This is a genomic window from Saccharothrix sp., assembly GCF_031180885.1.
Taxonomy (GTDB): domain Bacteria; phylum Actinomycetota; class Actinomycetes; order Mycobacteriales; family Pseudonocardiaceae; genus Actinosynnema.
On the sequence record NZ_JAPSLK010000012.1, the window covers coordinates 1 to 56,494 of the forward strand.

General features: G+C 72.2%; 53 protein-coding genes and 1 pseudogene. 19 read left to right on the plus strand and 35 right to left on the minus strand.

The genetic code is table 11. From position 1 onward, the window contains the following. The 3 genes from RIN75_RS16790 to RIN75_RS16800 all read right to left on the minus strand — a co-directional run. On the minus strand, positions 1-897 hold an 897-nt coding region (locus RIN75_RS16790; RefSeq protein WP_309112870.1), incomplete at its 3' end, for an FAD-binding protein. 10 nt (positions 898-907) lie between these two features. Beyond that, positions 908-1,669, minus strand: coding sequence for a hypothetical protein (locus RIN75_RS16795; RefSeq protein ID WP_309112871.1), 762 nt, complete (start codon positions 1,667-1,669; stop codon positions 908-910). Positions 1,670-1,772: 103 nt separating this feature from the next. Further along, entirely contained in the window at positions 1,773-2,063 is a 291-nt protein-coding gene (locus tag RIN75_RS16800) for a hypothetical protein (RefSeq protein ID WP_309112872.1), read from the minus strand. Between the two features lie 227 nt (positions 2,064-2,290). On the opposite strand from RIN75_RS16800, the gene edd reads away from it, so the two are divergent. Together edd and eda are read left to right on the plus strand one after the other, a co-directional pair. Beyond that, positions 2,291-4,156 carry a phosphogluconate dehydratase gene (gene edd / locus RIN75_RS16805; RefSeq protein ID WP_309112873.1) on the plus strand — a complete coding sequence of 622 codons (1,866 nt, stop codon included), beginning with the start codon at positions 2,291-2,293 and terminating at the stop codon, positions 4,154-4,156. Further along, a complete protein-coding gene (gene eda, locus RIN75_RS16810) occupies positions 4,153-4,773 on the plus strand; it encodes a bifunctional 4-hydroxy-2-oxoglutarate aldolase/2-dehydro-3-deoxy-phosphogluconate aldolase (RefSeq protein WP_309112874.1) in 621 nt (206 codons plus the stop codon). The genes edd and eda overlap by 4 nt, the downstream gene beginning before the upstream one ends. A 107-nt stretch (positions 4,774-4,880) precedes the next feature. On the opposite strand, the gene RIN75_RS16815 is transcribed toward eda, so the two are convergent. Next, positions 4,881-5,516 carry an HAD family hydrolase gene (locus RIN75_RS16815; protein WP_309112875.1) on the minus strand — a complete coding sequence of 212 codons (636 nt, stop codon included), beginning with the start codon at positions 5,514-5,516 and terminating at the stop codon, positions 4,881-4,883. 82 nt (positions 5,517-5,598) lie between these two features. Here RIN75_RS16815 and RIN75_RS16820 point away from each other — a divergent pair, with 82 nt between their 5' ends. Next, positions 5,599-6,282 (plus strand): hypothetical protein, encoded by a 684-nt coding sequence (locus RIN75_RS16820; protein ID WP_309112876.1) that lies wholly within the window; start codon positions 5,599-5,601, stop codon positions 6,280-6,282. Positions 6,283-6,523: 241 nt separating this feature from the next. Here RIN75_RS16820 and RIN75_RS16825 read toward each other — a convergent pair whose 3' ends face one another. From RIN75_RS16825 to RIN75_RS16840, 4 genes and pseudogenes are all read right to left on the minus strand, one after another. Beyond that, positions 6,524-7,018, minus strand: coding sequence for a regulatory protein RecX (locus tag RIN75_RS16825; RefSeq protein WP_309113041.1), 495 nt, complete (start codon positions 7,016-7,018; stop codon positions 6,524-6,526). A gap of 270 nt (positions 7,019-7,288) precedes the next feature. After that, positions 7,289-8,329, minus strand: coding sequence for a recombinase RecA (gene recA, locus RIN75_RS16830; RefSeq protein WP_121221829.1), 1,041 nt, complete (start codon positions 8,327-8,329; stop codon positions 7,289-7,291). Between the two features lie 173 nt (positions 8,330-8,502). Beyond that, a complete protein-coding gene (locus RIN75_RS16835; RefSeq protein WP_309112877.1) occupies positions 8,503-8,697 on the minus strand; it encodes a DUF3046 domain-containing protein in 195 nt (64 codons plus the stop codon). A gap of 10 nt (positions 8,698-8,707) precedes the next feature. Then, positions 8,708-8,842, minus strand: a pseudogene (locus RIN75_RS16840) (cupin domain-containing protein); the annotation flags it as partial. 81 nt (positions 8,843-8,923) lie between these two features. Here RIN75_RS16840 and RIN75_RS16845 point away from each other — a divergent pair. Further along, positions 8,924-9,391, plus strand: a complete 468-nt coding sequence (locus RIN75_RS16845; protein ID WP_309112878.1) for a helix-turn-helix domain-containing protein — start codon at positions 8,924-8,926, stop codon at positions 9,389-9,391. On the opposite strand, the gene RIN75_RS16850 is transcribed toward RIN75_RS16845, so the two are convergent. From RIN75_RS16850 to RIN75_RS16860, 3 genes are all read right to left on the minus strand, one after another. Then, positions 9,388-9,735 carry a VOC family protein gene (locus tag RIN75_RS16850; RefSeq protein WP_309113042.1) on the minus strand — a complete coding sequence of 116 codons (348 nt, stop codon included), beginning with the start codon at positions 9,733-9,735 and terminating at the stop codon, positions 9,388-9,390. The two genes, RIN75_RS16845 and RIN75_RS16850, sit on opposite strands and share 4 nt — an antisense overlap. Before the next feature lie 75 nt (positions 9,736-9,810). Continuing rightward, positions 9,811-11,046, minus strand: coding sequence for an MFS transporter (locus RIN75_RS16855; protein ID WP_309112879.1), 1,236 nt, complete (start codon positions 11,044-11,046; stop codon positions 9,811-9,813). 50 nt (positions 11,047-11,096) lie between these two features. Then, on the minus strand, positions 11,097-12,998 hold the full coding sequence (locus RIN75_RS16860) for an Hsp70 family protein (RefSeq protein ID WP_309112880.1): 1,902 nt from the start codon (positions 12,996-12,998) through the stop codon (positions 11,097-11,099). A 77-nt stretch (positions 12,999-13,075) separates the two neighbouring features. Between RIN75_RS16860 and RIN75_RS16865 the strand changes: the two genes are divergently transcribed. Further along, positions 13,076-17,626: an ATP-dependent helicase gene (locus RIN75_RS16865; protein ID WP_309112881.1), complete on the plus strand. Its 4,551-nt coding sequence runs from the start codon at positions 13,076-13,078 to the stop codon at positions 17,624-17,626. 321 nt (positions 17,627-17,947) lie between these two features. Continuing rightward, the gene (locus tag RIN75_RS16870) at positions 17,948-18,127 is read left to right on the plus strand and encodes a hypothetical protein (protein WP_309112882.1); all 180 of its coding nucleotides are present in this window, start codon (positions 17,948-17,950) and stop codon (positions 18,125-18,127) included. Positions 18,128-18,280: 153 nt separating this feature from the next. Here RIN75_RS16870 and RIN75_RS16875 read toward each other — a convergent pair whose 3' ends face one another. Together RIN75_RS16875 and RIN75_RS16880 are read right to left on the minus strand one after the other, a co-directional pair. After that, entirely contained in the window at positions 18,281-19,276 is a 996-nt protein-coding gene (locus RIN75_RS16875; RefSeq protein WP_309112883.1) for a 1-aminocyclopropane-1-carboxylate deaminase, read from the minus strand. A 1-nt stretch (position 19,277) separates the two neighbouring features. Beyond that, on the minus strand, positions 19,278-19,916 hold the full coding sequence (locus RIN75_RS16880; RefSeq protein WP_309112884.1) for a GntR family transcriptional regulator: 639 nt from the start codon (positions 19,914-19,916) through the stop codon (positions 19,278-19,280). A gap of 260 nt (positions 19,917-20,176) precedes the next feature. On the opposite strand from RIN75_RS16880, the gene RIN75_RS16885 reads away from it, so the two are divergent. After that, positions 20,177-21,163, plus strand: coding sequence for a hypothetical protein (locus RIN75_RS16885; protein WP_309112885.1), 987 nt, complete (start codon positions 20,177-20,179; stop codon positions 21,161-21,163). Between the two features lie 2 nt (positions 21,164-21,165). Here the strand turns inward: RIN75_RS16885 and RIN75_RS16890 are convergent, their stop codons facing one another. Together RIN75_RS16890 and RIN75_RS16895 are read right to left on the minus strand one after the other, a co-directional pair. Continuing rightward, positions 21,166-22,200 (minus strand): hypothetical protein, encoded by a 1,035-nt coding sequence (locus tag RIN75_RS16890; protein ID WP_309112886.1) that lies wholly within the window; start codon positions 22,198-22,200, stop codon positions 21,166-21,168. Positions 22,201-22,224: 24 nt separating this feature from the next. Beyond that, on the minus strand, positions 22,225-22,935 hold the full coding sequence (locus RIN75_RS16895) for a VOC family protein (protein ID WP_309112887.1): 711 nt from the start codon (positions 22,933-22,935) through the stop codon (positions 22,225-22,227). Positions 22,936-22,959: 24 nt separating this feature from the next. Here RIN75_RS16895 and RIN75_RS16900 point away from each other — a divergent pair, with 24 nt between their 5' ends. Beyond that, positions 22,960-24,741, plus strand: coding sequence for an alkaline phosphatase D family protein (locus tag RIN75_RS16900; RefSeq protein WP_309112888.1), 1,782 nt, complete (start codon positions 22,960-22,962; stop codon positions 24,739-24,741). Between the two features lie 775 nt (positions 24,742-25,516). On the opposite strand, the gene RIN75_RS16905 is transcribed toward RIN75_RS16900, so the two are convergent. Then, a complete protein-coding gene (locus RIN75_RS16905) occupies positions 25,517-26,278 on the minus strand; it encodes a maleylpyruvate isomerase family mycothiol-dependent enzyme (RefSeq protein ID WP_309112889.1) in 762 nt (253 codons plus the stop codon). Beyond that, positions 26,275-26,697 carry an SAV_6107 family HEPN domain-containing protein gene (locus RIN75_RS16910; protein ID WP_309112890.1) on the minus strand — a complete coding sequence of 141 codons (423 nt, stop codon included), beginning with the start codon at positions 26,695-26,697 and terminating at the stop codon, positions 26,275-26,277. Before RIN75_RS16910 ends, RIN75_RS16905 begins: the two co-directional genes overlap by 4 nt. Positions 26,698-26,878: 181 nt before the next feature. On the opposite strand from RIN75_RS16910, the gene RIN75_RS16915 reads away from it, so the two are divergent. Both RIN75_RS16915 and RIN75_RS16920 read left to right on the plus strand, forming a co-directional pair. Then, positions 26,879-27,379, plus strand: coding sequence for a YbaK/EbsC family protein (locus RIN75_RS16915; protein WP_309112891.1), 501 nt, complete (start codon positions 26,879-26,881; stop codon positions 27,377-27,379). Then, positions 27,376-27,936: a GNAT family N-acetyltransferase gene (locus tag RIN75_RS16920; protein ID WP_309112892.1), complete on the plus strand. Its 561-nt coding sequence runs from the start codon at positions 27,376-27,378 to the stop codon at positions 27,934-27,936. The genes RIN75_RS16915 and RIN75_RS16920 overlap by 4 nt, the downstream gene beginning before the upstream one ends. Here RIN75_RS16920 and RIN75_RS16925 read toward each other — a convergent pair. Both RIN75_RS16925 and RIN75_RS16930 read right to left on the minus strand, forming a co-directional pair. After that, positions 27,933-28,556, minus strand: a complete 624-nt coding sequence (locus RIN75_RS16925) for a CHAP domain-containing protein (RefSeq protein WP_309112893.1) — start codon at positions 28,554-28,556, stop codon at positions 27,933-27,935. The two genes, RIN75_RS16920 and RIN75_RS16925, sit on opposite strands and share 4 nt — an antisense overlap. 100 nt (positions 28,557-28,656) lie before the next feature. Further along, a complete protein-coding gene (locus RIN75_RS16930; protein WP_309112894.1) occupies positions 28,657-30,336 on the minus strand; it encodes a DUF885 domain-containing protein in 1,680 nt (559 codons plus the stop codon). Positions 30,337-30,440: 104 nt separating this feature from the next. Here RIN75_RS16930 and RIN75_RS16935 point away from each other — a divergent pair, with 104 nt between their 5' ends. Next, positions 30,441-31,091: a DUF3153 domain-containing protein gene (locus RIN75_RS16935; RefSeq protein WP_309112895.1), complete on the plus strand. Its 651-nt coding sequence runs from the start codon at positions 30,441-30,443 to the stop codon at positions 31,089-31,091. Between the two features lie 544 nt (positions 31,092-31,635). Here the strand turns inward: RIN75_RS16935 and RIN75_RS16940 are convergent. The 3 genes from RIN75_RS16940 to RIN75_RS16950 all read right to left on the minus strand — a co-directional run bounded on the left by RIN75_RS16940 (position 31,636) and on the right by RIN75_RS16950 (position 34,217). After that, positions 31,636-32,667, minus strand: coding sequence for a CU044_5270 family protein (locus RIN75_RS16940; RefSeq protein WP_309112896.1), 1,032 nt, complete (start codon positions 32,665-32,667; stop codon positions 31,636-31,638). Next, positions 32,660-33,268, minus strand: a complete 609-nt coding sequence (locus RIN75_RS16945) for a sigma-70 family RNA polymerase sigma factor (RefSeq protein ID WP_309112897.1) — start codon at positions 33,266-33,268, stop codon at positions 32,660-32,662. The genes RIN75_RS16940 and RIN75_RS16945 overlap by 8 nt, the downstream gene beginning before the upstream one ends. 64 nt (positions 33,269-33,332) lie before the next feature. After that, the gene (locus RIN75_RS16950) at positions 33,333-34,217 is read right to left on the minus strand and encodes a methylenetetrahydrofolate reductase (protein WP_309112898.1); all 885 of its coding nucleotides are present in this window, start codon (positions 34,215-34,217) and stop codon (positions 33,333-33,335) included. Between the two features lie 105 nt (positions 34,218-34,322). On the opposite strand from RIN75_RS16950, the gene RIN75_RS16955 reads away from it, so the two are divergent. Next, positions 34,323-35,393 (plus strand): polyprenyl synthetase family protein, encoded by a 1,071-nt coding sequence (locus RIN75_RS16955; protein WP_309112899.1) that lies wholly within the window; start codon positions 34,323-34,325, stop codon positions 35,391-35,393. 1 nt (position 35,394) lies between these two features. Beyond that, positions 35,395-36,888, plus strand: coding sequence for a phytoene desaturase family protein (gene crtI / locus RIN75_RS16960; protein WP_309112900.1), 1,494 nt, complete (start codon positions 35,395-35,397; stop codon positions 36,886-36,888). On the opposite strand, the gene RIN75_RS16965 is transcribed toward crtI, so the two are convergent. Then, positions 36,821-37,546 (minus strand): ABC transporter permease, encoded by a 726-nt coding sequence (locus tag RIN75_RS16965; RefSeq protein WP_309112901.1) that lies wholly within the window; start codon positions 37,544-37,546, stop codon positions 36,821-36,823. The two genes, crtI and RIN75_RS16965, sit on opposite strands and share 68 nt — an antisense overlap. Next, positions 37,543-38,259 carry an ABC transporter ATP-binding protein gene (locus RIN75_RS16970; protein ID WP_309112902.1) on the minus strand — a complete coding sequence of 239 codons (717 nt, stop codon included), beginning with the start codon at positions 38,257-38,259 and terminating at the stop codon, positions 37,543-37,545. Before RIN75_RS16970 ends, RIN75_RS16965 begins: the two co-directional genes overlap by 4 nt. 360 nt (positions 38,260-38,619) lie before the next feature. Between RIN75_RS16970 and mptB the strand changes: the two genes are divergently transcribed. Further along, positions 38,620-40,083, plus strand: a complete 1,464-nt coding sequence (gene mptB / locus RIN75_RS16975) for a polyprenol phosphomannose-dependent alpha 1,6 mannosyltransferase MptB (protein WP_309112903.1) — start codon at positions 38,620-38,622, stop codon at positions 40,081-40,083. Further along, positions 40,080-40,997: a phytoene/squalene synthase family protein gene (locus tag RIN75_RS16980; RefSeq protein ID WP_309112904.1), complete on the plus strand. Its 918-nt coding sequence runs from the start codon at positions 40,080-40,082 to the stop codon at positions 40,995-40,997. The genes mptB and RIN75_RS16980 overlap by 4 nt, the downstream gene beginning before the upstream one ends. Positions 40,998-41,005: 8 nt before the next feature. On the opposite strand, the gene RIN75_RS16985 is transcribed toward RIN75_RS16980, so the two are convergent. Beyond that, positions 41,006-41,371: an Rv2175c family DNA-binding protein gene (locus RIN75_RS16985; RefSeq protein ID WP_309112905.1), complete on the minus strand. Its 366-nt coding sequence runs from the start codon at positions 41,369-41,371 to the stop codon at positions 41,006-41,008. Between the two features lie 185 nt (positions 41,372-41,556). Between RIN75_RS16985 and RIN75_RS16990 the strand changes: the two genes are divergently transcribed. Beyond that, positions 41,557-43,665: a PASTA domain-containing protein gene (locus RIN75_RS16990; RefSeq protein WP_309112906.1), complete on the plus strand. Its 2,109-nt coding sequence runs from the start codon at positions 41,557-41,559 to the stop codon at positions 43,663-43,665. Positions 43,666-44,198: 533 nt separating this feature from the next. On the opposite strand, the gene RIN75_RS16995 is transcribed toward RIN75_RS16990, so the two are convergent. Next, complete coding sequence (locus RIN75_RS16995; protein WP_309112907.1) at positions 44,199-45,587, minus strand: class II 3-deoxy-7-phosphoheptulonate synthase; 1,389 nt, start codon at positions 45,585-45,587, stop codon at positions 44,199-44,201. A gap of 64 nt (positions 45,588-45,651) precedes the next feature. Between RIN75_RS16995 and RIN75_RS17000 the strand changes: the two genes are divergently transcribed. Continuing rightward, positions 45,652-46,671: a DUF2891 domain-containing protein gene (locus tag RIN75_RS17000; protein ID WP_309112908.1), complete on the plus strand. Its 1,020-nt coding sequence runs from the start codon at positions 45,652-45,654 to the stop codon at positions 46,669-46,671. 50 nt (positions 46,672-46,721) lie between these two features. Here RIN75_RS17000 and RIN75_RS17005 read toward each other — a convergent pair whose 3' ends face one another. The 3 genes from RIN75_RS17005 to RIN75_RS17015 form a co-directional block, all read right to left on the minus strand. Next, on the minus strand, positions 46,722-47,747 hold the full coding sequence (locus RIN75_RS17005; protein WP_309112909.1) for a 6-phosphofructokinase: 1,026 nt from the start codon (positions 47,745-47,747) through the stop codon (positions 46,722-46,724). Positions 47,748-47,824: 77 nt separating this feature from the next. After that, positions 47,825-48,337 carry a polyadenylate-specific 3'-exoribonuclease AS gene (locus tag RIN75_RS17010; RefSeq protein ID WP_309112910.1) on the minus strand — a complete coding sequence of 171 codons (513 nt, stop codon included), beginning with the start codon at positions 48,335-48,337 and terminating at the stop codon, positions 47,825-47,827. Between the two features lie 65 nt (positions 48,338-48,402). Beyond that, a complete protein-coding gene (locus tag RIN75_RS17015) occupies positions 48,403-49,119 on the minus strand; it encodes a lysophospholipid acyltransferase family protein (RefSeq protein ID WP_309112911.1) in 717 nt (238 codons plus the stop codon). 195 nt (positions 49,120-49,314) lie between these two features. Here RIN75_RS17015 and RIN75_RS17020 point away from each other — a divergent pair, with 195 nt between their 5' ends. Further along, positions 49,315-49,788 (plus strand): hypothetical protein, encoded by a 474-nt coding sequence (locus tag RIN75_RS17020; RefSeq protein ID WP_309112912.1) that lies wholly within the window; start codon positions 49,315-49,317, stop codon positions 49,786-49,788. A gap of 398 nt (positions 49,789-50,186) precedes the next feature. Here the strand turns inward: RIN75_RS17020 and RIN75_RS17025 are convergent, their stop codons facing one another. From RIN75_RS17025 to RIN75_RS17050, 6 genes are all read right to left on the minus strand, one after another. Beyond that, complete coding sequence (locus RIN75_RS17025; protein WP_309112913.1) at positions 50,187-51,158, minus strand: ROK family glucokinase; 972 nt, start codon at positions 51,156-51,158, stop codon at positions 50,187-50,189. Beyond that, positions 51,152-51,547: a hypothetical protein gene (locus tag RIN75_RS17030; protein WP_309112914.1), complete on the minus strand. Its 396-nt coding sequence runs from the start codon at positions 51,545-51,547 to the stop codon at positions 51,152-51,154. Before RIN75_RS17030 ends, RIN75_RS17025 begins: the two co-directional genes overlap by 7 nt. Further along, entirely contained in the window at positions 51,547-52,737 is a 1,191-nt protein-coding gene (locus tag RIN75_RS17035; RefSeq protein WP_309112915.1) for an ArsA family ATPase, read from the minus strand. The genes RIN75_RS17030 and RIN75_RS17035 overlap by 1 nt, the downstream gene beginning before the upstream one ends. Next, positions 52,734-53,171 (minus strand): SRPBCC family protein, encoded by a 438-nt coding sequence (locus tag RIN75_RS17040; RefSeq protein WP_309112916.1) that lies wholly within the window; start codon positions 53,169-53,171, stop codon positions 52,734-52,736. The genes RIN75_RS17035 and RIN75_RS17040 overlap by 4 nt, the downstream gene beginning before the upstream one ends. A gap of 155 nt (positions 53,172-53,326) precedes the next feature. Beyond that, positions 53,327-54,115 (minus strand): metallophosphoesterase, encoded by a 789-nt coding sequence (locus RIN75_RS17045; RefSeq protein ID WP_309112917.1) that lies wholly within the window; start codon positions 54,113-54,115, stop codon positions 53,327-53,329. A gap of 11 nt (positions 54,116-54,126) precedes the next feature. After that, the gene (locus RIN75_RS17050; protein WP_309112918.1) at positions 54,127-54,507 is read right to left on the minus strand and encodes a polyketide cyclase / dehydrase and lipid transport; all 381 of its coding nucleotides are present in this window, start codon (positions 54,505-54,507) and stop codon (positions 54,127-54,129) included. Positions 54,508-54,618: 111 nt separating this feature from the next. Between RIN75_RS17050 and RIN75_RS17055 the strand changes: the two genes are divergently transcribed. Beyond that, positions 54,619-56,427, plus strand: a complete 1,809-nt coding sequence (locus tag RIN75_RS17055; protein ID WP_309112919.1) for a long-chain fatty acid--CoA ligase — start codon at positions 54,619-54,621, stop codon at positions 56,425-56,427. The last annotated feature ends 67 nt before the right edge of the window (positions 56,428-56,494 follow it).

Sequence of the window (56,494 nt, forward strand, 5' to 3'; positions counted from 1 at the left end):
GTTGTCGGCGTACTTGTCCTTGAACACCTCGGGGATGTAGTCGAACATGAACCGCTTGCCGTCGGAGTTGCGCAGCACGCCGCCGTCGCCGCGGACCGACTCGGTGACCAGGATGCCCTTCACCGACGGCGGCCACACCATGCCGGTCGGGTGGAACTGGATGAACTCCATGTTGATCAGCGACGCCCCGGCGCGCAGCGCCAGCGCGTGCCCGTCACCGGTGTACTCCCACGAGTTCGACGTCACCTTGAACGACTTGCCGATGCCGCCGGTCGCCAGCACCACCGCGGGCGCCTCGAACAGCACGAACCGGCCGGACTCGCGCCAGTAGCCGAACGCGCCGGCGACCGCCCCGTCGTCCTGGACCAGGTCGGTGACGGTGAACTCCTGGAAGACCTTCAACCGGGACTCGTAGTCGCCGGTCGCCGCGAAGTCCTCCTGTTGCAGCGACACGACTTTCTGCTGCAACGACCGGATCAGCTCCAGCCCGGTCCGGTCGCCGACGTGCGCCAGGCGCGGGTACTCGTGGCCGCCGAAGTTGCGCTGGCTGATCCGGCCGTCCTTGGTGCGGTCGAACAGCGCGCCGTAGGTCTCCAGCTCCCACACGCGGTCCGGGGCTTCCTTGGCGTGCAACTCGGCCATGCGCCAGTTGTTGAGGAACTTCCCGCCGCGCATGGTGTCCCGGAAGTGCACCTGCCAGCTGTCGTTGGAGTTGACGTTCCCCATCGCCGCGGCGATGCCGCCCTCGGCCATCACCGTGTGCGCCTTGCCGAACAACGACTTGCACAGCACCGCCGTGCGCATCCCGTGCTCCCTGGCCTCGATCGCCGCCCGCAGACCCGCGCCACCGGCGCCGATCACGAGCACGTCGAACGAATGCCGTTCCACCTCGGGCAAAACAGGCTCCTCAGTTGATGATGCGAAGGTCGGAGATGGCACCGGACGCGACCAGCGCGACGTACAGGTCGGTCACGCAGACGAAGATCAGCGACGCCCAGGCCAGCTGCATGTGCTTGGCGTTCAGCTTGGAGATCTGCGTCCACATCCAGTACCGCGCCGGGTGCTTGGAGAAGTGCTTGAGCCGCCCGCCCGCGATGTGCCGGCACGAGTGGCACGACAACGTGTACGCGCCCAGCAGCGCCACGTTCACCAGCAGCACGATGTTGCCCAGCCCGAGCCCGGTGCTCAGCGCGTAGAACGCGTCGAAGATGTTGATGAGCAGCAGGATCGAGGCGGCGTAGAAGAAGTACCGGTGCAGGTTCTGCGCGATCAGCGGGAACTTGGTCTCACCGGTGTACTTGCCGTGCGGCTCGGCGACGGCGCACGCGGGCGGGGACAGCCAGGCCGCGCGGTAGTAGGCCTTGCGGTAGTAGTAGCAGGTGACCCGGAACCCGAGCAGGAACGGGATGATCACCACCGGGGGCGTCAGGAACCCGGGCAGCTCGGGCAGCGGTCGGCCGAAGTGCGCGGCCGCCGGGAGGCACTCCTCGCTCAGGCACGGTGAGTACATGGGCGTCAGGTACCGGTACTCGTCGACCCAGTAGAAGTCGCCCATGAACGTGCGCACCGCCGCGTAGATCGAGATCAGCAGCAGGCCGGTGAACGTGACCAGCGGCGGTAGCCACCACCGGTCCGTCCGCAACGTGCGCTGGGCGATCTGCGCCCTCATACCTCACCTCGGTTCCACTTCGCTGTGGCGGGGACGGGAATGTTCACGGAAAAACCGAAGCCGGCCCCCGCGTCGAGATCGCGGGGGCCGGCCTGCGTCGGGCTCAGGTGTGGCGGTAGCCACCCAGACCTTCGTCGTCGGCGTCGTGCCAGAGCTTCGGGTCGTACGGCGTGTCGGGCACGACGACGACCTCCCGCTCGACCCGGGGCGCCTCGCGCTGCCGGGGTGTGCTGTCCAGGTCGAGCAGCTCCGTCGCGTCGATGTCCATCCGCTCGACGTCGTTCGCGAGCCGCTGCACGGCCGCGACGTCGCCGTACCGCGACCGCAGCGAACCGACGCACTGGCGAAGCTGGCCGAGCACGCGGCGCAGTTCCACGATCTCCGAGGCCGTCATGGTCAGCACCTCCCTTGGGGGTCCGTGTGCCGACTCTGCCCGCTCCAGGCGCTTGTGACAAGCACCACAAGTCGCCGCGTCGCGTCTCACCCACTGAATCGTTTTTGTGACGATCATGTGTCGTGACATAGTGTGCGTGCTGTCACGTCCGTCCGTGCGACGCCAGCGCTGCCGTCCCACCGGGCCCCACCACGGCCCGTGATCACCACCCCGGGAGACAGCGAACCATGAGCGTGCATCCCGTCGTCGCCGAAGTGACGGCTCGTATCGCCGCCCGCAGCGCCGCCGGTCGGTCCGCCTACCTCGACAAACTCGCCGCGGCCCACACCGAGGGCCCGGTCCGCCGCGACCTCGCGTGCTCCAACTTCGCGCACGGTTTCGCGGGCATCACGGGTGGCGACAAGGAGGCGCTGCGTGCGCTCCGTCGCCCGAACCTGGCCATCGTGTCGGCGTACAACGACATGCTGTCCGCGCACCAGCCGATGCACGAGTACCCCGCGTGGATCAAGGACGCGGCCCGGGCTCAAGGCGGGGTCGCGCAGTTCGCCGGCGGGGTGCCGGCGATGTGCGACGGCATCACGCAGGGCCGCGCGGGCATGGAGCTGTCCCTGTTCAGCCGGGACGTGATCGCGATGGCGACCGGGATCGCGCTGTCGCACGACATGTTCGACGCGACCGTGCTGCTCGGGGTGTGCGACAAGATCGTGCCGGGCCTGCTGATCGGCGCGCTGTCGTTCGGGCACCTGCCCGCGATCCTGATCCCCGCCGGGCCGATGGCGTCGGGCCTGCCGAACAAGGAGAAGGCGCGGGTCCGGCAGCTGTTCGCCGAGGGCAAGGCGACCCGGGAGAACCTGCTCGAAGCCGAGGCCGCGTCCTACCACAGCCCCGGGACCTGCACGTTCTACGGCACGGCCAACTCCAACCAGCTCGTCGTCGAGGTCATGGGCCTGCACCTGCCGGGCGCGAGCTTCGTCCCGCCGGGCACGAAGCTGCGCCGCGCGCTCACCGAGGAGGCCGCGCGCCGGGCCGTGGAGATCAGCCGGGGTGACGAGTACACCCCGATCGGCCGGGTCGTGGACGAGAAGGCCGTGGTCAACGGCGTGATCGCGCTGCTGGCGACCGGCGGGTCGACCAACCACACCATGCACCTGGTGGCCATCGCCTCCGCCGCCGGCATCGAGCTGAGCTGGGACGACTTCGCCGACCTGTCCTCGGTGGTGCCGCTGCTGGCCCGCGTCTACCCCAACGGCAGCGCGGACATCAACCACTTCCAGGCCGCCGGCGGCGTGCAGTTCCTGGTCTCGACGCTGCTGGACGCGGGTCTGCTGCACGAGGACGTGCACACCGTGGCGGGCTTCGGCCTCAACCGCTACCGGCAGGAGCCGGTGCTCATCGAGGGCGCGCTGACCTGGCGAAACGGCCCGGACCACTCGCTGGACACCGACGTGCTGCGGCCGGTGTCGGACCCGTTCGCGGCCGACGGCGGGCTGCGGATGCTGTCGGGCAACCTGGGTCGCGCGGTGATCAAGGTGTCCGCGGTGCAGCCGGAGCACCGGGTGGTGGAGGCGCCGGCGCGGGTGTTCACCTCGCAGGAGGACTTCAGCGCCGCCTTCAAGGCCGGTGAGCTGGACCGGGACGTCGTGGTCGTGGTGCGGCAGCAGGGTCCGCAGGCCAACGGGATGCCCGAGCTGCACAAGCTGACCCCGGGCCTGGGCGTGCTGATGGACCGGGGCTTCAACGTCGCGCTGGTCACCGACGGCCGGATGTCGGGCGCGTCGGGCAAGGTCCCGGCCGCGATCCAGGTCACGCCCGAGGCCGCCGTGGGCGGTCCGCTGGCGCGGGTGCGCGACGGCGACGTGCTGCGGGTGGACGCCGAGACCGGCACGCTGGAGGCGCTCGTGGACCCGGCGGAGCTGGCCGCGCGCGACCTGGTGGACTTCCCGCCGGACGCCCAGGCGTGGTCGGGCACCGGCCGGGAGCTGTTCGGCGCGCTGCGCCGGGCGGTCGGACCGGCCGACCGGGGCGCCAGCGTGTTCGGACCGATCGCGGCCTCGCACTTCGCGGGCCAGTTGAACCAGGAGGTGAGTCGGTGACCACCAGCAAGGACCTGCTGGAGCTGTCCCCCGTCATCCCCGTCGTCGTGCTGGACGACGCGGCCCACGCCGTGCCGCTGGCGCAGGCGCTGCTGCGCGGGGGCATCCGGGTCATCGAGCTGACCCTGCGCACGCCCGCCGCGCTGCCTGCCATCGAGCGGATCGCGGCGGAGGTGCCGGACATCGTGCTGGGCGCGGGCACGGTCACCGCGCCGGAGCACGCCGAGCAGGCGTTGAAGGCCGGGGCGTCGTTCTTGGTCACGCCGGGTTCGACGGACCGGGTGCTGGACGCGGTGGAGGACACCGGCCTGCCGTTCCTGCCGGGCGCGGCGACCGTGTCGGAGGCCATGAAGCTCGCCGAGCGCGGCCTGACGGCCCTGAAGTTCTTCCCGGCCGAGGCCGCGGGCGGCGCGGACTACCTCAAGTCCATCGGCGGTCCGCTGCCCGGCCTGCGCTTCTGCCCGACCGGCGGCATCACCCCGGAGACCGCGCCGAAGTACCTGGCGCTGCCCAACGTGGGCTGCGTCGGCGGCTCCTGGCTGACCCCGAAGGACGCCCTGGCCACCGGCGACTGGGCCCGCATCGAGTCCCTGGCCAAGGCCGCCGCCGCCCTCTGACGGCTGGTGCGGGCGCCGCCGACCGCGGTGGCGCCCGCACCGCGCGCCGACCCGCCGTTCGAGTCCGCTCGGACCCGCCGGCCGCCCCGGGTCCCCGTGCGCGTGGGTCAGGCGATGAGGGCGAGGGCTTCGGGGATCGAGTCGACCACCGGCATCCCGGTCGCCGCCAACCTCCGCCGCTCCCCCACACCCGTGGTCACCAGCACGGCCTGCGCACCGACGTGCCGCGCGGCCTCGGCGTCGTCCACCACGTCACCGATCACCACGACGTCCCGCGGGTCGAGCCCCTGGTGCTCCAGGTGCTCGGCCAGGTGCTCGGCCTTCGACCCGCCGCCCACGTCCACCCGCAGGCCGTCGATCCGGGTGAACAGACCGGTCAGGCCCATCCGCTCGACCAGCGGCACCAGTTCGTCGTGGAACCACATCGACAGCAGCGACTGCGTCCCGGACCACGTGCGCAGCAGGTCGGGCACGCCCACCGCCAGGCCGCACGTGTCCAGCAGCGCCCGGTACTCGACGTGGTAGACGAGGTCGATGTCGGCCCAGTCCTGTTCGGACAGCGCCCGGCCCAACACGCCTTCGTAGCAGGCGATCAACGGCCGGCTGAACACCGCGCGCCACTCTTCCAGGGTCAGCGCGGCCCGGCCGTACCGACCGCACACCTGGTTCACCGCGTGCAGCACGGCGTGCGTGTCGTCGAGCAGCGTCCCGTTCCAGTCCCACACCACGTGCTTCACGCGCATTCCCCCCACGGTCCCGGTTCCGCCCAGCCTGCCATGCGCGCTGCGATAGGTTTGGACCGCACTCGGGGAGGGGTGGGGGGACATGCGGACGACCACGGTCGCCGAACCCGGCTGGCAGGTCGGCCTGGTGTGGGCGGGCTTTCCGATCGTCGGCGCGGGTCTGCTGTGGGGCGTGCGGGCGGCGGCGGGGTGGCTGTTGTCCCTGCCGTGGATACCGTTCCGCGGTCCGCTGACGCTGATTGACTCCATCCCGGAGCCGTGGGGGACGCTGGTTGCCCTGGCCGTCGGCGCGGCGGTCGGCCTGTTCATCGCCGCCTGGGCCGCGCACGAGCGCCTCACCGTCGAACTGTCCGACGAGGCCGTCACGCTGACCAGCCGGGGCAAGTCCCACACCTTCGACCGCACCGAGGTCTCCGCGGCCTTCCTCGACCACAAGAAACTCGTCGTGCTCGGTCGCTCCTCGGAGGAGTTGGCCCGCGAGTCCCACGACCTGCCCGCCGACGCGGTGGCCGACGCCTTCCAGCGCCACGGCTACCCGTGGCTGGACGCCGACCCGCACCGCGACGACTTCCGCCGCTGGGTCGAGGACATGCCCGGCCTGCCCCCGGCCGCGAACGCCCTGCTCAAGGCCCGCGCCAAGGCGTTGAAGAAGCGCGATGACGAGGACGTCCGCGAGCTGCGCACCGAACTCGCCCGCCTGGGCGTGGTCGTGCGCGACGACCGCAAGCGCCAGTTCTGGCGCCTGACCGGCCAATCCGGCGACTGACTCCCCGTCCAGTCCGGCACCCGGCCAGTCCAGCGCCCAGCTAGCCCCCGGCGCCCGGTCAGCCCGACACCTGGCCAGCCCCGGTGCCCAGCCAGTCCGGCGCCCGGTCAGCCCGGCGCCCGGTCAGCCCGGCGCCCGGTCAGCCCGGCGCCCGGTCAGCCCGGCGCCCGGTCAGCCCGGCGCCCGGTCAGCCCGGCGCCCGGTCAGCCCGGCGCCCGGTCAGCCCGGCGCCTGACCCCGGTCAGTCCGGCAGGTAGTCCTCGACGTCGGCCTTCAGCTCGTCGCGCACCACCCGGTACGCCATGCCCTCGGCGTACCCCTTGCGCGCCAACGCGGCCACCAGCCGACGCAGCTTCGCCTGCTCGTCCACACCGGACATGGTGCGCAACTTCTTGCGCACCAACTCCCGTGCCCGCTCCTGCTCCGCCTCGTCGTCCACCGCCGCCAGCGCCTCGGCCGCGACCTCGTCGGCCACGCCCTTGCGCCGCAACTCCTGCACCAGCGCCCGCCGCCCCAGCCCCTGGTGGGTGTGCCGCGACCGCACCCACACCTCGGCGAACGCGGCGTCGTCGATCAACCCGGCCCGGTCGAACTTGCCGAGCACCAGTTCGGCCGTCTCCTCGCGGATGCCCTTGCGCAGCAGGGCGTCCTTCAGCTCCACGCGGGTCCGGGCCCGAGCGGTCAACAACGCGTAGCAGATGTCGGTGGCCTTGCGCTGCTCCTTGACCGGGTCCACCGGCGCGGCCGACTCCGGAGAGCCCTCAGCCCCCTCGGCCGACCGACCACGCCGCCGGGAGCCGCCGAACCGCCCCCGGCCACCGGACGACCCGTCAGTCACAGCTCACGCCTCCCCACCGCCACACACGCCACCGCCGGCACGGCACACTGCGCGACACCGCCGGCACCCGCCCCACCGCGGGCACCCGCACGCCACCGCCGGCATCCGCGCGGCACCGCTCATGCCTCCCACCGCCGGCACCGCGCACCCGGTGCCGGCCGCTCAGCCTCAGAACTCGACCGGCGCGGGCGCGGTGTCGTCGGCTTCGAGGGTCGCCCCGATGCCGAGCTTCTCCTTGATCCGCTTCTCGATCTCGTTGGCCACGTCCGGGTTCTCGCGCAGGAACTTCCGCGCGTTCTCCTTGCCCTGCCCCAGCTGGTCGCCCTCGTAGGTGTACCAGGCGCCGGACTTGCGCAGGATGCCCTGGTCCACGCCCATGTCGATGAGCGAGCCCTCGCGCGAGATGCCCACGCCGTAGAGGATGTCGAACTCGGCCTGCTTGAACGGCGGCGCGACCTTGTTCTTGACGACCTTGACCCGGGTCCGGTTGCCGACCGGCTCGCCGCCGTCCTTCAGGGTCTCGATGCGCCGCACGTCCAGGCGCACCGACGCGTAGAACTTCAGCGCCTTGCCACCGGTCGTGGTCTCCGGCGAGCCGAACATCACGCCGATCTTCTCGCGCAGCTGGTTGATGAAGATCGCCGTGGTGTTGGACGCGTTGAGCGCACCGGTGATCTTGCGCAGCGCCTGGCTCATCAGGCGGGCCTGGAGGCCGACGTGGTTGTCGCCCATCTCGCCCTCGATCTCGGCGCGCGGCACCAGCGCGGCCACCGAGTCGACCACCAGGATGTCCAGCGCGCCGGAGCGGACCAGCATGTCCGCGATCTCCAGCGCCTGCTCGCCGGTGTCGGGCTGGGAGACCAGCAGCGCGTCGGTGTCGACGCCGAGCTTGCGGGCGTAGTCGGGGTCCAGCGCGTGCTCCGCGTCGATGAACGCCGCGATGCCGCCGTTGCGCTGCGCGTTGGCCACCGCGTGCAGCGCCACCGTCGTCTTACCGGACGACTCCGGGCCGTAGATCTCCACGACGCGGCCGCGGGGCAGGCCGCCGATGCCGAGCGCGACGTCGAGCGCGATCGCGCCGGTGGGGATCACCTCGATCGGGGCGCGGCCTTCCTCGCCGAGCCGCATGACCGAGCCCTTGCCGAACTGCTTGTCGATCTGGGCCAGGGCCAGTTCGAGGGCCTTGTCCCGGTCGGGTGCCTGTGCCATCTGGAGTCCACCTCGTCGAAGTCTGCTGGGTCGCCGTTGCGATGTCGGGGCCGACGTTACGGGCGGGGTACGACATTTTTCGGCGGGGCCGGGTCACCTGCGGGGTTTCGTCACCCGGTCGTGCTGGGCACTATAGCCGAACAGGTGTTCGACCGCCTGTCCGACACGCCGGGTCACCGGCGGTGTTCCGGCACGTCGAAGGCGTCGCAGACGGCGAGCCAGATCTCCTTGGCCGGCACGCCCGCGTCCAACGCCTGGTCCGGGGTCCGGCCGCCGAGGGCGGACAGGACGTGGTCCCTGGCCACCATCTCCGCCCGGACCTCGCCGAACTCGTTCGCCATCAACTTGCGGAACACCGTGTTGCGCATCGGCCCCAGGCTAGCGCGCGGCCCGCCACGCGGGACTGTCGACGTAGTGGTTGTCGAAGCGGTCCCGCGAGGCCCGGATCTCGGCCGGGTCGGCCTGCCCGCGCTGCACCCGGTCCAGCAGCCGGTAGTGGTCGAACCGGACAACGACCGAAACCGCACTGATCCATAACACCACGGTTATCGATCTGGCTATAGCGACAACAAGCCAGGTGGTAGCCTGGATCTCATGGCCATGACCTTGGACGGTCCGCTGGCCGACCGGGACCGCTGGCAGGCCACGCGGTGCTCGATCGGCAAGGCGATGGACGTGATCGGCAACCGCACCGCCGTCCTCCTGCTCCGCGAGGCCTTCTACGGCACCACCCGCTTCCACGACTTCGCCACCCGTGTGGGCGTCACCGAGGCGTCGGCGGCGGCCAGGCTGCGCGAACTGGTCGACCTCGGCGTGTTCGAGAAGCGCCCCTACCGGGAGCCCGGACAGCGCACGCGGCACGAGTACGCGCTCACCGAGATGGGCCGGGACCTCCTGCCCACCGTCCTCGCCCTGATGCAGTGGGGCGACCGCCACCTCCAATCCGACGGCGCACCCCTGCGCGTGGTCGACACGTCAGGGGCGCCCGTGCGCGTGCAGGTCCGAGCCGACGACGGCCACGACCTGGCCGCCGAAGACCTGGTCCTCCAGGTGAACCGCTAGATCACGCAGAACTCGTTGCCCTCCGGGTCCGCCATCACCACGTGGTCGGGGACGCCGTCGATCGAGTCCTCGCGCAGCACCGTCCCGCCCGCCGCGACCAGTTCCCGGACCTTCGCCTGGACCAGCGGGCGGCGCACCTCGACCGGTGTCTCCCTGCCCCCGCCGTCGCCGACCTCGTCCCCCCGAAGATCGCCTTCCTGCCGCTGGTCGACGTGCCGGACGTCGAATGGGGGCTGGTCTGGCGCACGGCGGGCGAGACGGGTCGGGTCCGGGAGTTCGCCGCCGCCGCGCGCTAACCTCGACCTATGGAAGACCCCACCGGCCTGTCGTCGCCGATCGGCCAGATCCTCATCTTCGCGAGCCTGGTCGCCGCGCTCGTGGTGGGTCTGCGCGCCTGGTGGCACAACCGCAACCGCTGATCAACGCACCCGCTGCATCGACGCGAACAGGCACACCGCCAACAGCGGCAACGCGGTGAACCCCACCACGAGCCCCAACGCGGCATAAGACCACGCCGTCACCACTACGCCCGCCGCGACACCACCTATAGCGCCACCGATGTTCATGCACAGGTCGGACAGTCCTTGCGCGGCGGGCCGATCGGTCACCGCCACTGACTCGGTGAGCAGCGCCGACCCCGCGACCAGGCCCGCCGACCAGCCGAAACCCAGCAACGCCAACCCGGCCCCGAGCTGCGGCGCGTCGTGCGCGGGCGCCATGCCCGCGATGCCCGACGCGGCCACCACCAGCGCCGCGCCGATCGCCAGCACGGAGACCCGGCCCAACCGGTCCGCCATCCACCCGAACAACGGGCTCGCGATGTACATGGCGGCCACGTGCAGGCTGATGACCATCCCGACGACACGCAGCGACGACCCGGCGTGGTCCATGTGCACGGGTGTCATCGACATGAGCCCCACCATCGCCGTGTGGCACAGCGTGATCCCGCCCAACGCGAGCTTCGCGCCCGCGGGCAGCGACCGCCACACGGCGCCGGACCCCCGTGTGCCCCCCGCTCCCCCTGCGCAGTGCGCGGGCACCACGGCCTCCCGCGCCAGCACCAGCGGGTCCGGGCGCAGCAACCGCGCCACCACCAGGGCGGCCAGCCCGAACAGCACCGCCGACAGCAGGTAAGGCCCTGAGCCGACGGGCAGGCCGACGGCCACCGCGAACCGCCCGGCGGGGTCGGCCAGGTTCGGCCCGACGACCGCGCCCAACGTCGCCGCCCACACCACGACGGCCACCGACCGCGCCCGCTTGCGCGGGTCGGCCAGGTCCGCGCCGGCGTACCGGGCGGCGAGGTTCGCGCTGGTCGCGGCCCCGAACAGGACCAGGGCGGGCAGCAACACGTGCCACGACCGGAGCACCACCGCGCACGCCGCCAGCACCGCGCCCACCGCGCCCGCGACGTAGCCGAAGACCAGCGCCGGCCGGCGTCCGTGCCGTGCGGCGACCCGGGCCGCGGGCACCGCGAACACCGCCGCGCCGACCACGGCCGCGGTCTGCGCCAGGCCGCCCACGGCGTCGGAGTCCGACAGCCCGGCGGCGAGCAGCGTCGACACCGCGAGGCCGATGGTGACGCCCGCGGCGCCCAGCACCTGGGTGGCCGCCAGCACGCGGAGCACCCGGCGCTGCACCACCTCCACCCCGGTCATGATCATGGATCGTGCCAGGGCGGCGGGTGGCGGGGCAGCCCCCGTCCGGGTCAGGTACCAGGCTGAACGGTGTTTTCGAAGAAGTCGGCCACGTTGTCGGCGCTCACGTCGTCACCGCTGCTCTTGGTCACGATGCCCAGCAGCGGAAGGTCGTTCGCGGTGAACGCGAGCAGCCCCACGCCGCCGTTCGCGGTGGCCCGGTACTTGCCCTTGAGGCCGTTGCCGCCCCACTCCGCTTCGACCATGTCCGTCTTCAAAGAGCGCGCCAACGCGTCCGCGCTCTGCTGCGCGCCCGTGACGGTCTCGGTGAGCACGTACTGCACCGAGTAGTCGTCCTTGAGGGCGCAGCTCACCACCGTGCCCTTGATCTCGGCGATGCCCGACACGCCCGCCGAACCACCCGCCTTGCACGTGCTGGTGTCCGGGATCGTGCCCGCGAGCCGGCGCAGGCACTCGGTGAAGCCCTTGTCGTCTTTAGCGGTGTCGTTCTTGCAGTCTTGCGCGCTCAGCTCACCGGGACCGTTGAGCACGAAGATCCCGCCGATCACGGCGAGCACCAGCACCACGGCCGCGCCGACCGCGATGTAGACGTTCTTGCCCGGCTTCTTCTCTTGAGCGCGCGGGGACACGCTCGGGAAGTTGAACTGCTGCGGCACCTGGTACGGCCCGCTGACCGCCGGGTTCACCTGGTAGGGGCCGCTCACCGCGGGGTTGACCTGGTACGGCCCACTGACGCCCGGGTTCACCTGGTACGGGCCGCTGACCACGGGGTTCGGGCCGCTCTGCGCCGGGTTCCGGGGCGGGCTCTGGACCGGGGTCGGGCCGGTCACCGGCTTGGTGACCACCGTGGGCGGCTCGTTGGACACCTTCACCGGGTCCTTGGAGCGCGGCGTGATGCCGTCCTTGGGCACGTGGTGCGCGCCCAGCGCGACGGCGGTCTCCGGCTGGTCCAGGCTGGTCGGCACCACCCGCACCTGCTCGGCGATCATCGTCGCCACCAGCGGGATCCGGCTCGACCCGCCGACCAGGTAGATGCCCGCGAGCTGGTTGGGGGCCATGCCGGTGGCGCGGATCGTGGCCGCCAGCAGCTCCACGCTGCGCAACATGCTGGGGCGGATCAGCGCCTCCAGGTCCGACCGGTTGACCAGCACGTCCTCGAACGGCTCCGGCATCGGCACCTCGGTGTGCGCATGCCGGGACAGGGACTCCTTAGCGGCCCGCACGTCCTCTTGAAGAGCGCGGCGTGCGCGACGGTCGGCCGTGGTCTCCGGGCGCAGCAGCCGCTGCCAGCCCGCCGGGTCGCGATGGGACACCTGGCGGCCCACGTGCTCCAGCAGCGCCTGGTCGACGTCGAGGCCGCCCAGGTCGGGCAGGCCGTCCTCGGCGAGCACGGTGAACCCGTTCTGGGTGGCGCCGACGATGGCGACGTCGAACGTGCCCGCGCCCAGGTCGTAGACGGCCAGCGCCTGGCCCACGGCCAGCGAGGCGTAGTGCGAGGCGGCGGCGACCGGTTCGGGCACCGGCGCGATGTCGCAGGTCACGCCCGCCAGGCGGGCCGCGGACAGCAGCACGTTGCGGCGCGTGGGACCCCACTGCGCGGGGTGGGTCAGGCGGACCTCGTCGAGGGGCTCGCCGCCGAGCTGGCGGGTGGTCTCCTCCAGCACGCGGCGCAGCACGGCGGCCAGCGCGTCGGTGACCGGGACGACGTTGTCGCCCAGCAGCAGCATCCCGTCGTCGACCCGCCGCTTGGGGTTGGGCTCGAACCGCGAGGGGTCGAGTCGGGCGCGCCGCTCGGCGTCCCGGCCCACGACCAGCGAGCCGTCCTCCTCGCAGTAGACGGCCGAGGGCATGGTGGCGGACCCGTCCACCTCGACAACCCGGGGCGGCCTGCCGTGCGCGGCGAGCACCGCGACGGTGTTGGAAGTGCCCAGGTCGATGGACAGGACTCGCACAGTCACCCCTTTGGTCAGAACCGCGCTGATCGTGCCACAACCGAAAATTGTCGTACCCCTGGTTCAAGATGGTTGCCATGGATGTCCAGGCCGATTTCTCGCCCGCGACCCGGCAGTGGTTCGCCGGGGCCTTCGAGGCACCCACCTCGGCACAGGTGGGCGCCTGGGAGGCCGCCGCGGCGGGCGAGCACGCCCTGGTCATCGCACCCACCGGCTCCGGCAAGACGCTCGCCGCTTTCCTCTGGGCCCTCGACCGGCTGGCCTCCACGCCGCCGCCGGACGACCCCAAGAAACGCTGCCGCGTCCTCTACGTCTCCCCGCTGAAAGCCCTGGCCGTCGACGTGGAGCGCAACCTCCGGGCACCGCTGGCGGGCATCCGGCAGGCGGCCCACCGCCTGTCCCTGCCCGAACCGTCCATCACGGTCGGCATGCGCACCGGCGACACCCCGGCCGAGGACCGCCGGGCGTTCGCCCGCCGCCCGCCGGACGTGCTGGTCACCACGCCGGAGTCGCTGTTCCTCATCCTCACCTCCTCGGCCCGCGAGTCGCTGCGCGGGGTGGAGACGGTGATCGTCGACGAGGTCCACGCTGTCGCGGGCACCAAGCGCGGCGCGCACCTCGCGCTGTCACTCGAAAGGCTGGACGCGCTGCTGGAGCGGCCCGCCCAGCGGATCGGGCTGTCGGCCACGGTCCGACCGGTCGAGGAGGTGAGCGCGTTCCTCGCCGGCGGCCGGCCGGTGAAGGTCGTGCAGCCCAGGACCGCGAAGACCGTCGAGGTGGAGGTCGAGGTCCCGATCGAGGACATGTCGGCGCTGGGCGAGCCCACCGGCGAGGTGTCCGGGTCGGCGGCGGGCGCGGAGCAGCGGGCGTCGATCTGGCCGTCGGTCGAGCAGCGCATCCTCGACCTGGTCCGGGAGCACCGGTCCACGATCGTGTTCGCCAACTCGCGCAGGCTGGCCGAACGGCTCACCGCGCGGCTCAACGAGCTGGCGGAGGAGGCCGCGGAACTGGAGCAGGACCGGTTCCCGGCGGAGGCGATCGGGCAGTCCGGGCTGACCACCCAGCGGTCGGCGACGATCGCCCGCGCGCACCACGGCTCGATGTCGCGCGAGCAGCGGACCGTGGTGGAGGAGGAGCTGAAGTCGGGGCGGCTGCCGTGCGTGGTGGCCACGTCCTCGCTGGAACTGGGCATCGACATGGGCGCGGTCGACCTGGTGGTGCAGGTCGAGGCGCCGCCCACGGTCGCGTCCGGGCTGCAGCGGGTCGGCCGCGCCGGGCACCAGGTGGGCGCGGTGTCGCGCGGGGTGATGTTCCCGAAGTTCCGGGGCGACCTGGTGTCGTGCGCGGTGGTCGCGGAGCGGATGCGGGACGGCGCGATCGAAGCCGTGCGGTACCCGCGCAACCCGTTGGACGTGCTGGCGCAGCACGTGGTGGCGATGACGGCGATGGAGCCGTGGACCGTCGAGGAACTGGCCGGGTTGGTGCGGCGGGCGGCGCCGTTCGCCGCGCTGCCCGAGTCAGCTCTCCAGGCGGTGCTGGACATGCTCGCGGGCCGGTACCCGAGCGAGGAGTTCGGGGAGCTGCGCCCGCGCATCACGTGGGACCGGATCACCGGCGAGCTGCGCGGCAGGCCGGGGTCGCAGCGGCTGGCGGTCACGTCCGGCGGCACCATCCCCGACCGCGGTCTGTTCGCGGTGATGACACCGCCGTCGGAACGCGGTCCGGGCTCGCGGGTGGGCGAGCTGGACGAGGAGATGGTGTACGAGTCGCGGGTGGGCGACACGTTCCTGCTCGGCACGTCGTCCTGGCGGGTCGAGGACATCACCCACGACCGGGTGATCGTGGTGCCCGCGCCGGGGCAGCCCGCGCGCATGCCGTTCTGGAAGGGCGACGCGCCGGGTCGTCCGCTGGAACTGGGGCGGGCGCTGGGGAAGTTCCTCCGCGAAGTGTCCACGATGGACAACGAGACCGCGGCGGCGCGGGCCGCGGACGCCGGGCTGGACGAGTGGGCCACGTCCAACCTGCTCGCCTACCTGGGCGAGCAGCGCGAAGCCACCCGCCACGTGCCCAACGACCGGACCGTGCTGGTGGAGCGGTTCCGGGACGAGCTGGGCGACTGGCGGCTGGTGGTGCACTCGCCGTTCGGGGCGCAGGTCAACGCGCCGTGGGCGTTGGCGATCGCGGCCCGGCTGCGCGAGCGGCGCGGCATCGAGGTGCAGGCGGCGCACTCCGACGACGGGATCGTGGTGCGGCTCCCGGACGCGGTGGACCTCGACGGCGCGCAGGTGGTGGCGGGCGCGGAGGACGTGCTGCTCGACCCCGAGGAGGTCGAGCAGGTCGTGGTCGCCGAGGTCGGCGGGTCGGCGGTGTTCGCGGCCCGGTTCCGGGAGTGCGCGGCCCGGTCGCTGCTGCTGCCCCGGCGCGACCCGAAGCGCCGGACACCGCTGTGGCAGCAGCGGCAGCGGGCGGCGCAACTGCTGTCCGTGGCGGCGAAGTACGAGAGCTTCCCGGTGGTCCTGGAGGCGATGCGCGAGGTCCTCCAGGACGTGTACGACGTGCCCGGTCTCCGCGAGCTGATGGCGGACGTGCGGGCGCGGCGGGTGCGCGTGGTGGAGGTGGAGACTCCGGCGCCGTCGCCGTTCGCGCGCAGCCTGCTGTTCGGCTACGTCGGGATGTTCCTGTACGAGGTGGACGCGCCGCTGGCGGAGCGGCGGGCGGCGGCGCTGTCGCTGGACTCCGCGCTGCTCGCGGAGCTGCTGGGGTCCGAGGCCATCCGGGAGTTGCTGGACCCGGAGGTGGTCGAGGAGGTCGAGCGGTCGCTGCAACGGCTGACACCCGACCGGCACGCCCGGGACGTGGAGGGCGCGGCCGACCTGCTGCGGTTCCTGGGCGACCTGTCCGAGGCGGAGGCGGCGCAGCGCGGGGTGCGGCCGGAGTGGCTGGCCGAGCTGGTGTCGGCGCGACGGGCGATCCGGGTGCGCATCGCGGGCGAGGACCGGGTGCTGGCCATCGAGGACGCGGGCCGGGTGCGGGACGCGTTGGGCGTGGCGCTGCCGGTGGGCGTGCCGGAGGCGTTCACCGAGCCGGTGGCCGACCCGTTGGGCGACCTGCTCGCCCGGTACGCGCGAACACACGGGCCGTTCCCCGCGGCGCAGGCGGCGGAGCGGTTCGGGCTGGGCGTCGCGGTGGTGACCGGTGTGCTGGAGCGCATGGCGGCCACCGGACGGCTGGTGCGCGGCGAACTGCGGCCGGGCGGCACGCACACCGAGTACTGCGACGCCGACGTGCTGCGGCGGTTGCGGCGGGCGTCGCTGGCGCGGCTGCGGGCCGAGGTCGAGCCGGTGGAACCGGAGGCGCTGGGCCGGTTCCTGCCCGCGTGGCACGGCGTGGGCCGGCGGCTGCGCGCCGCGCCGACCGTGGACGACGTGTACGCGGTGGTCGAGCAACTGGCCGGCGCGCCGCTGCCGGCCAGCGCGGTGGAGTCCCTGGTCCTGCCCGCGCGGCTGCCCGGCTACTACCCGGCGCTGCTGGACGAGCTGACCGCGGCCGGCGAGGTGACGTGGACCGGGTGCGGTTCGCTGGCGGGCGGCGACGGGTGGATCGCGCTCGCGCCGGCGGACGTGGCCGACCTGCTGCTGCCCGATCTGGTGCCCGAGGCGGCGCCGGACTCGCCGCTGCACCGGGCCGTGGTCGAGGCGCTGGCGGGCGGGGCGCTGTTCTTCCGCCAGGTCGTCGACCGGGTGTCGTTGCAGGGACCGACGACCGACGGCGAGGTCGTCGGCGCCCTGTGGGACCTGGTGTGGGCGGGCGTCGTCACCAACGACACGTTGGCGCCGCTGCGCGCCCTGGTGGCGGGCGGCGGCACCGCGCACAAACCCAAGCGCGCCGCTCCGCGCGGCCGGTACGCGCGGATGCGCGCGGGTCGACCGGACATGCCCAGCCGCACCGGTCCGCCCACGGTCGCCGGCCGGTGGTCGCCGGCCGTGGTCCCGGCGACCGACCCGACCCGGCGCGCGCACGCCCGGGCGGAGGCGTTCCTGGAGCGGCACGGCGTGCTGACCCGGGGCGCGCTGGACACCGAGCGAGTGACCGGTGGCTTCTCCGGGGTGTACCGGGTGTTGCGGGCGATGGAGGAGTCCGGCCAGGTGGTGCGCGGTTACGTGGTCGAGGGTCTGGGCGCGGCCCAGTTCGCGGCGCGCGGAGCCGTGGACCGCCTGCGGGCCCTGTCCCGTCCGCCGGGCCAGGAGCACACGGGCACGCCGGAGGCGGTCGTCCTGGCCGCCGCCGACCCGGCCCAACCGTACGGCGCGGCCTTGCCCTGGCCCGACCCACTGGGTGAGGGCAAACACCGCCCGGCGCGCAAGTCGGGTGCCCTCACGGTCCTGGTGGACGGCCAGGCAACGCTGTACGTCGAACGCGGTGGCCGCTCCCTGCTGTCGTTCAGCGAGGACGACGACGTCCTGCGCGCGGCGGCGCAGGCGTTGAGCAGGGCGGTCCGCGACGGCTGGCTGGGCCAACTCGCGGTCCAACGCGCCGACGGCGGGATCGCCCTCGGCTCCCGGCTCGCCGGAATCCTCCAGGAGGCGGGATTCCGCGCGACGCCCAAGGGCCTCCGGCTCAGGGCCTGACCTTTCCCGACGGCTTGGATTGGGGGCTGTGGATCTTCCCGGCGACGGACACGTGCACACCGAGTGGTCGTGGGACACGGTGCTCGGCTCGATGGAGGCGTCCGGCGCGCGGGCCGTCGAGGTCGGGTTGCCGTCGGTGGCCTTCACCGAGCACGCGGACCTCACGCCATGGCGCATCCCCGACGACATCGTCCCGCGGCTGCCCGAGCACTTCCGGGTCAGGTTGCGGCCCGACGGCATCCTCGAAGCGCCCGACCTCGACGTCGAGGGGTACCTGGAGTGCGTCGCGCGGTGTCGGGAGCGGTTCCCGGGGTCACGAAGGTGCCGCTGCACACCGATGTCGTCCGCTGGTGGCACGAGGTCGGGGGCGACGCGGTCGCGTTCGGCAGCGACGCCCACGAACCCACCCTCGTCGGCCACGGCTTCGACGAGGCCGCCGCCATGGCCGAGTCGTACGGCTTCCGCCCCGGCCGAACCGCCCACGACCTCTGGCGCCAATAGCCGCCCGACGCCGGTGACCGTTCGGCGTTGGCGACCGTCCGGCGCCGATGACCGCCCGGCGCCGATGACCGTCCAGCGCCCGTAGCCGCCCGATGCCGGTAGCCGCTCGACGTTGGTGGCCACCCGGCGTTGGTCGTCGTCCTGTTCGGGCGACTACCGGAACAGGCTGCTGTACGCGTTGAGCGCGGGCTGGCCGCCGAGGTGGGCGTACAGGACCGTCGAGTCGCGCGGGATCTCGCGGGACGACACCATTTCGATCAAGCCCGCCAACGACTTCCCCTCGTACACCGGGTCCGTGATCATGCCTTCGAGGCGCGCGCCGAGCTTCATCGCGTCCACGGTGGACTCACCGGGCACGCCGTAGATGCCCTCGTGGAACCGCTCGTCCAGCACCACGTCCGACTCGGCGACCTCGACCTCCAGCAGCTTGCCGGTGGCCTGCGCGATCCGGGTGATCTGCGCCCGCGTGTCGCAGGGCTCCGCCGACGCGTCGATCCCGATGATCCGCCGGTCGGTGCCCGCGAACCCGGCGACCATCCCGGCCTGCGTGCTGCCGGTCACCGAGCACACCACGATCGTGTCGAACCGGACGCCCAGCTCGACCTCCTGCCGCTCGACCTCCGCCGCCCACCCGGCGAACCCCAGGCCGCCCAACGGGTGGTCCGACGCCCCCGCCGGGATCGGGTACGGCTTGCCGCCGGCCGCGCGGACGTCCTCGATCGCCTGCTCCCACGCGGGTTTCACACCGATGCCGAAGCCCGCCTCCACCAGCCGCACCTCGGCGCCCATCAGCCGGCTGAGCAGGATGTTGCCCACCCGGTCGTACACCGCGTCCGGCCAGTCCACCCAACTCTCCTGCACCAGCACGCACTTCAGCCCGGCCCGCGCCGCCGCGGCCGCGACCTGGCGGGTGTGGTTGGACTGCACGCCGCCGATGGACACCAGCGTGTCGCACCCGGTGGCCAGCGCGTCGGCCACCAGGTACTCCAGCTTGCGGGTCTTGTTGCCGCCGTAGGCCAGCCCGGAGTTGCAGTCCTCCCGCTTGGCCCACACCGCCGCGCCGCCGAGGTGCTTGGTCAACCGCTCCAGCGGGTGCACCGGCGACGGGCCGAAGGTCAGCGGGTAGCGGGGGAAGTCGCGCAGCGCCATGTCAGTTCTCCTCCAACAGGTCGAACAGGGTCGCCCAGTTCCGCTCGACCAGCCGCGCCGCGGAATCGGCGTCGGCGTCGGCGCACGCGGCGACGATCTCGTCGTGCATCACCACGGAGTGCCGCCCGGGCGCACCGGCGAACCGCAGTCGTTCGAGCCGGCGCACCAGGGGCGTGTAGCGCTCGATCGTGGCCGCGAGGGCGAAGTTCTCCGCGCACCGGACCGCGACGCCGTGGAACTCGTCGTCCGCGGCGAGCGCCGCCGGCACGTCCTCGGCGTCCAGCGCGGCGGCGAACCGGGCGTTGGCGGTGCGCATCGCGGCCAGGTCCGCGTCCTGCATGCGCGGCACGGCGAGGCGCGCGGCGAGGGCGTGCATCGCCTGCACGACCGCGAGGGCGTCGCGCACGGGTTCGGTGCGCAGCGGCGTGACGCGGGTGTAGCTGTGCGGCTTGGACTCGACCAGGCCCTCGTCGGCCAGCCGGGCGAGCGCTTCGCGGACCGGCGTGCGGGACAGCCCCAGGCGTTCGGCCAGCTCGACGTCCTTGATCGCCTCGCCGGGCGCGAGGTCACCGCCCAGGATCGCGTCGCGGATCGCGGAAAGCGCCTGGTCACGGTACAGCGCCCGACTGATATATTGCATACCACGACACTGTAGACGTCTCGCGGACCCACCGCTACCCCAGACGGCCGGCCCCGTTCAACCGGACGGCGAGCCGGGCGAACGGTCCGCGGCGAACGGGTCGAGACGTTCCGTGCGAGCCGGTTGAGAAGTTTCGCGTCGAGGGGCGGAAGTTTCCGGGCGGTAGCCGGAACCGGTCGTGGCGTGCCAGGCGTCGACACGGTGTGACTCGACGAATTCCCTTATCCAGAGCCGGTTCGTGGGCATGGGGCGTCGTCGCGGTGGCCCTCGCGCTCGCCGCGCTGCACATCTGGGGCATCACCGAGACGCCCGAGCGGAGCTTCTTCTGGTTCCTCACCGCCGCCGACCTCCTCGTCGCCGCGGTCGCCGCCGTCCACGCCCTGCGGTGGCCCCGGTACGCCGTCTTCGAGGAGGACGCGCTGGTCCTGGCGGGCCTGCGCGTGCCCTACGACTCGATCACCTCCGCCCGCACCGGCTGGGTGTCCGCCAAACCGTTCTGGCTCGCGTTCTGGCTGCCGAACTCGCTGGTCATCGGGCTCATCGTGGCCGCGCAGAACTCGACCAAGTTCGCCCGCGAGGTCGTGGAGGTCGACACGAACCACGGCCGCTTCCGCGCCCGGTGGCGGGACACCTACGGCCAGCGCGCGTTTGTCGACGCCCTGCGCGCCGCCCGCCCGGACGTCGAGCCCACCTACGGCCTCGACGGCACCAACCCCGCCCGCGACTGCACGCCCCGGCTCGGCGTCCCCGGCGGCCTGCTCGCGTGCGCGCTCTCGGTGTGGGCGCTGTTCGCGGGGCTGCTGAGCGTGGAGCTGACGGACCGGTCCACCTACCGCAAGCCCGCCTCCACCGAGGCGACCTCCGCCGCGGTGCGCACCCTCGCCGCCGGCTTCCGCGACTACGAGACCCTGCCCGGCGTCGCCGTCGACTTCCGCACCTGGCGGTGCGAGCGCCGCAACGGCATCCTCGGCCCCGCGCCCGACCTCGTCGAACTGCACCTCGTCCTGGAGAGCCGCGATCTGCCCGCGACCACCGCCGCCGCGGTCGAGGCGAAGATCCGCGAGGACGCCGGGATGGATGAACGCAGCTACGTCATGACCGTCGACGAGAACTCGGACCTGCGCCTGAACCTCCCCGAGACCAAGGGGCTGTCGGTGTGGGTCTCCACGGGCTGCGTCGACGTCGACGACGCCGAGCGGCTGCGCGGCGAACTGCGCGCCCTGGCCGCCGCCGTGGGCGTCCGCTGACGTCAGTCGGCCAGGGCCCAGAAGTGGACGGCGGAACCGTCGGCGGCGACGGTGTACCAGCGGCCCGGTCCCGCCGACCAGGGAGGACCCGAGATCGGGAACGGGTAGGCGATCCGGCCGCGCACCGTGATCGTCGTCGGGTCGACGCACCAGTGGCGCGGCTCGGGCGCGTGCGACCCGGTGCCCAGCACGGCGACGTCGTCGTGCGGGAACCCCGCCTGGTAGTCCCAGAACACCCGGTCGTCCCCGGCCGGCGGCGGCACGGCGGAGTCGCACTTCCACTCGCCCAGTTCCACGCCGTCCGCCGACCGGTGCACGTACACCGACCACTGGCCGGGATCGGTGGTGAGGAAGCGTTCCCCGGACGGGCTCATCGCGAGGAACACCTCCTCCGCGAACCGCTCGACGACGAGTTGCCCGCCGTCCAGCCGCCCCATGAGGACGGGTGAGTCCTCCTCGCCCTCGCCGACGGTCAGCGCCATGCGCGTCGGGTCGGGGAGGGGGAAGTGCCAGGAGTCCGAGCCGACCGTGCCGGTGTCGGCCCGGGCGAGCACCGAGCCGTCGGCCGAGTCGAGGACCAGCCACTCCTCGCGGATCTCGTCGCCGTCGTAGTTGCGGACGTGCGCCCACACGAGCTTGCCGTCCGGCGAGAACGCGGCCGAGCCGGTGTCCGCGTGCTCGTGGTTGCGGTCGTCGGCGTACTCGGCGAACGAGGCGTGAGCCTGCGTGCACACGACAGTGGACCAGCAGCCGTGCCGGACCTCCCACCGCACCGCGCCGGTCGCGTCCACGGCCCGCAGCGCGTGCAGGCCCGCGAACACCGCGAGGTCCGCCGCCGGCGACACGGCCACCGCCCCGTACCCGCGCGGCCAGGGCGCGGGGAACCGGACTTCACTCTCGCCCCGCACGACCAGTTCGGCGTCGCCGCGCTGCACCAGCAGCCCGTGGGTGATTTCCGGAGCGTCCGCCGATGTGGCGTCGAGCGGAGCGGCGACGGTCTCGAGGAGGCGTGCGGGGCACACAAGATCATGCGGCATGGTGGTCAATTCTCCACGAACGCCTCAGCGCGGCGTGAGGACGCAGAACTCGTTGCCCTCCGGATCGGCCAGCACGACCCACTCGACGTCACGCTGACCCACGTCCGCCCGCACCGCGCCCTGCGCCTCCAGGCGCGCCACCTCCAGCCGCAGGTCGCCGTCGGCGGGCGGCACGACATCGAAGTGCAGCCGGTTCTTCACCGACTTCGGCTCGTCCACGCGCACGAACTCCACCCAGAACCCGGTTTCCCGGCGCAGCGACGCGAACTCGGGGTGTGACCGCGTCAGCGGCAGGCCGGTCGCGTGCGACCAGAACCCGGCCAGCGCGACCGGGTCCAACGCGTCCACGACCACCGCCGCCACCGGCCCGACGCTCAGGTACTCCTCACGCGGCTCCAGCACGCAGAACTCGTTGCCCTCCGGGTCCGCCAGCACCACCCACGGCACGGACGCCTGACCGATGTCCGCCTCGCGCGCGCCCAGCGACTTCGCCTTCGCCACCAACTCCGCCTGGTGCTCCGCCGAGGTCGACGCCAAGTCGAGGTGCAGCCGGTTCTTGACCCGCTTCACGTCCCCCACCGGCACGAACACCAGCTCGACACCCTCGTCCAGCGCCACGTCCACCTCGTCGGCGCTCTCCCCCGTGATCGGCTTGTCCAGCAACGCGGACCAGAACCGGCCCAGCGCGCCGGGATCGGCCGAATCCACCACGACGTCGTACAGCCTGGTTGTCATGCAGCGAAGGTAACGTCTGCGCGCATGGCGGAACTGGTGCTCGGTCCGGTGCTGCGACACGTAGACGCGACGTCGGCCACGGTGTGGGTGGAGACCGACGCCGCGTGCGAGGTGGAGATCGCCGGGTACCGCGCGGCGACGTTCCAGGTGGGCGAACAGCACTTCGCGCTGGTGGTGCTGGACGGGTTGACGCCCGACACGACCACGCCCTACCGGGTGCGCTTGGACGACCACGTGGTGTGGCCGCCGCCGGACTACTCGTTCCCGGCGCCGCGCATCCGGACGTCCGGTGTTCGACGCATCGTGTTCGGGTCCTGCCGTGCGGCGAAGGGTCACCACGGTCCGGGGCACGACAAGCTGGGGCCGGACGCGCTGGACGCGTTCGCCAAGCAGCTCAAGGAGTTGCCGGAGGAGCAGTGGCCGGACGCGCTGCTGCTGCTCGGCGACCAGGTGTACGCGGACGAGCCGACGCCGAAGGTCAGGCGGTGGCTGGCGGAGCGCAGACCGGAGCCCGAGGGCGAGGTGGTGTCGTTCCGGGAGTACGCCGAGCTGTACCACGAGTCGTGGGCTGATCCGGAGATCCGGTGGCTGATGTCCGTGCTGCCGACGTCGATGATCTTCGACGACCACGACATCCGGGACGACTGGAACACGTCGCGGGTGTGGCGGGCGCAGATGGCGGAGTACCGGTGGTGGGGGCAGCGCATCCGGGCCGGGCTGGCGTCGTACTGGGTGTACCAGCACCTGGGCAACCTGGGCCTGGACGAGCTGGCGCGAGACGAGCTGTGGGCCAAGGTCCGCACGGCAGGCGGTAACGTGCAGGGTCTGCTGGAGGACTTCGCCGAACAGGCCGACCGGGAGGCCGACGGCCGCAAGCCCACGCGCTGGAGCTACCGCCGTGACTTCGGCCGCACCCGCCTCTTGGTCATCGACACCAGGGCGGGCCGAATCCTGGACGGCCCCGAGCGCCTGATGGTCAGTGACGAGGAGTTCGACTGGATCGAGCGCAACGCCGAGGGCGACTACGACCACCTGCTGATCGGCTCATCCCTGCCGTGGCTGATGCCCCACGCCCTGAGCCACTTCCAGTCCTTGAACGAAAAGGCCGCGGCCCGCCCCGGCCGACGCGGCCGCGTGGCCGAACGAATCCGCCAACTCGGCGACCTGGAACACTGGCCCGCTTTCCGCGCGTCGTTCGAACGCCTGGCCCGCCTGGTCCACCGCATAGGCACGACCCCGCAGGCCCCCAGCACCATCTGCATCCTCTCCGGCGACGTCCACCACAGCTACGCCGCAAGAGCCGAGTTCACCACCCCAACCCACTCAGAGGTCCTGCAACTCGTCTGCTCCCCGGTCCACAACGACCCCCCATGGTTCTTCCGCCCGATCTTCGCCCTGTCCTGGTCCAGACCTTTGGCCCGCTTCCTGCGCTGGCGAGCCACCCGCGCCGGCGTCTCGCCGGACCCGGTGAGCTGGCGCAAGATCAGCGGCCCCCACTTCGGCAACTCGATAGCCCTCCTAGACCTGACCACCACCCCCGCCCACTACCACCTCGAAACCGCCACCCCAACCGGCCTAACCACCGCCACCGACCTAACCTTCCCCCACCCACACCCCCACTTCGATCCCACTAACGAATCCACCCCCAACGCCGCCCCCACCGCCCACTCCGACCCCACCGCCGACCCTCACCCCACCGCCGCCCCCGGCCCCACCGCCAACCCCGGCCCCACCGCCAACCCCGGCACAGGCCCTAACTCCACCCCGGCCCCCGACTCCGGCCCCGCCCCCGGCCAGCACCCCTGACCCGGCGCCCACGACCAAGCCAGCCACCACGACCACGAACCCGAGCCGCCAGCCACGACCGCCACACCAGCCACGGCGACCGCGCGGTGGCGGGGCGACGGCGGTGGGGGCGATGACGACCGCGACGGCGACCAGGCGATCACGACCGCGACCGCGGCGGCCGGGGCGATCACGACCGCGACCGCGGCGGCCGGGGCGATCACGACCGCGACCGCGGCGGCCGGGGCGATCACGACCGCGACCGCGGCGGCCGGGGCGATCACGACCGCGACCGCGGCGGCCGGGGCGATGGCGACAGCGACCCGGACCGCGAGCGCGACGGCTGGGTCGACGGCAGCGCGACCGCGACTGTGACTGCAACGGCAACGGCAACGGCGACGGCAACGGCAACGGCGACGAGTGGGCCCGACGGCGACGAGTGAGCCCGGCCTCGGCGTTCGTGAGGTCGCCGAAGGGCCGCCCTAGAGCCGTTTTACGCTGGCCGAAGGGCCGCCCCCGGGACCGGTTCACGCCGCCGAAGGCCGCCCCCGCCGCCGCCGCCCCGAGGGCCGAGGGCGTCTGACGTCGCCGGGAAGCCCGGAACCCTGGGCCGCCGGGGACGCCGGGGAGCGGGCCGGGTGCCGCGCCGCCGACTCCTTTCCAAATCACGGGACGCGCGAGGCGAAGATTGGTTCCGGATCCTGCATGTCACTCGATAGAGGGAAGTCGTCGGAGGCTGTCGTCCGGACCATTTTCGCAGGTCCGGACGCACCCCACGCCTGTCACACGTTGGTGGTCACTTGGTGGCCAAGCGCAAAAGCGCCCAGAGTTGGGCGATCGCGTCGTGATCACCGATCGGCTCCACCTCCCGGTCCGGGATGCGACCCCACAGCCACCGGTACACCGCCATCGGGCTCCCCGTCACCTCCGCGTCCGCCGACTCCGCCTCCTCCGGCGTGGCGCGCCAAGCCAGCGACGGGTTGGGGCCCGTCCGTGTGAGCCACACGCGGTTGCCCACGCGGATCGCGACCGTCGACTCCCTCGTCCCCCGCACGCCCAGCACGTCCAGGCGGTGGCCGAGCCACAGTGACAGGACCTCATCTACACCGTCCTCCGCAACGTCATCGGGCACCGCGGTCACCGGGAGGCCGGCTGCCGCCTGGATGTCCATCCGGTGCATGGTCGCCTCGTGCGCGAGACGCCTGGCCCAGAAGCCGCACGTCCGGTCCTCCGGCCACCACGTCTCGCACGGGTCGTCCGCCGAACGCGCCGAAAGGGCCTCGACCAACGGACCGACAGCGGCGCGCACGTAGTCCGACAACGACTCACCCGGGAGCGGGTCCTGTTGCCACGTCACGGGTTGCAGGCCGTCGCGGACCCACTTGCCGGCCATCCGGAACAGGCTGCCCACGTGCCGGACGGTCTCGCCCAGGTTCAGACCCGGGCACGCGGGCACCTGGCGCTCGGGGCGCTGGTGCTCTGCCGACGCGGCCAAAAGCTCCGCCTCGGAAGCGATCACCTCGATCAAGCGGGCGTAGTCGAGAAGTCCCCTGGTCACAGCCCGTCCTCGCGGGGGTGCATGAGTGACTCGACCAGGTCGGCGAACTGCCCGGCCTGGCGGACCAGGTCGTCGGCGCTGCGCGGGTTCACCTGCCGGGTGATGCCCGCCAGCACCGCCGCCCGCGCCGGGGAGAACGACGCGAAGTACGTCGCCCACTCCGCCAGTTCCGGCGCCAAGCGCGGCAACAACACCCACACGCTGGTCGGCTTGGCCCGGCCCCGGTGCGGTCGGCCGCGCAACGCCAACACAGCCGCGGCGGATCGCATCGCGCCCAGGTAAGCGGCGGCGAAGCGGTCGGCGGGTTCGGTGGTGTGTTCGGCTTCGCGCAAGCACTCCCGGGCCTGCGCGAGGAGGCTGACGGCGGACGCCGGGGGCAGCGGGAGCGGGATGGAGGGGAAGTCGGTCGCGGTGGACATTTGCGGCCTCCTCGCGGCGTCGGGACGTCGACGACCGCCGCGGGGAGACGGCGGCACTTGGTGGTGGGGCGCTTCCCCCGCCCCACCACCAAGGCATAGCTCGAACACATGTTCGAGCCAGGTCAGCGTAACCCGGAAACCCGCTACTCCTCAACCCGCCCGCACGTGGTCTCATGAACAGGTGAGCGCACTTGACCACCCCGGTATCCGAAAGGTGGCGGCGGCCCTGGCCGAGGCGGGCCACCACGAGGCCGCCGACGGCATCGTCGTCCTCGCCGACGCCGTCCGCACCGCCGCCGCGGCGGCCGAGGCCGTGGGGGTGCCGGTCGGGGCCATCGCGAACAGCCTGGTCTTCGCCGCGGTCCGGGACGGTGTCCCGAGCCCGCTGCTGGTCCTGACCTCGGGCGCGCACCGCGCGGACACCGACCTGCTGGCCGGACTCGCCGGGGCCGACAAGATCGAGCGGGCCAAGCCGGACTTCGTGCGCGAGCACACCGGTCAGGTGATCGGCGGCGTCTCCCCGCTGGGCCACCCCGCGCCCATCCAGACCTTCGTGGACGTGGACCTGGAGCAGTACGACGCGGTGTGGGCCGCCGCCGGGCACCCGCACGCCGTGTTCCCCACCACCTACGCGGGCCTGGTCGAGCTGACCGGCGGCACACCGGCGCGGGTCGCCCGATGACCGCCGCGCCCTCCCAGCGCCTGGTCGAGGTCTCCGCGCGCGAGCTGAACTCCCGCCTGGGCGAGGCCCTGGCCCTCTACGTCAGCGCGATGAACTACCCGCCGGGCACCGCCGAGCAGCGCGCCCCGATGTGGCTCGCGCACATGCTGCGCGACGGCTGGCGGTGCGTGGTGGCGCTGGGCGAGCAGGACGAGCTGATCGGCATCGGCTACGGCTACCGCGGCGCGGTCGGCCAGTGGTGGCACGAGCAGGTCCGGCACGGCCTGACCGCCGTCTCCGGGCCGCGCGCGGTCGAGGAGTGGATGCACGACTACTTCGAGCTGACCGAGCTGCACGTCCTGCCGCGCGCACAGAGCCGGGGCATCGGCGAGGGCCTGCTGCGCAACCTCTTGAGCGGCGTGACGACCTCGCGCGTGCTGCTGTCCACCCCGGAAGGCCCCAGCAAGGCGTGGCGGCTGTACCGGCGGCTGGGGTTCGTGGACGTGCTGCGGCACTACCAGTTCACCGGGGACCCGCGGCCGTTCGCCGTGCTGGGCCGGACGCTGCCTCTCGACTAGAACGGCGAGACGAAGCCGCTCACCTTGAGGCCGGCGCCGTTGGCCAGGTCGCTGATCTTGCGCCACTTCGTGTAGACGACGCGGTCGCTGACGTTGCCCTCGACGGTCCGGATGTGCGTGGCGTGCCGGCCGGTGCGGTCGTAGGCGACCTCCACCACGACGCCGACGTGCGCGAACATCGACGGGTAGTCGCCGTAGACGATCACGTCGCCCATCTCGGCCTCGCCCGACGACAACGGCCGCCACTTGCCGTTCTGCTGGCCCCACTTCTGCCAGTACGTGGCCCAGTGCCCCTGGTCGACGCCGGGCGCGCCGGGCGCGGGCGACATGGACGGCTTGTCCTTCACACCCGCCTTGGTCCACACCCAGTTGACGAAGATGCCGCACCACTCGACCGGCCGCCGGATCGCCGGGTCGATCGCCTGGTACTTCAGCGGGTAGCCGTTGGGGCCGTCCTCGCGCTGCCCGATCTGGCTGAACGCGAAGTCCACGATGTCCTGCCGGACCCGCCACTCGGCCGGGTCCACGACCTCGTCCTGGGCCAGCGCGGGCGCCGCGCCGAACAGCAGCGCGCCCACCGCGGCCAACCCGACCGCGGACCGCGCGACTCGTCTCGACATGGCGTCCCCCTGGAAGCTCGGTGCCCCAGCATATGCAACAGAAGCCCCGGTGACACCGCCGTAAAGGCAGTCACCGGGGCACTGTTCACCTCTCAACCGTTCACAGTTCGGCCAGGCGCTCCCGCAGCGTGTCCAGGCCCATCGCGCCCATCTCCAGGGCATCCTTGTGGAACTTCTTCAGGTCGAACGCGTCGCCGTGCCGGCCGCGGGCCTCGTCGCGGGCCGCGAGCCACAGCCGCTCGCCGAGCTTGTACGACGGGGCCTGGCCCGGCCAGCCCAGGTAGCGGTCGATCTCGTCGCGCACGTGGTGCGGGTCGGTGATGGTGCGGGTCAGCATGAACTCCAGGCCCAGCTCCGGCGTCCACCGCTCGCCCTCGTGGAAGCCGGTGCCCTTCGGGATCTCCAGCTCCAGGTGCATGCCGATGTCGATGATCACGCGGGCCGCGCGGAACAGGTGCGCGTCCAGCATGCCCAGCAGGTCGCCGTCGTCCTCCAGGTAGCCCAGCTCGCGCATCAGGCGCTCGGCGTAGAGCGCCCAGCCCTCGCCGTGGCCGGACACCCAGCACAGCAGCCGCTGGAAGTTGTTCAGCTTCTCCGCCTGGTAGACCGCGGTGGCGACCTGGAGGTGGTGGCCCGGGACGCCCTCGTGGTAGACGGTCGTGACCTCGCGCCACGTGGAGAACTCGGTCTTGTCCGCGGGCACCGACCACCACATGCGGCCGGGGCGGGAGAAGTCCAGGGTCGGGCCGGTGTAGTACGCGCCCACGCCACCGCCGGGCGGCGCGATGCGGCACTCCAGCTTCATCAGCTCGTCGGGCAGCTCGAAGTGCACGTCGCGGACGTCGAGCAGCGCCTTGTCCGACAGCTGCTGCATCCACTGCTGGAGACCGTCCTGGCCGTGCACCAGGTAGCGCGGGTTGGCGTCCAGCGCGGCGGCGGCCTCGGCGAGCGTGGCGCCCGCCTTGATCCGGTTCGCCACCTGCTTCATCTCGTTCTCGATGCGGGTGAACTCCTCCCAGCCCCACTGGTAGGCCTCGGCGAGGTCCAGGCGGGCGCCGGTGAAGTAGCGCGACCACAGGCGGTAGGTGTCCTCTCCGACGGCGTCCTTCCGCGGGGCCTTCGGGGCCAGGTCGGTGCGCAGGAACTGGGCGAAGTCCGCGTAGGCCTCGGCGGCGGCCTTCGCACCGGCTTCCAGGTCGGTGCGCAGCGACGCGTCCACGTCGGCGTTCGCGATGAGGTTCGCGAAGTAGGACTTGCCGTTGGTGCGGCCCGCGTACGTGTCGCACTGCTCGGCGACCCGGGTGACCTGGCGCAGCGCCGCGACCTGGCCGCGGTCGGCGGCGTTGGCCAGGCCCGCGCGCAGGTTCGCGACCGCGTCGGGCATGGCCGCGAGCCGCTTGGCGATGGTGGCCCACTGCTCGGCGTTGTCGGTCGGCATGAGGTCGAAGACCTCGCGCAGGCTCTGCACGGGACCGGCGATGACGTTGAGTTCGCCCTCCCACAGCCCGGCCTCGTGGATCTCGAGGTCCAGGCCGACGCGCTCCAGGAACACGGCCTTGGCGTCCGCCTCCGACTTGTCCGCGGGCTCGGCGGCGGTGATCGCCGCGAGCGCGCGCTGGGCGATCTCCTTGCGGGCCGCGTGGCCGTCCGGCGAGTAGTCGGTCAGCTCGTCGTCGTGGCCGGGGGTGCCGATGAACGTCGCCGCGAGCGGGTCCGCCGCGGCGTAGTCGACCACGAACTGGTTGCTGATGCCGTGCACGCCGGCCGGAGAGGTTGCCATGAGCCGCACGTTACCTGCGCGTCGCTTCACCCCGACAGGTAATTAGCCGTCCGAACGACCACACTCGAGCGGTCAACTTTTGACCCGGCCGGCAGGATGGCCGCGTGTCCAGGGCCACAGCGCTCCTCCTGCCGGTGTTGCTCCTCGCGGTCTTCTCGCTGACGGGGTGCGTCCGGCTGCACGCCGCGATGGCGCTGTCACAGGACGACCGCGTGTCCGGCGAGATCGTCGCGGCCACCCCGCCGACCCGGGACAACGACCCCGGCCCGCAGCTCAGGGTGCCCAACGAACTGGCCAGCCGGGTGACCACCAAGCCGTACGCGGCGGACAACTACACCGGCACCCAGCTGTTCTTCAGCGGCTTGACCTTCGACGAGGTCCGCGGGCTGGCGGCGGCGACCAGCGCGTCGTCGAGCCGGTACCAGCTGAACTTCCGCCGGTCCGGCGACCTGGTGACGATGAACGGCTCGGTGGACCTGACCCAGGTGCCGGTGGAGCGGGCCGACATCCAGGTCAAGATCAGCTTCCCGGGTGAGGTCGTCGAGACGAACGGGCGGGAGGAGGAGTCGTCCACCATCGCTTGGTCGCCCAAGCCGGGTCAGGCTTCGATGTTGCAGGCGACGGTGCGGTACGCGGGGGAGAATTCGCCTTCGTACTTCGGGTGGACGATGCTGCTGGCCGGGTTGACTGGTGGGGCTACGCTGATCGTGGTCGTGTTGGCGATCGTGGCGCATCGTCGCAGCCAGGTGGCCTGACTGGCCCGACACACGCAACGGCCGCTTTTGCTTCTCGCCGCGCTCCGCGCGGCGGGCTGCTCCCAGCCACGGCGGGGCTTCGGTTCCCCCACCGTATGCCTGCCCGAAGGGCTACCACGGATTCCCCGGGTGCAGCCAAAAAGTTTTGCGAGGAACGAGCAAAAGTTTTTAGCGGCACCCGGGGAATCCGTGGTTGGCTTTGCCGGGCCATGCGGTGGGGGAACCGAAGCCCTTCCCTCCCCCATCGGCGGCCTCCAGGCCGCTTTTGATCTTGAGAGCGCGTCAGCGCGTTCAAGCTTGAGAGCGCGTCGGCGCTGTTCAAGAGCGCGAAGCGCGTTCATCCTCCAGCAGCGCGGAGCGCGTTGCGTCTACACGCGCGAAGCGTGGATTTGAGCGGGGAAGCGCAATTTCAAAGATTAAAAGAGCCTCGCCGGCGGGCGAGCCACCGAGGATGACACAACTACAACTGCGGGGAGTTGAGGTGTGTGCCCCGGCGGCACCTCCCGCCGGCGCTGCGCGCCGAAAAGCAGGCGCTGCGCGTGGATCAGCGGGTGGTGCCGATGGTGTCGACCACTGTCGTGGTGACCGAGGAGTAACTGGTGACGGTGCCCTTGGGGATGCCGGCGAACATCGAGTCGGATACCTTGCGTTCGCCGATCACCTCACCGGTGGTCGGGTCGAGAATGATTTCCTGGCGTTCGCCGTCCTCCGACATGCCCAGGGCCACGCCCTTTCGGCCGTCCAGGTCGGCGGCGTTGTCGGTGACGTCCAGGCCTGGGAGGTGGGTCAGCGCCCGGAGCAGGTTTGCGCGGATGTGGGCGGGAACCAGGCCCGTGCGCAATGCGTCCGCCACGTAGACCAAGACCTGCTTGCCGCCGCCGCTGTCGGTGCGCAGCCGTTCGTACAACTGCTCGGGGTCGGCGGGCAGGCCGGCCAGGAACTGCGGTTTCGGGAATTGCCAGGTGCCCTGGTCGGGGAGGCCCTGGGTGAATGCGCCGCCCTTCGCGCGCTGTTCCGGCCACGGCGACTCTTCCACCACTGCTCCGGCGGCGCGGGCTTCGGCCTCGGTGCCCTTGACCCACTTGCGGTTGCCGGTTTCCCGGCGGCGTTGCAGCCACTCGCCCGCGACTGGGTCGGCGGGAATCCACGTCTCGATGAGGTTTTCGTTGAGGAAGGAGAAGCTGTTGTTTTCCGCGCCGATCGTCTTCATCCACCAGGCGTGGGTGGTCACGTAGCGGTACTGGCCGTTCGCGACCGGTGGGTCGGTGGTGCGGGCGGCGATGTCGGCGGCGGTGGTCAGGGTTTCCCGGGCCTCGGCGGTGGCGGTGCTGGGCGAGAGCAGGGTTGTTTGCACGACTACGGCGATGGCCAGGATTGCGGCGGCTGCGGCTGCCAGGCGGCGTAGTGGGCGGGGCTGGGACGGGGCGGTTTTGATCAGCTTCAGGGGGGTTCGGGGTTCCGCCGCGGCCACCACGGTTGCCCGGACGGCGCCGAGGTTGCGGTGGTCGGGCTGGATCTCGTGGTACAGGCCGTCCAGGGCCCGGTCCAGTTCGTCGTCGGTCCACACTTCACGCATCGCCGTCCTCCGCTCCCCTGCTCGTAACCGCACTGTGTGACTGCAACCACCGGCGGACCCGGTGCAGGCGCGAGTGGACCGTGCCCACGGGAATGCCCAGGGCCTGGCCCACCTCGGTCGCGTTGAGCCGACCCCACGAGGTCAGCAGGAGCACGTCCCGGTCACCTGGCTCGAGTGCGGCGAGGGCGCCGGCCAGCTGACGGATCTGCTGCTGGGCGGTCACCCGCTCTGCCGTGCGGTCCTCGGGGGACTCCTGGGACCGGTCCGTCCCGACCATGCGGGACCTGGCCTGCCAGCCTCGGACTTCCTGGCGCACGTGCCGCCGGAGCAGGTTGCTGGCGATGCCGAACAGCCACGGCCGGACACCTGCCCGCGCGGGGTCGTAGGTGTGGCGTTGTTGAAGCGCCACCAGGAAGGTTTCCGAGACCAGGTCGTCGGCGGACTGGTTGCCGACCCGGCGGGACAGGTACGCGTGCAGCGGCACGGCGTGCTCGTCGAAGAGGAGTCCGAACGTGGCTGCCGGGTCCGGGCCGGTCAGGTCCGGGCCGGTCGCGGTTGGGCCGTCGTCGGGGGGTGGGCTCGGGGTTGGCCTCGCGGTCATCCTTGTCACGCAACTACTTGCCCGCAGGCCGCCGCGCCCTTCACGGGGCGCGGCGGGCTGACGGTCAGGTGCGTGCGGGGACCAGGCCCAGCCGGGCGACCACCTCGCGGGTCGCCTTCGAGCGGTTGAACGTGTAGAAGTGCAGCGCCGGCACGCCCTCCGCGAGCAGACGCTCGCCCATCTCGGTCACCAGGTCCACGCCCGCCTTGCGGAACGCCACCGGGTCGTCCGACAGGTGCTCCAGGCGGGCCGCCACCGACGCGGGCAGGGGCGCGCCGGACAGCTCCACCGACTTGGCCAGCGTGCGGGGCGTGGTCAGCGGCATCAGGCCGGGGATGAGCGGGGTGTCGCAGCCCGCGGCGGCCAGGCGGTCGCGCAGGCGCAGGAAGTCGTCCGGGTCCAGGAAGAGCTGCGCGATCGCGAAGTCAGCGCCCGCCCGCAGCTTCTGGACCAGGTACTTGGTGTCGGTGTCCAGGTCGGCCGACCTCGGGTGGCCGTACGGGAAGGCCGAGACGCCCACGCAGAAGTCACCCAGTTCGCGGCACAGCCGGACCAGTTCCTCCGCGTAGGTCAGGCCCTCCGGGTGCCGGACCCACTCGCCGTTGGGGTCGCCCTTGGGGTCGCCGCGCACGGCCAGGATGTTGCGCACGCCGACCGCCGCGTACCAGCCGATGACGTTGCGCAGCTCGGCCACGGAGTGGTCCACGGCGGTGAGGTGCGCCATGGTCACCAGGGTCGTCTCCTGGACCACGCGGCCGGTGGTGCGGATCGTCCGGTCCCGGGTCGAGCCGCCCGCGCCGTAGGTGATGGACACGAACGCGGGGTCCAGCGCCTCCAGTTCGCGGATCGCCTTCCACAGCACGCGCTCGTCATCGTTGTCCCGGGGCGGGAAGAACTCCACGGAGAACACGGGGCGGTCCGTGGTGATGCGTTCGACGACCGACGTCATGCCCCTCAGCCTAGAGGTAGGTCCGAGCAGTGGGAGAACCCTTTCACTGAGTGGAACGAGCCCCCCGGTGGGAGCCGCTCCGACGCGAGAGGTGACGATAGACGGGTGCCGCCCCACCCGTTGGACCTGGAACTGCCCAAGCACGTCGACGCAGCCCTCGCAGGCTACTTGGCCGACCGCAGGACCAAGGGTGCGCGCACCGAGGAGAACTTCGCGGGCGTGGTCGACGCGCTGGCGGACTTCGTGCTCGGCGGGGGCAAGCGGGTCCGGCCGACGTTCGCGTGGTGGGGCTGGCGGGCCGCGGGCGGCGACCCGGACGGTCCGGCCGCCGCGGCCGTGCTCACCGCGGTCAGCTCACTGGAGCTGATCCAGGCTTGCGCGCTGATCCACGACGACCTGATGGACGCCTCCGAGACCCGGCGCGGGATGCCGACCGTGCACGTCCGGTTCGCCCAGCAGCACCGCGAGCAGGGCTGGCTGGGTGCGCCGGAGCGGTTCGGGCTCGCGGCCTCGGTGTTGATCGGCGACATCGCGCTGGCGTGGGCGGACGACATGCTCTTCGCCGCCGGCCTGCCCACCGACGCCCTCCAGCGGCTGAGCATCCCGTGGCGGGACATGCGCACCGAGATGCTCGCCGGGCAGTACCTGGACGTGCTCACCCAGGCCCGCGGCGACGCCTCCCCGGACGCGGCGCTGCGCATCGACCGCCTCAAGACCGCCGCGTACACCGTCGAACGCCCGCTGCACATGGGCGCGGCGATCGGTGGCGGCAGCGCCGACCTGGTGGACGGCCTGCGGTCGTTCGGCACCGACATCGGCGTGGCCTTCCAGCTCCGCGACGACCTGCTGGGCGTGTTCGGCGACCCGGCCGTGACCGGCAAGCCCGCCGGGGACGACCTGCGCGAGGGCAAGCGGACGCTGCTGGTGGCGCTGGGCATGGAGTTCGGCGCGGACGTGCTGCACGACGCCCTGGGCAAGCCCGACCTGGACGTGGCCACCGTGGACGTGGTGCGCGCCAAGCTGGTCGAGGTGGGCGCGGTGGACGCCGTGGAGGAGCGGATCGCCGAGCTGACCGAGTCCGCCCTGACCGCCCTGGACCGCGCCCCGATCGAGGAGCCGGCCGCCCGCGAGCGGCTCGCGCAGCTCGCCGTCAGCGCGACGAAGCGGACCTCGTGACATGAGGACGGTCACCGGTCGCACCGACCACGTCGTCGTGGTGGGCGCGGGCCTGGCGGGGCTGTCGGCCGCGCTGCACCTGCTCGGCGCGGGCCGGCGGGTCACCGTGGTCGAGCGGGACGCGGTGCCCGGCGGCCGGGCCGGGCGGCTGGACCTCGACGGCTTCCGCTTCGACACCGGCCCGACCGTGCTGACCATGCCGGAGCTGGTCGAGGAGGCGCTGGCGGCGGTCGGCGAGTCCCTGGCCGACCGGCTCGACCTGCTGCCCGTCGACCCCGCCTACCGGGCCCGGTTCGCCGACGGCTCGGTGCTGGACGTGCACGCCGACCCCGAGGCCATGGAGGCCGAAGTGCGGCGGTTCGCCGGACCCGGGCAAGCGCAGGGCTACAAGGCGCTGCGGGCCTGGCTGACCGAGCTGTACCGGGTGGAGCGGGACGCGTTCATCGGCGCGAACTTCGACTCCCCGCTGGACCTGCTCACCCCGCGCCTGGCCAAGCTGGCCGCACTGCGCGGCTTCGCCCGACTGGGGCCGCAAGTGGCCCGGTTCCTCACCGACGAACGCCTCCAGCGCGTCTTCTCGTTCCAGTCGCTTTATGCGGGTGTTCCGCCACGCAAGGCGCTCGGCGCGTACGGCGTCATCGCGTACATGGACACCATCGCGGGCGTCTACTACCCGCGCGGCGGCATGAGGGCACTGCCTGACGCGATGGCCGCCGCCGCCCAGGACGCGGGCGCGGACCTGCGCTACCGCACCAAGGTCGCGTGGCTGGAACGCATCGGCCGCCGCGTCACCGCCGTGCGCACGACACAGGGCGAACGCATCCCGTGTGACGCCGTGGTCCTCACGCCGGACCTGCCGATGTCCTACCGCCTGCTGGGCCACCGCCCGCGCCGCCCGGTGCCGATCACGTGGGCGCCTTCGGCGGTCGTGCTGCACGCGGGCGTCGACCGGACGTGGCCGGAACTGGCCCACCACACCCTGTTCTTCGGCCGCGCCTGGGACCGCACGTTCGACGAGCTGACCCGCCGGGGCAGCCTCATGACCGACCCGTCCCTGCTGGTCACCGCGCCGCCGGACAAGGGGATGTTCGTCCTGGCACCGGTGCCGAACCTGCGGCTGGGCCCGGTCGACTGGGAGCGCGTCGGCCCCGCCTACCGCGACGAGCTGGTGCAGACCCTCGAACGGCGCGGCCTGACCGGGTTCGGCGACTCGATCAAGGTGGAGAAGCTGGTCACCCCGCGCGACTGGGCCGCCATGGGCCTGGCCGCCGGCACCCCGTTCTCCGCCGCGCACACGTTCGCCCAGACCGGCCCGTTCCGCCCGCGCAACCTCGTGCTGGACAACGCCGTGCTGGCCGGCTGCGGCACGACACCGGGCGTGGGCGTGCCGCCGGTGCTGATCTCCGGGAAGCTCGCCGCCCAGCGGATCACGGGGTCCGTCGGCGCAGGGTCGCGGCGCCGAGCAGCAAGGCCGCGAGCGCACAGCCCGCGATGACCAGCAGGTTGCGCACCAGCGTCCCGTCCACCTCGGACGACCGGGTGACCTGGGTCAACGCGTCCACCGCGTAGGACAGCGGCAGGGCGTCGGAGATCCAGTTCAGCGCGGTCGCCATCTCGTCGCGCGGCACGAACAGCCCGCACAGCAGCACCTGCGGCATCACGATCGCGGGCATGAACTGCACCGCCTGGAACTCGGTCCGGGCGAACGCGCTGGCGAACAGCCCCAGCGCCATGCCCAGCAACGCGTCCAGCACCGCGATGAGCACCAGCAGCGCCACCGAGCCCTCGATCTCCAGCCCCAGCCAGGTCAGCGCGACCGTCGCGGCCACCGCCACCTGCACGACCGCCACCAGCCCGAACGCCAGCGCGTAGCCCAGCAGCAGGTCCAGCTTGCCGATCGGCATGGTCATCAGCCGTTCGAGCGTCGCGGTCAGCCGTTCGCGCAAGGTGGTGATCGACGTGACGATGAACATGATCGCGAACGGGAAGACGCCCAGCAGCGCCGGCGCGGCCCGGCTGAACGCCTGCTCCGAGTCGAACACGTACCGGAGAAGCACGAGCAGCACCGAGGGCAGCAGGACCATCAGCGCCACGGTCCGGTGGTCGTGCCGCAGTTGGGTCAGGATGCGGCGGGTGGTGGCCAGGGTGTTCACGCCGTCCCCCTCACCAGCGCCAGGAACGCCTGTTCCAGGTCCGGCGACCCGGTCCGCTCGCGCAGCGCTTGCGGGGTGTCGTCGGCGAGGAGTTCGCCGTCGCGCATGAGCAGCAGCCGGTCGCACCGCGCGGCCTCGTCCATCACGTGGCTGGACACCAGCAGCGCCGCGCCCCGGTCGGCCAGGTCGTGGAACAGGTTCCACAGCTCCTCGCGCAGCACCGGGTCCAGGCCCACGGTCGGCTCGTCCAGCACGATCAGCTCGGGCCGGCCGAGCAGCGCCACGGCGAGACTCGCCCGGCCGCGTTCACCACCCGACAGGGTGTTGACCAGTTGGTCGGCCTGTCCTTTAAGACCTACTTCGTCCACCACGCGGTCGACGTCTGAAGCGGGCGCTTTCAAGACGGACGCGAAGTAGCGCAGGTTCTCCCGGACGGTGAGGTCCGCGTAGACCGATGGACTCTGGGTCGAGTAGCCGATCCGGTCCCGGAGGACCGCACTGCCCGCCGGGTGCCCCAGAACCGTGACCGTTCCGCCCGCCACGACCTGCACACCCACTACGGCCCGCAGGAGGGTCGTCTTGCCGCACCCGCTCGGGCCCAGCAGCCCCGTGACCGTGCCGGACGGCACCTCGAAGGCCACCCCGCGGACGACTTCCCGCCCGCCACGCACCACCCGCAAGCCGTCGACGCTGACGGCCACCGAATTGGCCATGCGTTGAATTGTCACCCCGCCGGGCCACCTTGGAAACCCCGCGAGGCCGCGTCGGCTCGTCGCGCGGCGTTTTCCGCCGATCGAAGGACGTGATCGACGGAAAACGCCGCGTGACGAGCCGACTACAGGCGGCCGAGCCGCCGGGACGAGGTCGCGGCAATCCAACACCGCAAAGCACCACTTACTCCAAGTGGTCACTCGCTCGTGTGACCTGCCCGTGCGAAGATCCCCCAGGCTGTTACGACCCTGTCACGCGTGTCCGCCATTGCGTGCCGACGCGCGCTCGCGTTGTGCGACGATGTTGCCGCGATGGCCGCGACCCCGTCCCTTCCCAGATCGAGCGCCGCACGTGTCGAGCCGGTGCGGCCCGGTGCTACCCAGGCGCCGGATCCCGGTGGCATACCCGTCCGGACCATCCTGCTCGGCGTCGCCGGCGTCATGCTGGTCGCGTTGGGCGGCACGGGCGCGGGCGCGATCCTCAAGCGCGACCCCCTGCTCACCGACACCTCGCTGAGCTGGATCCGCTACGGGCACGGGCACGACCTGGCCACCGCCGTCCTCTACCTCGGCCTCGGCATGGTCATCTGGGCGTGGGTGCGGCTGGGCCGCATGGTGCGCAACCGGCACGTGGGCAGCCAGGCCGTGCTCACCGCCGTGGTCGCCTGGACCCTGCCCCTGCTGTTCGCGCCGCCGCTGTTCAGCAAGGACATCTACAGCTACCTCGCCCAGGGCCAGATCGCCCTCAACGGCCTCGACCCGTACAAGGTCGGCCCGGCGGTCCTGCAAAGCCCGCTGTCGGACAACGTGAGCTGGGTGTGGCAGAACACGCCCGCCCCCTACGGCCCGTTGTTCCTCATGCTCGCCATGGGTGTCGTGGGCGTCACCAACGCGTCCGTCATCGGCGGCGTGGTCCTCATGCGCCTCGTGCTCGCCATCGGGCTCGGGATGCTCGTGTGGGCGCTGCCGGGCCTCGCGCGACACCTGGGCGGGCGGCCCGCCATCGCGCTGTGGCTGGCCGCCGCGAACCCGCTGATGCTGGTCCACCTCATCGGCGGCGCGCACAACGACCTGCTGATGGTCGGCCTGCTCGCGGCGGGCTGCCTGTTCGTGCTGGACGGCAAGCACGTGCTGGGCATCGCCGTGGTGACCCTCGCGTTCGCGGTGAAGGCCACCGCCGTGGTCGCGCTGCCGTTCCTGGTCCTGGTGTGGGCGCGGCGGCTCGACGGCACCCGCGGCGCCCAGCTGGGCAAGGCCATCGCGGGCGGGCTGGCGGTCTTCGTCGTGGTGTTCGGGGGCACGACCCTGGTCTCCGGGCTCGACCTGGGCTGGATCCCGGCGCTCAGCTCGTCGTCCACCATCGTCAACTGGCTGTCGCTGCCCAGCGCGGTCGGTGACTTCGTGCACACCGTGGTCAGCGCGTTCGTCCGGGTCGAGCCGGGCTGGTTCATGACCGTCGCGCGCGGCCTCGGGTCGCTCCTGCTGCTCTACATCGCGTGGCGGCAGTGGCGGGTGGCCGAGGACGGCGGTCCGGAGGCGGTGCGCCGCGCGGCCATCACCATGCTCGCGGTGGCCCTGCTCTCCCCCGCCACCCTGCCCTGGTACTTCAGCTGGGCGCTGGTGCTGGGCGCGGGCCTGGCGTGGACCACCGGTGGCCTGCGGAAGGTGACGTTCTTCTCGATCTTCCTGCTGCTGGTGACCTTCCCCAACGGCGACACGGCCCTGTACTCGTGGGGCTACCTGGCGCTGACCGTGGCCGTGTCCGCGCTGGCGAGCGTGACCCTGGTCAAGCCCGACCCGCTGAAGCTGTCCAGCAGGTACGCGTGACCGACCTGCAGGCCGCCTACGACCGCTGCCGAGCCCTCAACGCCCGCCACGGCCGCACGTTCTACCTGGCCACCCGGCTGCTGCCCAAGCGCCAGCGGCCCGCCGTGCACGCCCTGTACGGCTTCGCCCGGTGGGCCGACGAGATCGTGGACAGCGGCGCTTCCGCCGACCCGGCCGCCGAGCTGGACGACCTCGAACGCCTGCTGGCCGACGAGCTGGCGGGCCGCCCGACCGGCCACCCGGTGCTCACCGCCCTGGCCGACACCGCCCGCCGGCACCGCATCGACCCGGGCCTGTTCACCGACTTCCTGGGGTCCATGCGGATGGACCTGCACGTCACGGAGTACGCGTCGTTCACCGAGTTGGACAAGTACGTGCACGGTTCGGCGGCGGTCATCGGACTGCAACTGCTGCCGGTGTTCGGCACCGTCGTCCCGCGCGCCCACGCCGAACCGGCCGCCGCCGCGCTGGGCCGGGCGTTCCAGCTGACCAACTTCCTCCGCGACATCGGCGAAGACCTCGACCGGGGCCGCGTCTACCTGCCCATGGACGTCCTCGACGCCCACGGGGTCGACCGGGACCTGCTCGCTTGGTCACGTCGCACGGGACGCCCGGACCAGCGCATCAGGCGCGCGATCGGGCACGTCATGGCCGTGACGTTGGCCACCTACCGCGAAGCGGAGGACGGCGTCGACCTGCTCCAACCGGCGGCACGACCGTGCGTGCGGACGGCCCTGGTCCTCTACCGGAACATCCTGGAGGAGATCGCGGCGGCCGACTACAACGTGCTGGACAAGCGGGTCGTCGTCCCCCGCGCGAGACGGGCCGCGGTGGCGCTGCCAGGCCTGGTCAAGGCCGTGACCGCGCGAGCCGTGTCCGGGCGGCTCGCCTGGAACCGCCCGGACGACCACTGAAACGGAACTCAGAAACCCATCGCCTGGGCGCGCCGCTTGACCTCGCGACCGCGGTCGCCGCGCAACGCCTCGATCGGCGTGCCCGGCAGGGTGTCGTCTTCGGTGAACAGCCAGCGCAGGATCTCATCGGTCGAGTAGCCGGAGTCGCGCAGCACCGTGATGGTGCCGGGCAGCCCCTTCACCACGCCTCCGGCGGCGAGGAATGCGGCGGGGACGACGAGGACACCGTTGCGGCGCTCGGCGAGCAACTGGCCGTCGCGCAGCAACTGGTGGACACGGTTGATCGGCAAGCCGAGACGCTCGGCGACCTGCGGGAGGTCGAGCACCTCCAGGTCGGGAGCCAGCACATCCGCAGCGGCAGGAATCGCACTCACAGGCGCCACGATGCCACAACGCGAGGAGCAACGCCCTGCGCCAACCGGGTGGTCGGGGTACACCCGCGGGTCGCTTCCCGGACACCCCCTGTTTCATGCGACTTTGACACGGATCCCACACGCGGGTGGGGATGCTCGCAGCGCACGGCATCGGTCGGTTCCACCCCACCGTACGATCCACGGCTGTGGAAAGGTCGGCGACGAACGTGATCGGCGGGCTGCTCGAGCAGCGCTACCGAGTGGGCGCCCTGGTGGCACGCGGCGGCATGTCCACCGTGTACCGGGGTGTCGACACGCGCCTGGAGCGGCCGGTGGCGATCAAGGTCATGGACCCCCAGTTCTCCTCCGACCCGCAGTTCGTGGCGCGGTTCGAGCGCGAGGCGCGGGCCGCGGCCGGGCTGCACCACCCCGGCGTGGTGGCGGTGCACGACCAGGGCGTCGACGAGGACCGCGTGTACCTCGTGATGGAACTGGTGGAGGGCGGCACCCTGCGCGACCTCCTCAACCAGCGCGGCAAGCTGGACGTGCCGCTCGCCCTGACGGTGCTGGAGCGGGTCCTGTCCCCCCTGGCCGCGGCGCACCGGGCGGACCTGGTGCACCGGGACGTGAAGCCGGAGAACGTCCTCATCGGGCGCGGCGGCGCGGTGAAGGTGGCGGACTTCGGCCTGGTCCGGGCGGTGTCGACGCCGGGCATCACCAGCGACAACACGACCATCCTGGGCACCGTCGCCTACCTTTCACCCGAACAGGTGACCAACGGCTCGGCGGACGCCCGCAGCGACGTCTACGCGGCCGGCGTGCTGCTGTACGAGATGCTGACCGGCACGCCCCCGTTCGTCGGCGAGAACGCCATCTCGGTGGCCTACCGGCACGTCAACGACGAGGTCCCGGTGGTGCCGGACGTGCCCGCCGAGGTCGCCGAACTGGTCCGCCGGGCGACCCGCAAGGAGCCGTTCCTCCGACCGGCCGACGCCGAGGCGTTCCTGTCGGAGGTGGAGACGGCCCGGGCCGCGCTGGGCATCGCCGCGGTCGACGTGCCGGCGGTGACGCCCGCTGCACCGACGCCGCCCGGTTCGCTCGGCTCGTCGGGCTCGTCGGGCTCGTCGGCGGAGGCCACCGCCATCGCCCCGCTGAACCCCGCCGCGGAACCGGCGACGGTCCGCGTGCAGCCCGTGGGAGTGGGCGCCGGCACCGCCGTCGCCTACGCCGAACCGACCGTGCCGGTCCGCCGCCCGGAGCCGGCCGGCCCGCGGGGCACCATGGCGATGCCCCGCGGCCTGCTGACCGACCCCGCCACCGGCACCCCGCCCGGCGGCACCCGGACCGGCGGCCCTGGTGGTTCCAGACCGCGCCCCAAGCGGCCCCCGCGCAAGAAGACGCCCGAACAGCTCCAGGAGGAGATGCGGGCGCGCAGCAAGAAGCAGCTCATCACGTGGATGAGCATCGTGGTCGTGGCGGCGATCGTCATCGGCCTGACGACCTGGTGGCTGTCCATCGGCAAGGTCGCGTCGGTGCCCAACGTGGTCGGCAAGGAGCAGGAGGTGGCCACCTCGATCATCGAGGACGCCGCCCTGAAGACCGCCGTCAGCACGGAGAACAGCAACGACGTGCCGAATGGCCAGGTCCTGCGCACCGACCCGCCGGCCGGGACCGAGCTGACCCGGGGCGACCTGGTGAAGGTCGTGGTGTCGCGGGGCAAGCCGGTCGTCCCGCAGGTGGCGGCCGGGTCGGAGACGGCGGTGGCCGAGCGGGAGATCGCGTCGGCGGGCTTGAAGTCCCAGCTCAACCCGGCCGATGACGCGTTCAGCGACCGGGTGCCGAAGGGCAAGGTGGTGACGCTCAAGCCCGCGCCCGGCACGCCCGTGGACATCGGGACGACGGTGACGATCGTGCTGAGCAAGGGCGTGGAGCCCAAACCGGTGCCGAACGTGAAGGGCAAGACGAAGGACGAGGCCTTCGCCGAGCTGTCGGCCGCGGGCTTCGAACCGGTGGAGGGGCCGCAGGAGCCGTCCGGCGAGGTGGAGGGCGGCCGGGTGGTCCGCACCAACCCGGCGGCCGGGACGACGTTGACCGGGGACAAGCGGGTGACGGTCATCATCGCGGCGGACCGGGGCGTGCTGGTGCCGAACGTGGAGGGGAAGAAGGTCAAGGAGGCCAAGGAGGAGCTGCAGAAGGCCGGGCTGGAGGTCGAGGTGCAGTTCAACAACCGGGACCGGGCGACCGTGGTGAACCAGTCCGTCCGCGGCGGCGAACGCGTCCCGAAGGGCACCAAGATCGTCCTGATCGCCGTCTGACCTCAGCCCCCGCCGGCCGCCCCCGCCCAACGCTCCACCACGTGGCGGGCGGCGGGCGGCAGGCAGTGGTGGCCAGCCGCAGCGGCGGCGGCAGCGGTCGGGCGGCGACGGCCGGCGGGCTGTTCGACCGCGCCGGAATTGTCGGTGTCGGATGAGATAATGGTTCCGGGGGCCGGAGGCCACGCCCGCCGCAAATCACCGCACGTCCGGCGACCGCATGCCCGCTGGCTGTCGCCAAGCCGCCGAGCCCGGCCCGCGCTCAATCAGCCGCGCCCAGCCAGCCAGCCCACGCCAGCCCACGCCAGCCAGCCAGCCCACGCCAGCCAGCCAGCCCACGCCAGCCAGCCAGCCCACGCCAGCTAGCGCGCCAGCCAGCCAGCCCGCCAACCCGCGCGCCAGCCAGCCCGTCCGCCCGAGCCAGCGCCGAGCCCTGCCCTGCCCGGCCCGTCCGTCCGCGCCCAGCCGGCCACGAAGCACAACGCCCCGGCGGTCCGGAAAGGACTGCCGGGGCGTCTCGGTCGAAACTCGGTGCGTCAGCTGCGGAGCATCTCCGCGACCAAGAAGGCCAACTCCAGCGACTGCTGGGTGTTCAACCGCGGGTCGCAAGCGGTCTCGTAGCGCCCGGCCAGGTCGGTGTCCGAGATCTCCTGCGCGCCGCCCAGGCACTCGGTCACGTCCTCGCCGGTCAGCTCGATGTGGATGCCGCCCGGGTGGGTCCCCAGCCGCCGGTGCACCTCGAAGAAGCCCTGCACCTCGTCCACGATCCGGTCGAAGTGCCGGGTCTTGTACCCGGTGGACGACTCGTGGGTGTTGCCGTGCATCGGGTCGCACTGCCAGATGACCTGGTGACCCGACGCCGTCACCTTCTCCACGATCGCCGGCAACACGTCCCGCACCTTGCCGTTGCCCATGCGGCTGATGAGCGTCAACCGACCGGGCTGGTTGTACGGGTCCAGCCGCTCCACGTACTCCACCGCCATCTCCGGCGTGGTCGTGGGGCCGATCTTCAGGCCGATCGGGTTCGCCAGCAGCTCGGCGAACGCGATGTGCGCCCCGTCCAGCTGCCGGGTCCGCTCGCCGATCCACAGGAAGTGCGACGACAGGTCGTACAGCTTGGGCTGGTCACCGGCGGTGTCCAGGCGCAGCAGCGCCCGCTCGTAGTCCAGCAGCAGCGCCTCGTGGGAGGCGAAGATCTCGGTCGTGTGCAGCGACGAGTCGTCCACACCGCACGCCGACATGAACCGCAGGCCCCGGTCGATCTCGGCGGCCAGCGCCTCGTACCGCTCGCCGGCCGGCGAGGTGCGCACGAAGTCCTTGTTCCACTCGTGCAGCCGGTGCAGGTCGGCCATGCCGGCGGTGGTCATCGCGCGCAGCAGGTTCATCGCGGCGCCCGCGTTGGCGTACGCGCGGATCATCCGGGACGGGTCCGGGATGCGCGCCTCGGGCGTCGTGACCAGCGAGTTCACGATGTCGCCGCGGTAGGACGGGAGGCCCAGCGCGTCGATGTTGGACGAGCGCGGCTTGGCGTACTGACCCGCGATGCGGCCGATCTTCACCACCGGCAGGCTCGCGCCGTAGGTCAGCACCACGGCCATCTGGAGCAGGGTCCGGACGTTCGCGCGGATGTGCGGCTCGGTGTTGTCCGCGAACGTCTCCGCGCAGTCGCCGCCCTGCAGCAGAAAGGCCTCGCCGCGCGCCACGCCCGCGAGGTGCTCGCGGAGGCGGTCGATCTCGGCGGGCACGGTGATCGGCGGCACGCTCTCGAGCACCGCGCGCACCCGGCGCACCTGCTCGGCGTCCGGCCACTCGGGCTGCTGCGCCGCGGGGCGGCCCAGGGCGTCGTCCAGTCGCGTGCGAAGCTCGGGCGGAAGCGGCGGCAGCTCGGGAAGCGTGTCCACGGGCACGTCCACAGTCCAGTTCACGTGTTAAGGGTAGGGCGTCCACACTGAGAGACGGGCCCGGGTTGGCCTGGGCATGATGAGCGTCATGCCCGTCACCCCTGCGGATGACCACCTGGTGGACGACGACACCGCCCAGCGCCTCCTGTCGACCGCGACCGCGAACGTCCTGCGCGACCACCCCGTGCACTGGACGCACGTGATCGATTCCGACGCGGGGCTGGTGCCGCAGCGGGTGCTGCACCCGGTGTTCGCGGGGTCTTTCGACTGGCATTCGTGCGTGCACCAGACGTGGTTGATGGTCCGCCTGCTGCGCCTGCGCCCCTCCCTGACCGGCGCGGACGAGGCTCGCGCCGCACTCAACGCCTTGATCACGCCCGAGGGCTGCCGGGCCGAGGCGGACTTCTTCGCCGGTCCGATGGGCAAGTTCTGGGAGCGCCCCTACGGCTGGGCGTGGCTGCTCGTGCTGGACGCCGAGCTGCGGACGTGGGGAACGTCACCGTGGTCGCTGGAGCCGCTGTCGAACGTCCTCCGTGACCGGTTCCTCGAATGGGTGTCCCACGCCCGCCTGCCCATCCGCGCCGGCACGCACGCCAACACCGCCTTCGCGACCGGCCTGGTCCTCGACGCGGCCCGCGCGGTCGGTGACACCGAACTCGCCCGGGCCTGCGCGGAGGCCGCCCTGCGCTGGCACCGCGAGGACCGCGACTACGGCGGCTTCGAACCGGACGCGGCGGACTTCCTGTCCCCCGCGCTCACCGAGGCCGACCTCATGCGCCGGGTCCTGCCCGACTTCCCGACCTGGTTCGAGGCGTTCCTGCCGAACCTGGAGGAGGCGCGCTGGAAGGTCCTGCGCGAACCGGTCCCCATCGACGACCCGGGCGACCCGTACGGCTCCCACCTGGTCGGGCTGGCCCTGTCCCGGGCCTGGTCGTGGCGGTCCATCGCCGAGGCCCTGCCCGAGGGGCACCGCTACCGGGAGCCCGCGCTGACCGCGGCCGACGACCACCGCGAGGCCGGCCTGCGGTACGTCTCCGGGCACGGGTACTACGCCGAGCACTGGCTCGGCACGTTCGCCGCCTACCTGTCCCTGGGCGCGTTCTCCTAGACGCAAAAAGGCGCCTCCGGACGGGTCCGGAGGCGCCTTCCGCAAAGACCTCAGCCGAAGAAGACCTCGGCCTCCGCGTACCGCTCCAGCGGCACCGTCTTCAGCTCCGCCGTCGCCTCGGACAGCTTCACCCGCACGATGTCCGTGCCCTTCAGCGCGACCATGACGCCGAAGTCGCTCTCGGCCACCGCGTCCACCGCGTGCAGGCCGAACCGGGTGGCCAGGACGCGGTCGTACGCGGTCGGGATGCCGCCGCGCTGGGTGTGGCCCAGGACGACCGCCCGCGACTCCTTGCCGGTGCGCTCCGCGATCTCCTCGGCCAGCCAGGTGCCGACGCCGCCCAGCCGCACGTGGCCGAACGCGTCCTTCTCACCCGAGTGCAGCACCTCCGCGCCGCCCTCCGGCACCGCGCCCTCGGCGACGACGATGATCGGCGCGTACTGGCGCTCGAACCGCCGCTCCACCCACTCGACGACCTTTTCGACGCTGAACTGCCGCTCCGGCACCAGGATCACGTTCGCGCCGCCGGCGAGACCCGAGTGCAGCGCGATCCAGCCCGCGTGCCGGCCCATGACCTCGACGACCAGGGCCCGGTGGTGGGACTCGGCGGTCGTGCGGAGCCGGTCGATGGCCTCGGTGGCGATGTGCACGGCCGTGTCGAAACCGAAGGTGTAGTCGGTCGCGCCGAGGTCGTTGTCGATGGTCTTCGGCACGCCCACGACGCCGATGCCGTCGTCGGTCAGCTTCTTGGCCACGCCGAGGGTGTCCTCGCCGCCGATCGCGATCAGCGCGTCGACGCCCTGGTCGGCGAGCACCTGCCGGATCTTGTCGACACCACCCTCGATCTTGTACGGGTTGGTGCGCGACGAACCCAGGATCGTGCCACCCCGGGTCAGGATGTCCTCGACGTCAGCGAGCCCGATCGGCTTGGACAGGCCCTCGACGGGACCCTGCCAGCCGTTGCGGAACCCCACGATCTCCCAGCCGTGGACCTCGATGCCCTTGCGGACGACCGCGCGGATGACCGCGTTCAGCCCCGGACAGTCACCACCGCCGGTGAGCACACCGATGCGCATTTGCTTACCAATCTCTTCGTGGCGTGGGTCACCCAAGACTGACACGACCTGGATCGGTGCAGCAAGGCAGGGTCCACCTAGCGGACGGCGAACCCGCGGCGCAGGCGCTCGGCCTCGATCACCTTCCACCGGGCGAGGTTGTGCCGGGCGTCGGCCAGGGCGTCGTGGGCGTCCGCCGGCGCCTGCGGCAGGCGGGGTTTGCCGACGTCCTCCCAGCGCTGCCGCAGGTCCCGGGTGAACCGGGGCAGGCAGCGCGGGAGCGCCGGCATCGGACCCCACAGCTGGGCCAGGGCCACGTGGTCGTAGGCGGCGAACCACGCCCACAGCTCGATGTCGTCCCGGTTTGCCTTCGGGCCGCCGAGGAACTCCAGCAGGTCGTGGCGGATGCGCTCACGGCTGCGCCACGCCTTGTCCGCGGGCGGCGGCAGCTGGTTGAGCACGTTCGCCCGCACCCACGGCCCGGCCTTGTCCGGGTCGAACTCGGTGGAGACGGCGTAGAACTCGCGGCCTTCCTCGTCGACGACGCCGATGGAGACGAGGTCGATGGTCAACCCGTCTTCGATGAACTCACAGTCGTAGAAGAACCGCACCCACCAACCTTAGGGGTGACCGTCCGCCGACCATGAGGCCGGCTCGACCATGAGCACCGCTCGTCTCAGCCCGCCTTCGTCTCCGGCAGCCGGTCCGCGTCCGGCGCGGGCTGCTCCTTGGCCTTGGCGGCGTAGACGTCGACGTACTCCTGGCCGGACAGCTCCATCAGGGCGTACATGATCTCGTCGGTGATCGACCGCAGCACGAACCGGTCCCCGGACAGCCCCGCGTAGCGGGAGAAGTCCAGCGGCTTGCCGATCTTGATCCGGATCGGGTACGGCTTCCACATCCTGGAGCCGATCGGGTTCGCCTTGTCGGTGCCGAACATGGCGACCGGGATGACCGGCGCGCCGGACTCCAGCGCGATCCACGCGACGCCGACCTTGCCCTTGTAGAGGCGGCCGTCGGGCGAGCGGGTGCCCTCGGGGTAGATGCCGAGCAGCTTGCCCTCGCGGACGATCCGGACACCGGTGTCCAGCGCGGCCTGTGCTGCGGACGCGCTGGACCGGTCGATCGGCACCTGGCCGACGCCGGAGAAGAACCAGCGCTGGAAGGCGCCCTTGAGGCCCTTGCCGGTGAAGTACTCGATCTTGGCCGGGAAGGTGACCCGCCGGGAGAGCTTCAGCGGCAGGAAGAACGAGTCGGAGACCGCGAGGTGGTTGGAGGCGAGGATCGCCCCGCCCTCCTTCGGGATGTTCTCGGCGCCCTCGATGATCTTCGGTCGGAAGAACAGGTTCAACAGAGGCCCGAGAAAGATGTGTTTCATCAACCAGTAGAGCACCGCTGGGAGCGCCTCCTCGACGTGCTTCGATCCCCGGCGGCCAGCGTACGGATGCGACCGCACCAGGCACAACGAAGACGCGCGTTCGGCCGGTACGGTCGCAAGTGCCACCGGCTGCCGTAATCCGCAACACAACGGGCCCGTGGGACGATGAACCCTGGCAGAGGACGCGCCTGGAGGGGTTGGAACACGCCGATGAACTCCCGACGGGACCCGACGGACGGCCCGGAGGACGTGGACGCCACGTTCGCCGAGATCGTGGCCGGGCTCGAACGCGAAGGCGTGGGCCGGACCTGGTCCGACCCGGCGGACCCGGACGCGTTCGACGACGACGAGACCGAAGCCGAACCCGCGCGCCCCACCCGGCCCGAGGGGCAGCCGGCCGTGGCCACGGCCGACGACGACGAGGACGACGACGACCCGGACGACCACTTCGTACCGCCGGAACCGCCCCCGCTGCCCGCCCTGCGCCCCGGCACGATCGCGGCCCTCCTCCTGATGCTGCTCGGCGTGGTGCTCCTGGTTGCGCCCGGCCTGTTCGGCCTGACGGCCGGCATCGGCACCCCGCTGGCCCTGATCGTGCTGTGCTCGGGCGCCGGTTGGCTGGTGCTCCGCATCCGCAACGGTCCTCCGCCGGACTCCGGCTGGGACGACGGCGCGGTCCTCTGACGATGGGGCGGTCCTTTAGGGGGACGGTCCTTTAGGGGGACGGTCCTTTAGGGGGACGGTCCTTTAGGGGGTTGTCTCGCGTCGGTCGGGGGTTGTCTCGCGTTGGGCGTTCCGCCCGCCCACCCCCTCCCAGGCCTACCCCGCACAAGCCAGGCGCGCGGCGCGCGCCAAGCGCGCTTCGCGCGCAAGCCGCCGCAGGCGGCCCCGCCGAAGGCGGGTGCATTTGGGGCTTTTGCGAGGGGGCCTGGGAGGGGGTGGGTGGGCGGAACGCCCAACGCGAGACAACCTCCAATGAACCCCGAGCGCCGGCCCCAACCCCGAGCGCCGAACCCCGAGCGCCGACTCTAAGCTCCCCGATCGCCGAACCGCCGTTCAGCGCCGCCGTTCAGCGCCCTCGTTCAGCGCCTGCCGTTGCGTACCGACCGGGTGGTTGCCGCCTCCCGGGCCAACGTCGCCACCCCGACGATCCCCGCGTCGTCGCCCAACTGCGCCGTCCGGATTCGGGCAAGCGGCCGGTGCCCCGCGCCGGTCACCACCGCCGCGTACCGCTCCCGCGCGTCGTCCAGGAACAGCGGCGCGGACTCGGACACCCCGCCGCCGATCACGACCACCTCGGGGTCGTAGACGTCGGCCACCAGCGCCAGGCCCTCGCCCAGCCACCGCGCCAGGTCGGCCATCGCCCGCTTCGCCAGCGGATCACCGTCCCGCGCCGCCGCCGCGACCCGCCGACCGGTCACCGCCCGCGAGTCGCCCAGGGCCTCGCGCGCCAGCAACGTCGACACCCCGGGGTGCCGCGCCAGCAGTTCCACCGCGGTCGTGGTCAACGCGGTCCCCGAGCAGTACCGCTCCCAGCACCCGTTCTTGCCGCACGGGCAGGGCCGCCCGTCCGGCACCAACCTCAAGTGCCCCAGTTCCGGCGCCACCCCGTGCGCGCCGCGGAACACCTTGCCGTCGATCAGCAGCGCCCCGCCGATCCCGGTGCCGATCGCGACCAGCGCCGCGATCCGCGCCCCGCGCGCCGCGCCGAACCGGTGCTCGGCCAGCGCCGCCGCGTTGGCGTCGTGCTCCAGCACCACCGGCATCCCGACCCGCTGGGCGATCCGGTCCGCCACCGGCGCCTGCCGCCACGCCAGGTGCGGCGCGAACCGCACGGTCCGCCGGTCCGGCGCGACGAACCCGGCCACCGCCAACCCCACCGCGGACACCCTGTGCCGGGACGCGACCTCGGCGACCGCCGCCCCGATCGCCTCCTCCAACGCCTCCTCGCCGGACGGCGTCGCGGCCCGGGCGGTGTCCAGCACGGCCCCGTCCGCGTTCACCACCCCGGCCCGCACGCTGGTCCCGCCGACGTCCACGCCGACGGTCAGCAAGGCGACGACTTCTTCCGCACCACGGGGATGCGCTGCACCCGCGGCTTGGCCTCGGCCGGCTCCTCCGGCGGCGCGGGCTCGGGCTCGGCCAGCGCCGCCCGCAGCACCGCGATCAACCCGGCCACGTGCTCGGCCGCCTTGGCCGCCAACTCCGACCGCTCCCCGCGCACCAACGCCACCGCGTTGCACAACGGGCACCACCCGCACGTGCCCGGGTCGTGCGCACCGCCGGCGTGGGCAGATCCGCCGGCGTGGGCAGATCCGCCGGCGTGGGCGGACCCGCCACCATGGGCGGCGCCTTCCCCGGACAGCTTGTGCAGCCAGGGTTGGGCGCGCTCGGCGGCGGCGTCGAGCAGCAGGCGCAGTTCTTCGGCGAGCTTGGGGTCCATCACCGCATCCAGAGATCGGGGTCGGGGCGGAACCGCACCGCCAACCCGGTGTCGTCCAGTTCCGCGCCGACCACCACGCACCGCCGCAGCAACGACGGCAGCGCGACCAGCTTGCGCCGCCCGTCCACGGTCACCGCGAGGTCGTCGCCGACGCGCACCAGATCCAGGTCCGAATCCCCCACCGCCACGGCCAGCCGCAGCTCGTACTCGTCGTCCACGCGGACGACGTCGATCAGCGGCCCCTCCGCCGCCGCACCCTCCAACGGGTCGCCGTCCCCGTACAGCCGGGCGGCGATCTCCAGCAACGCCGGCAACCCCACCGGCTCGCCCGCCCGGTGCTCCACGCAGCGCACCGCACCGAGATCGGCCAGCGACGCCAGCACCGCGTCCTGCTCGGCCCGCCGCGTCCGCATCCACGAAGCCGCCGCGCCACGCGCCGCACCGGGGTGCGGCACGAGCCGGTTGGCCACCACGCCGTCCACCCGGATGCCCTGCAACGCCAGCGCGGTCACCGTCCGCCGGGTCTCCGCCGCGACCACCCGCTCCGGCGTGAGCACCAGCCGCACGCTGGTGGCCGGCGAGGTCAGCAGCACCCGCAGCTGTTCCAGGCTCTCCGCGAGCCGTCCGAGCGCGTCCGCGGTGGCGTCCCAGCGCTCGACCGACGTGCTGCCCGCGAGCCCCGCCAACAACCCGCGCACCACACGGCGGTGCGTGGGGAAAAGTCGCTCCAGATAGGACCCGAGGGCTTCCGGCAGCGACAGCAGCCGCAGGGTCTCGGCGGTCGGCCCGCAGTCCACGACCACGACGTCCCACGGCCCGGTCCCGGCCAGCCGCCGCACCTCCGCCAGCGCCAGCAGCTCCTCCACGCCCGGCAGGACGGTCAGCTCCTCGGCGTCCAGCTCGTCTACGCCCGCGCCGGCGAGCACCGTCCGCAGGTGACCGCGCAGCTCGCGCCAGGCGTCGTCCACCAGCGACCGGGGGTCGATCTGGGCGGCGTGCAGGCCCGCGTCCACCTCGGACACCGCACCGCCGAGCGGCACGCCGAACGCGTCGCCCAGCGAGTGGGCCGGGTCGGTGGACACGACCAGCGCCTTGCGCCCGCCGGCGGCCAGCGCGGCGGCGGTCGCGGCGGCCAAGGTCGTCTTGCCGACCCCGCCCTTACCGGTGAACAGCAGCAGGCGTGCGCTCATCCAGCGTTTTCCACCCGGCGCTTCAGCTCCTTGAGCGCGGTGTCCATGATCATCTTCTCCGCCTTGCGGCGGAACAGGCCGATCATCGGCACGACCAGCTGCACCGACAGCGTGTAGGTCACCTCGGTCGAGCCGCCGCGCGGGGCGAAGGCGTAGCTGCCCTCCTGGGACTTCTGCATCTGCCCCTTGACCAGGTGCCACGAGATCCGCTGCTCGGACCACTGGTCGTAGGCCAGCACGTACTCGTCCTTGATCGGCCCCTGGTCGATGTTGAACTTGACCTGCGCCGCGTACCCGTCCGCCCCGGTCTCCAGCACCTCGGTGCGCTTCACGCCGTTGGCCCACTCGGGGTAGGCGGCGAAGTCGGCGATCACCGCGACGATCTTCGCGGGATCAGCGTCGATCACGATGGACTGGGTGGACTCGTCGGCCATGCACGGCAGGCTAACAGTGTTGAACTGCCGCGACTCCGTCGCGGCGGCTCGGCCGCCCGGAGGGTCGGCTCATCGCGTCGCCTTTCCCGCCGATCGGAAAAGCTGATCGGCGGGAAAGGCGACGCGACAAGCCGACGGCGGCCTCGCGGTGGTGGTCACCATCGCAACACGTGGGGCGTGCCGCTTCGTTGGAAATGACCAACGTTCACGCACTCGGTCCACCCCACCCGAACCCGGCGAGCCAACGGCTGGTGGACGTGCCCGAACACCGACCACCGCGGCCGGACTTTGCGGATCATCTCCAGCAGTGACGTCGACCCCAGCTCCGGCCGTCGCGCCACCACGTCGTAGGTCAGCTCGGCCACCGCCGGCGGCACGTGCGTGCACAGCACGTCCACCTCGCCCAACCCCGCCAACGCCGCCCCGAACTCGTCGTCCGTGCGCAGGTACGGGTACCAGGGCGCGCCCGGCCGCCGCACGTACCCCGGCGACATGATCGCCCCGCCGGCGAACCCGAACCGCAGCCCGCCGATCTCCACCGACTCCCCGTCGAGCACGTGCACGCCCTCGCGCGCGAACGACGGCCACAGGTCCGGGCTGTCGACGTTGCCCGGCGTGGCGTAGGTCGGGGCGCTCATCGCCGGGAACAGCTCGGCGTACTGCTCCAGCACCGCCTCGCGGACCACCGACTCGGCGTCGTCGAGGCTGTCCCACAGCGACCGCATGTACCGGACGGTCTCCACGCCCATCCGGCCGCGCCGCAACCGCGCGAACACCTCGACCTTCTCCGGCCCGAACACCCGCCCGAGGATGCCCTTGCCGTGGTCGTAGTAGTCGACGAAGTCGACCAGGTCCCCCAGGACCACCAGGGCGTCCGCGCCGTCGCCTGCCCGGGCGAGGGCCTCGGCGTTGCCGTGGACGTCCGAGACGACATGTACCCGCACAGCCCCCGAATCTACGGCAGCGCGGGCGGCAGCCCCGGAGCCCGGCCGCCCTCCAAGGTCAACTTGAGGCCCAGCGAGACCTCCTTCGCGGCCAGCTGGCGGCGGCGCACCTCCTGCCGGACCCGCTTGGGCGTGACGTCGCCGCGGAGGTCGGCCCGGAGGAAGTAGTGCAGGAGCGTCCCGTCGAGCATCGGCTCCAGCCACACCTCCATCGTTCCGACCAATGCCCCCGCGACCGTCCAGCGCAGTCCCCGGATGCCCCGATCGAGGTAAACGTCCAGAATGAGGTCGGGCCAGTACCGCGCCCAGTCGGAGGGCTCGGCGAAGGCGCCCACGACCACCTCGGGAGGGACTGCGAGGAACGTCTCGTCCACCACGTCAACGCTCGGCACGGGTGGGAAGAGTGCCACGACACGGTCACGGAACGGTCCGCCGGCCTGTTTATCGCCGGAATCACACGCTAAGTTTCCTCACCGGTAACAAACAACCGTCCGGAGGTTGACGTGCGCGAGTTCAGCGTCCCGGCCACAGCGACCGTGGCCGCCGAGGAGAACCTCACCGACATGGTGTGGGCCAACGCGGAGCGCTTCGGCAACGCCGTCAGTTTCCGCCGCCGCGTCGACGGGACCTGGGTCGACGTGACCGCCCGCGACTTCGCCGCCCAGGTGCTGGCAGTTGCGAAGGGCCTGATCGCGGCGGGCCTCCAGCCCGGCGAGCGGATCGGCCTGATGTCGAAGACCCGCTACGAGTGGACCCTGCTCGACTTCGCCATCTGGCAGGCAGGCGGCGTGAGCGTGCCGATCTACGAGACCTCCTCCGCGGAGCAGGTCGAGTGGATCCTGTCCGACTCGGCGGCGAAGGCCGTGATCGTGGAGACCGCGGCGCACCGCGCGACCGTCGACTCCGTGGTCGCGGGCCTGCCCGAGGTGCGCAACGTGTGGACCATCGACGGCCCGAACGGCGACTCGGCGGGCGTGATCGACGAGCTGACCGGCCTGGGTGCCGCCATCACCGACGAGGAGGCCGCCGCCCGGCGCAAGGCGGTCGGCGCGGACGACACGGCGACGATCGTCTACACCTCCGGCACCACCGGCCGGCCCAAGGGCTGCGAGCTGACCCACCGCAACCTGCTGTCCGAGGTGCGCGCCGACATCCACGCGTTCCCGCAGCTCATGCAGGCGGGCGGCTCGCTGCTGGTGTTCCTGCCGCTGGCGCACATCCTGGCCCGCGCGATCGCCCTGTGCGGCACCTACACGCGGGTGACGCTGGGCCACACCGCGGACGTGAAGAACCTGGTCGACGACCTCCAGTCGTTCCGGCCGACGTTCGTGGTGGCCGTGCCGCGCGTGTTCGAGAAGGTCTACAACGGCGCGAAGCAGAAGGCGCACGCGGCGGGCAAGGGCAAGATCTTCGACGCCGCCGAGGCGACCGCCGTCGCGTACAGCCACGCGCAGGCGAGCGGGGGCGCGGGGCTGGGCCTGAAGCTCAAGCACGCGGTGTTCTCCAAGCTCGTCTACTCCAAGCTCCAGGCGGCGCTGGGCGGCCGGTGCATCGCGGCGGTGTCCGGCGGCGCGCCGCTGGGCGAGCGGCTGGCGCACTTCTTCCGCGGCGTGGGCGTGCCGGTGCTGGAGGGCTACGGCCTGACCGAGACCAGCGCGGCGGCGTGCGTGAACACCGAGGCGGCGTACCGGGTCGGCACGGTCGGCCGGCCGGTCGCGGGCACGTCGGTGCGCATCGGCGAGGACGGCGAGATCCTGATCAAGGGCGAGATCGTGTTCCGGTCCTACTGGAACAACGAGGCCGCGACCGCCGAGGCCCTGGAGGACGGCTGGTTCCACACCGGCGACCTGGGCGAGCTGGACGACGACGGCTTCCTCAAGATCACCGGCCGGAAGAAGGAGATCATCGTCACGGCCGGCGGCAAGAACGTCTCCCCGGCCGTGCTGGAGGACCGCCTCCGGGCGCACCCGCTGATCAGCCAGTGCATGGTGGTCGGCGACGCGCAGCCGTTCATCGGCGCGCTGATCACCATCGACCCGGAGTTCTTCCCGGCGTGGAAGGAGCAGAACGGCAAGCCGGCGTCGGCCACGGTCGCGGACCTGGTCGACGACGAGACGCTGCGCCAGACCATCCAGGCCGCGGTGGACGAGGCGAACCAGGCGGTGTCCAAGGCGGAGGCGATCAAGAAGTTCCGCATCCTGCCGGTGGACTTCACCGAGGCCGGCGGCGAAATGACGCCGAGCCTCAAGTTGCGCCGGGCCGTGGTGGCCAGCACCTACAAGCAGGACATCGAAGCGATCTACTCGGCGTGAAGCACCGACCCGCGCCACGGCAAGCCGTGTCGGATGGCGCCGCCTCCGGCGTCGCGGCTCGGCCGCC

Coding starts and splice junctions, on each gene's coding strand:
- RIN75_RS16795 (WP_309112871.1), bottom strand. CDS start 1,669: ATGAGGGCGCAGATCGCCCAGCGCACGTTGCGGACGGACCGGTGGTGG.
- RIN75_RS16800 (WP_309112872.1), bottom strand. CDS start 2,063: ATGACGGCCTCGGAGATCGTGGAACTGCGCCGCGTGCTCGGCCAGCTT.
- edd (WP_309112873.1), top strand. CDS start 2,291: ATGAGCGTGCATCCCGTCGTCGCCGAAGTGACGGCTCGTATCGCCGCC.
- RIN75_RS16815 (WP_309112875.1), bottom strand. CDS start 5,516: ATGCGCGTGAAGCACGTGGTGTGGGACTGGAACGGGACGCTGCTCGAC.
- RIN75_RS16820 (WP_309112876.1), top strand. CDS start 5,599: ATGCGGACGACCACGGTCGCCGAACCCGGCTGGCAGGTCGGCCTGGTG.
- recA (WP_121221829.1), bottom strand. CDS start 8,329: ATGGCACAGGCACCCGACCGGGACAAGGCCCTCGAACTGGCCCTGGCC.
- RIN75_RS16835 (WP_309112877.1), bottom strand. CDS start 8,697: ATGCGCAACACGGTGTTCCGCAAGTTGATGGCGAACGAGTTCGGCGAG.
- RIN75_RS16845 (WP_309112878.1), top strand. CDS start 8,924: ATGGCCATGACCTTGGACGGTCCGCTGGCCGACCGGGACCGCTGGCAG.
- RIN75_RS16855 (WP_309112879.1), bottom strand. CDS start 11,046: ATGACCGGGGTGGAGGTGGTGCAGCGCCGGGTGCTCCGCGTGCTGGCG.
- RIN75_RS16865 (WP_309112881.1), top strand. CDS start 13,076: ATGGATGTCCAGGCCGATTTCTCGCCCGCGACCCGGCAGTGGTTCGCC.
- RIN75_RS16875 (WP_309112883.1), bottom strand. CDS start 19,276: ATGGCGCTGCGCGACTTCCCCCGCTACCCGCTGACCTTCGGCCCGTCG.
- RIN75_RS16880 (WP_309112884.1), bottom strand. CDS start 19,916: ATGCAATATATCAGTCGGGCGCTGTACCGTGACCAGGCGCTTTCCGCG.
- RIN75_RS16890 (WP_309112886.1), bottom strand. CDS start 22,200: ATGCCGCATGATCTTGTGTGCCCCGCACGCCTCCTCGAGACCGTCGCC.
- RIN75_RS16895 (WP_309112887.1), bottom strand. CDS start 22,935: ATGACAACCAGGCTGTACGACGTCGTGGTGGATTCGGCCGATCCCGGC.
- RIN75_RS16900 (WP_309112888.1), top strand. CDS start 22,960: ATGGCGGAACTGGTGCTCGGTCCGGTGCTGCGACACGTAGACGCGACG.
- RIN75_RS16910 (WP_309112890.1), bottom strand. CDS start 26,697: ATGTCCACCGCGACCGACTTCCCCTCCATCCCGCTCCCGCTGCCCCCG.
- RIN75_RS16920 (WP_309112892.1), top strand. CDS start 27,376: ATGACCGCCGCGCCCTCCCAGCGCCTGGTCGAGGTCTCCGCGCGCGAG.
- RIN75_RS16925 (WP_309112893.1), bottom strand. CDS start 28,556: ATGTCGAGACGAGTCGCGCGGTCCGCGGTCGGGTTGGCCGCGGTGGGC.
- RIN75_RS16930 (WP_309112894.1), bottom strand. CDS start 30,336: ATGGCAACCTCTCCGGCCGGCGTGCACGGCATCAGCAACCAGTTCGTG.
- RIN75_RS16940 (WP_309112896.1), bottom strand. CDS start 32,667: ATGCGTGAAGTGTGGACCGACGACGAACTGGACCGGGCCCTGGACGGC.
- RIN75_RS16945 (WP_309112897.1), bottom strand. CDS start 33,268: ATGACCGCGAGGCCAACCCCGAGCCCACCCCCCGACGACGGCCCAACC.
- RIN75_RS16950 (WP_309112898.1), bottom strand. CDS start 34,217: ATGACGTCGGTCGTCGAACGCATCACCACGGACCGCCCCGTGTTCTCC.
- crtI (WP_309112900.1), top strand. CDS start 35,395: ATGAGGACGGTCACCGGTCGCACCGACCACGTCGTCGTGGTGGGCGCG.
- RIN75_RS16970 (WP_309112902.1), bottom strand. CDS start 38,259: ATGGCCAATTCGGTGGCCGTCAGCGTCGACGGCTTGCGGGTGGTGCGT.
- RIN75_RS17000 (WP_309112908.1), top strand. CDS start 45,652: ATGCCCGTCACCCCTGCGGATGACCACCTGGTGGACGACGACACCGCC.
- RIN75_RS17005 (WP_309112909.1), bottom strand. CDS start 47,747: ATGCGCATCGGTGTGCTCACCGGCGGTGGTGACTGTCCGGGGCTGAAC.
- RIN75_RS17020 (WP_309112912.1), top strand. CDS start 49,315: ATGAACTCCCGACGGGACCCGACGGACGGCCCGGAGGACGTGGACGCC.
- RIN75_RS17030 (WP_309112914.1), bottom strand. CDS start 51,547: ATGGACCCCAAGCTCGCCGAAGAACTGCGCCTGCTGCTCGACGCCGCC.
- RIN75_RS17035 (WP_309112915.1), bottom strand. CDS start 52,737: ATGAGCGCACGCCTGCTGCTGTTCACCGGTAAGGGCGGGGTCGGCAAG.
- RIN75_RS17040 (WP_309112916.1), bottom strand. CDS start 53,171: ATGGCCGACGAGTCCACCCAGTCCATCGTGATCGACGCTGATCCCGCG.